The organism is Nonomuraea sp. NPDC050540 (assembly GCF_044457485.1).
In the GTDB taxonomy this organism is placed as follows: Bacteria; Actinomycetota; Actinomycetes; order Streptosporangiales; family Streptosporangiaceae; genus Nonomuraea.
The window spans coordinates 1-42,512 of sequence record NZ_JBITHA010000018.1; the positions used below are offsets into that span (position 1 = coordinate 1).

The following is a 42,512-nucleotide window of genomic DNA, read 5'->3' on the forward strand; positions in this document are numbered from 1 at the left end:
GGCCGAAGCCGACAGATCCCGTTGAAGACCCGAAGTCAGTCAGTCGGTGGGTCAGACCTCGGCGGGAGGTGCTCACCTACATCATCTCTGTCAGTAGGTGACGGTGATGGCGCGGGCGGGGCCGTCCACGCGGATCTGGCCGCCGTACGGGATGACCACCTGGGGGTCGGTGTGGCCGAAGTCGACGTCGAAGACCGCCATCGTGTCCGGGGCGTAGCGGGCCAGGACCTTCAGGACCGCCTCCCGCTGGTCGCCGGCGTAGGTGACCTGCTCTTCCGGAGTCAGGGGGCGGCTGAAGGACCAGGCCTTGGCGCGGCCGATCAAGATGGCCGGAAATTTCGCGAGAAGTCCGCGTTCGCCCATGTTGCGGAGGATGCGGAAGACCTCGTCGGAGGAGGGCAGTTCCTCGCTGGTCTCGACGATCAGAACCATGCCCTCGTACGCCGACGCGTCCCGGATGCCGCGATCCGCCATCAGGAGCCAGGACAGGATCTCCAGGTTCCCGCCCCAGGTGGCGCCCTCGACGACCCGGTCCGGGCGGTGCCAGCGCCAGCCGTCGCACGGGCGCGCCGGCGGTGGCGCGTCGAAGGAGGCCGGGTCGTCCCACGGCTTGTCCAGGTCGCTGAACTCGAAGGACTCCGGCAGCTTGTAGGGGCCGGAGGTGAACAGGGCGGCGCGCAGCGACTCGGCGCTGGCCGGGTGCATGCCGCCGCACCGTCCGAACTGGCACATGACCGACCCGCCGTGGTAGGCGACGATGCCGAGGTTCCACAGGTGGAGCAGCAGGTTGGTGTTGTCGCTGTAGCCGAAGAACGGCTTGGGGCTGGCCCGGATGACCGCGTCGTCGAGGTACGGCGTGACCGTGATCTGGTCGTCGCCGCCGATGCTGGCGATGATGGCCTTGATCGACGGGTCGGCGAAGGCGGCGTTGACGTCGGCGGCCCGATCGCGCGCGCTCGCCCCCATGACCCGCGTGGCCGGGAACTCCACCGGCACCAGCCCGAACTCCTCACGCAGCACCCGCACCCCCGCCTCGAACGGCAGTGGCAGGATCCCCGGCAACCCGGCCGAGGGCGAGAGCACGGCCACCTTGTCCCCCGCCTGCGGTTTGGGCGGATAAATCATCATCTTCGGCCTTCCTCTCGACACCCGATCACCACCGAGCCGTCCACCCGGCAACCGATCACGACGGTGCCCCAGCGCGACGTCCCGTCACGACGGAGCGTCCCGTCACGACGGAACGTCCTCCTTGCGCCTGAAGATCAGCACGAGCACCCGCAGCACCAGGATCGCCGCGATGACCAGCAGGTTGTAGCCCAGCAGATCGAACAGGCCGAGGTTCAGGGCCGCCACCGACACCGGCCCGCCCTCGGTCCCCAGCAGGAACACCGCCATGATCCCCGCGGTGGCCCCCAGCACGGTCAGCAGGATCTGGTGCAGCAGCCCGGTGAGATAGCGCCGGTCACGCTCGTCGGCGAACAACCGGACGTTGACCGAGAACCGCCCGTGCTCGGCCGCGCTGGCGATGCGCTCGATCCGGCGCGGCAGGCGGCGCACCATCGGCAGCAGCGCCGCCGCCTCCTGGACCACGGCCTCCTTCAGGGTGGTGCCGGACAACTGCTCGGCGAGGTAGCGGCCGGCGAAGGCGCGGGCCTCGGTGATGAGGTTGAAGCCGGGCGCCAGCCGTACCAGCGTGCCTTCGAGTGTGGCCAGCGCGCGGAAGACGGCGGCGACCTCCGGCGGGATCGACAGCCCGTACTCGGAGACGATCCTGAACAGGTCGGTGAACATGGCGGCGCTATCCATGCCGGGCCCGAGGTGGCGGGCCATGAACTGGCCGAGCGCGCGCTCCAGCCCGGCCTCGTCGATGTCCTCGGGGCGCGGGACGACCTCCAGCAGGGCGTCGGTCACGCCGAGCGGGTCCTGCCGGTTGAGCGCCATCAGGAAGCGTTGCAGGGCGGCGCGGACGGAGGCGTCCAGGCGGCCGACCGAGCCGAAGTCGAGCAGGCCGAGGCTGCCGTCGTCCAGGACCATGATGTTGCCGGGGTGCGGGTCGGCGTGGAAGACGCCCTCCAGCAGGATCTGGCGCAGCAGCGTGTCGAGCAGGTCACGGGCCAGCCGCGCGCTCTCCCCCGGTACGCCCGCCAGCGGCTTGCCGTTCAGCCGCTGCATGACGAGCACCCGGTCGGTGCACATGCGCGGGTACGGCACCGGGTAGGTGACCTGGTCGCTCGGGGTGGCGGCGACCGCGGCCATGTTGGCCGCCTCGATGCGGAAGTCGAGCTCCTCGCGGATCGCGACCGCGAACCCCTCGGCCAGGTCGCGCATGCCTAGAGAACGGCCCCACTTCGTGCGGGACTCCAGGGTGACGGCCAGCCTGCGCACGATGTCGAGGTCCTTGGCCACGACGGTGCCGATGCCGGGCCGCTGAACCTTGACCACGACCTCCTCGCCCGTGTGCAGGCGGGCGGTGTAGGCCTGGGCGATGGAGGCGGCGGCGAGCGGGACCCGGTCGAAGGCGGCGAACACCTGGTCGACCGGCCCGCCGAGCTCGGCGGCGAGCACCGGCTCGACGCGTTCCCACGGCAGCGGCGCCACCTGGTCCTGCAGCCGCCCGAGCTCGTCGACGAACTCGGGCGGAAGCAGGTCGCGCCTGGTGGAGAGCACCTGGCCGAGTTTGACGAAGGTGACGCCGCCGTCGTCGAGGGCCTCGCGCAGCGAACGGGCCAGCCGTACCTTGCCGGAGCGGTCGTGCAGGCTCTCGCCCCGTCCGCGCAGGTAGGGGCCGAGGCCGTGCCTGATCGCGATGCGGGTGATCTGGGAGTAGCGGCGGCCCCGGGAGATCCGGCCGCGCAGTCCCTTGACCACCTCGATGGGGCCGGGGATGGAGCCGGGCGGCACCAGCGCCTCGGCCATCACCAGGATCACCATCGGGATCAGCACGGCCAGCATGCCGAGCATGATCATGACCCAGACGGCGCCGAAGCCCGGGTCCTCCCCCGGCTGAAGGTTCTGGAACCCACCGATGATCGGCGCGAAGATCGGCCCCGACAACCCGAAGCCGATCGCCGCGGCCAGGAACACCCGGAACCCGCCGAGATGGACGCCCAGCAGTCGCTGCGCCAGCCTGGCCACGATCAAGACCATGACCAGGACGGCGAACGAGAAGAAAAAGGAGGTCTGGACGTCCATGGGGGAGATCATCCCATGTTGGCGGCCCTGGCCCTGCGCTCTTCCCTGCGGGCGACGAACCGTGCGGCCGTGACCTCGGTCTTCTCCAGGAACCCGGCCAGCTCCTCGCGGGCCTTCTCACCCTCGGCGTCCAGCCCGGTCTGGTCGAAGACGGCCCACTGGCGCAGCACCGGCATGAGCACGTCGTCCAGGTGCAGGCGCAGGTCGTAGATGCCCTCGTTCGCGATGATCATCGCCTTGCGGGCGAAGCCCTGGATGCCGGAGCCGGGCATCTGGAAGGTGGTGACCACGTCGGTGACGGCGCGCATGGTCTGGTTGGGGTCCAGCTCGAAGGCGGCCTTGAGCAGGTTGCGATAGAAGAGCATGTGCAGGTTCTCGTCGGCGGCGATCCTGGCCAGCAGCCGTTCGCAGCCCTCGTCGCCGGTGGCCCTGCCGGTGTTGCGGTGGGAGATGCGGGTGGCCAGCTCCTGGAAGGAGACGTAGGCCAGCTGCTGGAGCATGGTGCCGTACTCGGTCTGGAAGCCCTGCTCCATGTGGATCATCCGGGCCCGCTCCAGCGCCACCGGGTCGACGGCGCGGGTGACCGTGAGGTAGTCGCGGATCGCGGTGCCGTGCTTGTCCTCCTCGGCGGTCCAGCGGTGCACCCAGGTGCCCCACGCGCCGTCGCGGCCGAACGTGGTGGCGATCTCGTGGTGGTAGCTGGGGAGGTTGTCCTCGGTGAGGAGGTTCACGATCAGCGACACCCGAGCCGACTCGGGGATCTTGGAATCGCTGTCCTGCCAGGCCTCGCCCTGGTAGATGCCGTCGAAGTCGCGGCCCTGACTCCAAGGAACGTACTCGTGCGGGAACCACTCTTTGGCCACCTTGAGATGGCGGTCGAGCTCGCCCGCGACCACGGGCTCCAGCGCGTGCAGCAGTTCCGTCTGAGTCATCGCCATAAAGATCGTCTCCTTGAAGTTACGGCACCGTAGGTTAGGCTACCCGATGGGCAAAACCGCCTTTTGTGTGCGAAACCCACAAGGATCAGGCCGAGCGGTCCTCCATTTCCCACAGATGGTCGAGGACGTGCCACGTGACGCGGCGCACGACGTAACGCGGCGTCCACCTGTGCTCCCAGCTGCCCGGCCACGGCCGGGACAGCACGGCGGCGAGTTCGTCGCGCATCGCGTCGCGGTCGGCCGCCGACTTGTAGGGCGGGTGGCGCACACCGGACTGGCGGGCGTAGTTGCGCTCGGCCTCGGTGACGTGATCGACCATCTTCGTCCGGTCGCGGCCCCCGCCGCGCGGCCCCTTGCGCAGTTCCTCCGGCGAGATCGCCGCCGTCTCGTCGAACAACCGCCAGGCCGCGCGCATGAGCGCGACGTCACGGGTGGCCGCGTCTGCTCCGACCGCCGCGCGGTCGGCCTCCGGCTCCTTCTCCGGCGCCCCGAAGTCGGTGGTCGCGCCGCCCTTGAGCCGCTCGACGACCTCGGGCTCGCCCGGCTCGAAGGCGAGCGCGGCCTCTCCGGCCACGACGGCGTAGCGGGGCGCGTAGTGCATGAGGTTCTCGATCGCCTGCTCCTCCGACCTGCCGATACGGCACCAGCCGGGCCACTCCAGCGAGCAGGCGAAAACCCTCTTCAGGCCGCTTTCCAGGTAGATGCGGGTCATGTCGTCCAGCCTCGCGGTCATACCTGACAGGGAGCGTCAGATTAGGTCGATGAGATCGGCGACCGACTCCACGACCAGCGACGGCCGGTACGGATAGCGGTCCACCTGGTCGCGCTGGATCACGCCGGTCAGGACGAGGATCGTGAAGAGGCCCGCCTCCATGCCGGCGACGATGTCGGTGTCCATCCGGTCGCCGATCATCGCGGTGTTCTCGCTGTGACCCTCGATCGCGTTGAGCGCGCTGCGCATCATGCCCGGATTGGGCTTGCCCACGAAGTACGGCTCGACGCCGGTCGCCTTGGTGATCAGCGCGGCGACCGCGCCGGTGGCCGGCAGCGAACCCTCGTTCGTGGGACCGACCGGATCGGGGTTGGTGGCGATGAAGCGGGCGCCGGCCTCGATGAGGCGGATGGCGCGGGTGATCTGGGTGAAGCTGTAGGTGCGGGTCTCGCCGAGCACCACGTAGTCGGGGTCGAGGTCGGTCAGGACGTAACCGGCCTCGTGCAGCGCGGTGGTCAGCCCCGCCTCGCCGACGACGTACGCGGAGCCGCCGGGGCGCTGGTCCTGAAGGAATTGGGCCGTGGCCAGGGCCGAGGTCCAGATCGACTCGGGCGGCACGTCGAGGCCGGCGGCGCGCAGCCGTACGGAGAGGTCGCGCGGGGTGTAGATCGAGTTGTTCGTGAGCACCCGGAAGGGCTTGCCGGATTCCGCCAGCCGCTTGATGAACTCATCGGCCCCCGGCACCGGCAGCCCCTCGTGCACGAGAACGCCATCCATGTCGGACAACCAGGAGTCGATGCGCTTACGCTCAGTCACGAGGACAATCGTAGCGAGCCCCGCTTGTCAACATGGCAACAGGGATGTGAAGAATGACGGCATGTCGTCGTTCACGGAATCCGCCCAGGACATGCGGGACGAGCTCGTCCGGCTCCGCCACTCGCTGCACACCACGCCCGAGATCGGCCTCACCCTGCCACGTACGCAGGAGAAGGTCCTGGCCGCGCTCGACGGCCTGCCCCTGGAGATCACGACCGGTTCGTCGCTGAGCTCCGTCACCGCCGTGCTGCGCGGGGGGCGGCCCGGCCCCGCCGTACTGCTGCGCGGCGACATGGACGCGCTGCCCGTCGCCGAGCGCAACGACCTGCCCTACATCTCGCAGAACGACGGCCAGATGCACGCCTGCGGCCACGACCTGCACACCGCGATGCTCGCCGGGGCCGCCCATCTGCTGGCCGCGCGGCGCACGGAGCTGGCCGGGGACGTGGTGTTCATGTTCCAGCCCGGCGAGGAGGGCTACGAGGGCGCCAAGTACATGATCGACGAGGGTGTGCTCGACGCGCCCGGCCGGCGGGTCGCGGCCGCCTACGGCATGCACGTCGTGTCGGCGATGCTGCCGCCGGCGCTGTTCGCCAGCCGCCCGGGGCCGCTCATGGCGGCGGCCGACACGTTCCTGGTCACGGTGAAGGGCAAGGGCGGGCACGGCTCCTCGCCGCACCGCGCGCTCGACCCGATCCCGGCCGCGTGCGAGATGGTGACCGCGCTGCAGACGCTGGTGACGCGGCAGTTCGACGTCTTCGACCCGGTCGTCATCACGGTGGGCAGCTTCCACGCGGGCACGGTCGACAACGTCATCCCGGACGACGCGCACTTCCAGGCCACCATCCGGACCTTCAGCAAGGAGAACCGGGCGCTGGTCAAGCGGCGCGTGATCGAGGTGGTCGAGGGCATCGCCGCGGCGAACGGCATGGCCGTGGAGGCCGGGTTCGGGATGGGCTACCCGGTGACGGTCAACAACGCCTCGGAGGCGGAGTTCGCGGGGCAGACGGTCGAGGAGTTGTTCGGGCCGGGCCGGTTCTTCGTCACGCCGCAGCCGGTGATGGGCTCGGAGGACTTCTCGTACGTGCTGGAGCAGGTGCCCGGCGCCTTCATCTTCCTGGGGGCCTGCCCGGCCGACCGTGATCCGGCCAGCGCGCCGTACAACCACTCACCCGAGGCCGCCTTCGACGACGCCGTCCTGCCCGACGGCGCCGCCCTCTACGCCGCCCTCGCCCATTCTCGCCTCGCCTCTCTCTGACAACCCTTCCTGTACATTACGGCGAAGCCGCCCCCACGCCACCCGCCGCATTGGGCGGGCGTCGATCGTGGGGGTCGCTTCTCACGTCGGACGGAGCACCCGCCGTCACGGCCCCCCTTGACCGACCAAGACGCCATGTGACCGGCAAGGTCGCCCCTTGACCGACCACGACGCCATGTGACCGGCTACGGCCCCTTTGGCTGGCCAAGCCGCCGCTTGACCGGCTGGGGCTGTTCTTTACCGGTCGGGGCAGTACGTGGCCGGCCAGGGCCTTTGGGCCGGTCGGGTCGCCGCTTGGCCGGCTGGGGCGCGCCTTAGCCGGTTCAGGCTCTCCTGCCGGGCGGTTTGGTGGCTCCTGGGTGGGGTGGGTTCTTGACGCGGTCATAGGGTGGAGGGGTGATCGCTCAGGAGCGTGCGGTGGTCGACGGCAGGCCCGCGACCGGCGCCGACATGGGTCTCGGGATCGCCGCCCGAGGCGGGCACTTCACCGCCATGCAGGTCAGGAACCACGCGGTTCGTGGTCTCGACCTGCATCTCGACCGGCTCGACCAGGCCACCGAAGAGCTCTACGGGCTGCCCGTCGACCGTGACCTGGTCGTCGAGTCGATCGCCGCCGCGCTCGGCGGCGACCTGCACGACGCCTCGGTCCGGGTGAACGTGGTGCTGACCGGCCGCCTGCACGTCATCGTCACGACCGGGGCCCCGGTCGACGCGCCGTCCGCGCCCCAGCGGCTGATGACGGTGGCGTACCAGCGCTTCCTGCCGCACATCAAGCACGGCGGCGGGTTCCCCTCCATCCACCTGGGCCGACGGGCCGCCGCGGAGGGCTTCGACGACGCGCTGCTCGTCGCCGACGACGGGACGATCTCCGAGGGCACGATCACGAACCTGGGCTGCTTCGACGGCTCGCGTGTCGTGTGGCCGCAGGCGGCGATGCTGGAGGGCATCACGTTGCGGCTCTTGCGACGGCGGCTGCCCCTGGCCGGCATCCCGCAGACCGTCCGCACGCTGAAGCCCGCCGACCTGGCCGGTTTCGCCGCGGTCTTCCTCACGAACTCCTGGGGCGTCAGCCCCGTCGGCCAGGTGGACGATCTGGTCCTGTCCGCCGAGCCGCAGGACCTCTCCCCCATCCTCACCGTCTATGAGGACACGCCATGGGATCCGATACCCCGCCTGTAGGGATGATGCGCGCCTGGGTGGTGGACACCCCCGGGCGGCCGCTCGTCATGGAGGAACGCCGGGTCCCGGTGCCGGGGCCGGGTGAGGTGCTGGTCAAGGTGGAGGCGTGCGCGCTCTGCCGTACGGACCTGCATCTGGCCGAGGGCGACCTGCCGCCGCGCCGTCCGCGGGTCACGCCCGGCCATCAGGTGGTGGGCCGGGTGCGCGGCGGCGACCGGGTGGGCGTGGCCTGGCTGCGCAGCACGTGCGGCCGGTGCCGGTACTGCCTGCGCGGGGATGAGAACCTCTGCCCGGACTCGGCCTACACCGGCTGGGACGCGCACGGCGGGTACGCCGAGTACGTGGTGGCCAGGGCCGACTACGTCTACCCGCTGCCCGGCGACGTCCCGGCCGAACGGCTGGCGCCGCTGCTGTGCGCGGGCATCATCGGCTACCGCGCCCTGATGAAGGCGGGCCTGCCGGGGTCCGGCGGCAGGCTGGGCGTCTACGGTTTCGGCGCCTCCGCGCACCTCACCGCCCAGGCGGCGATCGCGCTGGGCCACACGGTCCACGTCGTCACGAGGTCGCCCGCGGCCAGGCGGCTCGCCCTGGAACTGGGCGCGGCCTCGGCCGGCGGGCACGAGCCGCCGGAGCCGCTGGACGCGGCGATCCTGTTCGCCCCGGTCGGCGACCTCGTGCCGCCCGCCCTGGAGGCGCTCGACCGCGGCGGCACACTGGCCGTGGCGGGCATCCACCTGACCGGCATCCCGGCGCTGAACTACGACCGCCACCTCTTCCAGGAGCGCGTGCTACGCAGCGTGACCGCCAACACGCGGCAGGACGGACGCTCCTACCTGCGCCTGGCCGGTCAGCACCCGCCGAGCGTGAAAACGACCGCCTACAGCTTCGACGACGCCCCCCTGGCGCTCATGGATCTGGCAAACGGCCAGGTCAACGGCGCAGCGGTCCTTATCATCGGGTGATGGCGCCAAGCGCCACACAAGGGGTCCATGAAGGAAAGTTACATTAACCTCACAACCTCTGGAGATTATTGACGCCTCCTCCACCTGCCCATAAGGTCCGGACAACCCCAGAACTATCTCCGGAGCGGTAAATGAAGCGACTAGCAGCGGCAGTGGCGTTGCTGGGCCTTGCGGCCGGCGTGACAGCGTGTAGCGGCGGCGGCAGCGGCACCACCAACAAGTCCGGCTCGGGCGGTGGTGGCGGGCTCTTCACCACGATCGACGTGAACAGGCCGGGCATCGACGCGAGCGCGCCGCCGAACCCGTACAACCCGAAGGGCAACGCCTTCCCGGGGTACACCACGATGAAGATCGGCTGGGTCGTCAACCACCTGACCGACCCCAACAAGGCGCTGCCGGGCATGGCGGCCAGTTGGGAGATCGCGCCGGACAACTCCTCGATCACTTTGAAGCTGCAGCCGAACGCCAAGTGGTCGGACGGCAAGCCGGTGACCGCGGAGGACGTCAAGCTCTCCATCGCCCTCGCCTACACGCAGGGCAGCACGGCCTTCGCCGTCACCCCGGGCGCCGCGGGCGCCGCGGCCGACGTCACCGTGGTGGACGACAAGACCGTCAAGATCACACAGGATCTCTCCAACCCCAGCCCCAAGTTCGCCCGCGGCGTGCTGGACACCACGGTCCTGCCCGCCCACATCTGGAGCGCCGCGGTCCCCGCCACCATCTGGGACACGATCAAGACCGCGCGCGGTGACGGCGCCGAGGCCGAGAAGGCCCGCGAGGACATCACCAAGCTGGGCCAGCAGGTGATCGCCTTCGCACCGCAGAAGGACGTCGCCGGCGGCCCGTTCGTGCTGGAGCGGGCCAACCCCGGCGAGGCGCTGCTGGTCAAGAACAAGAACTTCTTCAACGTCGCCAACGTCGCGCCGGACCAGGTGAAGATCCTCAACTTCACCGGCAACGAGCAGATCTGGAACTACCTGACCCAGGGCAAGCTCGACCACTCCGGGTTCGTCGCCGCTCCGACCGACGTGATGAACCGCATCAAGGCCGCTCCGGGCAGCGAGGTCATCAAGGGGTACTCCCCCGTCGCCGTGAGCATGGCCTTCAACCAGAGCAAGAAGCCCTACGACAACGTGCACGTGCGCAGGGGCCTGGCCTACCTGATCGACCGCGAGCAGGTCACCAAGGTCGCCTCGCCCGAGGGCGGCACCCCCGCCGCCACCACCAGCGGCATCCACCAGAAGGCGGCCGCCGCCTGGATCCCCGAGACGCTGCCCAAGCTGGAGCAGTACAAGACGGACCTGGCCAAGGCCGAGGAGGAGTTCAAGACCGCCGGCCTGACCAAGAAGGACGGCAAGTGGACGCTGGCCGACGGCTCGCCGTGGAAGGTCTCCATGCACGCGCCGGCCGGGTTCTCCGACTGGCTGTCGGCGCAGGAGAACATCAAGAGCCAGCTCACCAAGGCCGGCATCGAAGCCGAGGTCGTGACCACGGCTGACTACCCGGTCTACCTGGAAGAGCTCGCCGCGGGCAAGTACGACGTCGGCTTCTGGCTGATGGCGCTCGGCCCCGCGCCGTACGACATCTTCCAGCGCCTCTACGGCGCCTCGAACGGCTGGGCCAACGTCGGCGGCAAGATCAAGCACTCGGCCGCCGGCAAGAGCGGCAACTGGATGGGCGGCCCCGAGCAGATCGAGGTCGAGGGCGGCAAGATCAACCCCGGTGAGCTCACCGCCAAGCTGAACTCGGTCGGCCCCGACGAGGCCAAGCCGATCATGAGCCAGCTGGCGCAGGCGGCCAACCAGGACCTGCCGGTCATCCAGCTCTGGGACTACATCAACAACCAGTTCGTCAACAACAGCCGCTTCACCGGCTGGCCCCACGACGACGAGATCTTGCGCCTCGGAACCGGCGTCCTTCCCTCGGGTGTCTGGATCCAGCAGGGTCTGGTCAAGAAGAAGCAGTAAGGCACCCATGACGGTTATCGCGCGGCGTCTCGCGGGCCACCTGGCCCGCGGGATCGTCATGATCCTCGTGGTCGCGACGATCAGCTTTTTCATCGTCAACAACATCCCGGGCGACCCGGTGGCGGCCCGCTACGAGAAGCTGCTCGAAGGCGGCATGTCGCCCGAGGCGGCGATGCAGGCCACGAAGGTGATGTACGGCTTCCTGCCCTCGGGCTCGATGTGGGACCAGTACCTCGCCTACATGGGCGGGCTGTTCCGCTTCGACCTCGGCATCTCGATCACCCGGCCCGGGCAACCGGTCACCGACGTGCTCGCCGAGGCGGCGAAATGGACCGTTCTTCCGGTGCTGATCGGCACCCTGCTCAGCTTCCTCGTCGGCGTCGTCTTCGGCGTCTACGCGGCGATCAAGCGCACCGGCAAGCTCGGCGACGCGCTGGCCATCTCCGGCTCGCTGCTGCACGGCATCCCGCAGTACATCCTGGCGATGCTGCTGGTCGTCATCTTCGCGACGCTGATCCCGCTCCTGCCGCCCGACAGCCCGGTGGACATCCTGTTCGAGCCCGGCTGGAACAGCGGCTACCTCGGCTCGCTGGCCCAGCACGCCGTGCTTCCCGTCGCCACCTACGCCCTGTCGGCCTACGGCGGCTGGATCCTGGCGATGAAGTCGAGCGTGGTGACGGTGCTCGGCGACGACTTCATCCTGGCCGCCGAACTGCGCGGGATGAAGCGCTCGATCGTCTTCCGCTACATCGCCCGCAACGCGATCCTGCCGCTGTTCACGATCCTGGCGCTCTCGCTCGGCCTGCTGCTCGGCGGCGCCGTCTTCATCGAGAAGATCTTCAACTACCCGGGTCTGGGACTGCTGCTCATCGACAGCATCACCCTGCGCGACTACCCGCTCATGGGCGGCGCGTTCCTGCTGATCACCGCCTCGGTCATCGTGGCCAACATCGTGGCCGACCTGTTCTACACCGTGATCGACCCGCGGGTGCGCGGCGGAGAGGAGGCCTCATGAGCGTCATCCTGGAGAGCACGAGCACGAGCGCCACCATGCGCCGCAACTTCTGGCACGGCGTGTGGCGGGTCATGAAGCGCAAGCCCAGCCGCATGGTCGGCGTCGTCATCATCCTGGGCTTCGCGTTCATGGGCGTCTTCGGGCCGATGTTCTACCCGGACATCCTGCCCGACAACGCCAACGCCATCACCCAGCCGCCGAGCTGGGAGCACTGGTTCGGCACCGATCCGCAGGGCCGCGACGTGGTCGCGCTGGTCGTCAAGGGCTCGCGCTACGTCCTGCTCAGCGCGGCGGTGACCGCGGTCATCACGGTCGTCGTCGGCACCGGTCTCGGCCTGTTCTCCGGCTTCAAGCGGGGCCGCTGGGACACCGTGCTCATGCGGGTCACCGACATGAAGCTCACCATCCCCGGCCTGCCGCTGCTGCTGGTGCTGGCCACGGTGTGGAAGTTCGGCAACCCGTTCCAGATGGGACTGGTGCTCGGGCTGCTGGGCTGGGGCGGGGTGGCGCGGGCCGTACGGGCGCAGACGCTGTCGCTGCGCGAGCGCGGCTTCATCGAGGCGGCGCGCGGGCTCGGCCTTTCCACGACGCACATCGTCGGCAAGGAACTGCTGCCGAGCATGGCGCCCTACATCGCCATGAACATGCTCATCGCGGTCACCGGCGCCGTCTACGCGCAGGTCGGCCTGTTCTTCCTCGGCGTCCTGCCCTATGAGTCGGACAACTGGGGCGTCATGCTCAACCTGGCGGTCTTCCAGGCCGGCGCGATGATCCAGCCGTACGCGCTCGGGTATCTGCTGGCCCCGCTGCTGGCGATCCTGCTGCTCACGCTCGGCATCGTGCTCGTGGTCGACGCCATGGACGAGATCTTCAACCCCCGGCTGCGCGAGGAGTAGAGGTGGCAAAACAGGCGCCGGGAGTGCGCATCGACGGCCTGACGGTCGTCTACAAGACCCCGGCGGGCGAACTGCCCGCCGTGCGCGATGTCAGTCTGGAGCTGAAGCCGGGCACCATCACCGGCATCGTGGGCGAGTCCGGTTCGGGCAAGTCCACGATGGCGCTGTCGCTGCTCAACGCGGTCCAGCCGCCCGGCCGCATCCAGCACGGCAGCGTGGAGATCGACGGGCTCGGCGACGTCGCCGAGTTCCGGGGCGAGCAGCTGCGCAAGGCCCGCGGCCGGCACATCGGCTACGTCTTCCAGGCCGCGCAGAACTCGCTGAACCCGCTCAAGACCGTCGGCAAGCAACTGCTCGACCTCGGCCGTTCCCACGGCGTGGAGGACCTGCGCGCCCTGGTCAGGGAGGCCAGGGAGCTGCTGGGCCGGATGGGCCTGGACGGCGCGCGGGTGCTGGACTCCCACCAGCACGAGCTGTCGGGCGGCATGCGCCAGCGCGTCGGCATCATGCTGGCGCTGGTGCTCAACGCGCACCTCGTGGTGCTCGACGAGCCCACGACCGCGCTCGACATGATCACCCAGTCGAACATCCTGAAGATCGTGCGCGAGGTGCACGCGGAACGCGGCCTCACCACGCTGGTCATCACCCACGACATCGGCGTCGTGGCCGAGGTGGCCGACCGGCTGGCGGTCATGTACGGCGGCCGCCTGGTCGAGCAGGGCCCCACCCGCGAGGTCCTGGCCGACCCGCAACATCCGTACACCAGGGGCCTGATCAGGGCCATCCCCCGCCTGGTGGGCGACATCAACGAGGCCCAGGCGCTGCCCGGTCGCCCGCCCACCCTGGCCACCGTGCCGAAGGAAGGGTGCGTGTTCCGCGAGCGCTGCCCGCTGCGCATGGACGTCTGCGACACCGTCGACCCGGCGGCCCAGGCGTACGGCGAGCGGATCGTGGCCTGTCACGCCGTCGACAGCGCCGTCAAGGTGCCATCCAGGGAAGGCGAGCTCGCGTGATCACGGGGAAAGGCATCACCAAGACCTTCAAGCAGCGGGGCAGTGTGCTCGCCGGCCGGGAGGTCCAGGCGCTGCGCGGGGTGGACTTCGAGATCCCCAAGGGCGGCGCGGTCTCGTTCATCGGCGAGTCGGGCTGCGGCAAGACGACGCTGGGCCGGATCATCGCCGGGCTGGAGACCTACGACGGCGGTGAGATCGGCATCAACGGCACCGAGATGTCGTCGTTGAAGCCGAAGCAGCGCCAGCCGTACTTCCGGCGCATCCAGATGATCCACCAGGACCCGTACTCGGCGCTGAACCCGACGCGGACCATCCACCAGACGCTCTACGCGCCGCTCAAGCTGCGCGCCAAGCAGACGGGCCGCGACGAGAAGTGGATCGACGAGCGGGCGGCGGAGGTCCTGTCGCTGGTGGGCCTGGACCCGGGCAGCGTGCTGTCGCGCTACCCGCACCAGCTGTCCGGCGGCATGCGCCAGCGCGTGGTCATCGCCCGCGCGCTGACGGTGGACCCGGAGGTGCTGGTCGCCGACGAGGCCGTCTCCATGATCGACGTGTCGCTGCGGCTGGGCATCCTGGCGCTGCTGAAGGACCTGCGCGAACGGCTGGGCGTCAGCGTGCTGTTCATCACCCACGACGTGGCGACCTCGCGCTACATCGGCGACGACGGGGAGATGTACGTCATCTACCGCGGCCAGGTCGTCGAGCGCGGGCCGGTGGACACCGTGATCGCCGACCCGGTGCACCCGTACACGCAGTCGCTGCTGTCGGCCATCCCGGTGCTGCACGGCCTGGAGGAGCCGGGCGCCCAGCCGGTCGTGCCGGTGGAGGCGCTGGACGGCAGCCAGGAGGCGCAGGGGTGCCTGTTCGCCAGCCGGTGCCCGTTCCGCCAGGACCGCTGCGAGACCGAGCGGCCGGTGCTCCAGGTGACCGAGGGGGCGCCGCAGGAGCACGCCTGCTTCTATCCCGAGCGCCGCGACGTGATCGCCCGGCCGATGAGCGGGGTGTGAGGCCCGTGGGGGGAACGCGCGGGACCGAGCCCGACCTGGAGGAGGCGGGGCGGATCGCGCGGGCGGCGCTGACGTACGACTCCGCGGAGGGGGCGGCGCTGGTCAGGCGGCTGGCGCGGCCGCCGGCCGACCGGCGCTGGACGGCGATCGTCGAGGGTGGCGGGGTGGTCTTCGCCTCCATGTCGACGCGTGACGCCGCGCTCGGGCACATCGATCTGCTGGCCGTACATCCGGATGAGCAGGGCAAGGGGCGCGGCCGGGAGCTGGTGGGCGCGGCCGAGGAGTGGCTGCGCGCGCGGGGCGCGGCGCAGGCGCGCTTCGCCGGCAACCCGCCGTGCTACGCCTGGCCGGGCATCGACGTGCGCTACACGCCCGCGGCGGCGCTGGCCGAGCGGCTGGGCTACGAGCGCTACCACGTGGCGTGGAACATGACCGCCGACCTCGGCACGGACCTGTCCGTGGAGAAGGACCTGGCTCTGCTGGCCGCGCGGGGTGTGCGGGTCGGCGTGAGCACCGGCGGCGACGACCGCGAGCCGATCGTGGAGTTCGCCCGCCGCAACTGGAACGACAGCTGGGCCTGGGAGGCCGAGACGGCCGCCGGCGTCGTCTACGCCGAGCGCGACGGGGAGATCCTGGCGTTCGCGGCGTGGGGCGGGCGGCCGGGCTGGTTCGGCCCGATGGGCACCGCTCCGGCGGCGCAGGGGCTGGGCGTGGGCCGGGTGCTGCTGCGCCGCGCGCTGGCCTGCCAGCGTGACGAGGGGCAGGCCTGCGCGCAGATCGGGTGGGTGGGACCACTGCGGTTCTACTCGCGCGCCGTGGGCGCGCGAGCCGAACGCGTCTTCTGGCTCTACCGCCGCGAGCTGGGGTAGAGCAGGTGGCCATCGGGGAGGCTAGGGTCGGGACACAGCTCGCGGGGGTCGCCGCCGTCGTCCAGGCAGCGCGTGAGCGTGTCGGACCCCCACAGGTGCTCCATGAACAGGTTGGGGCCCCACCAGGCGAAGTCGCCGGGGTAGAGGGTGCGCGCCAGGTGGAGCATCGACAGGCCGGTGAGCACGGGGCGGAAGGCCCGCCGGTCGTGCACGTGCAGCTGGACGCCGCAGACGGTGCTGCCGGCGTGCTTCTGGAAGGTGGGGGTGAAGGACACCTCGCGGAAGCGCACGCCGGGCAGGCCGAGGGCGTTGAGCTCGCGGGCGTAGCGCTCGTCCGCGTACGGCGCGCCGACCAGCTCGAAGGGCCGGGTGGTCCCGCGGCCCTCGGAGAAGTTGGTGCCCTCGAACAGCCCGGTCCCGGGGTAGACCAGGGCGGTGTCGACGGTCGGCATGTTGACCGACGGCATCACCCAGGGCAGCCCGGTCTCGGCGTAGGACATCGCGCGCGTCCAGCCGTCCATCTCGACGACCAGCACGTCGGGGTCGAACATCAGGGCCAGTTCCCCCGCGGTCCTGCCGTGGCGGATCGGCAGCGGGAAGCGGCCGACGAAGCTGGCGAAGGCGGGGTCGAGCAGGGGGCCCTCGACGACGGTCCCGCCGAGGGGGTTGGGCCGGTCGAGGACGGCGAAGCGCACGCCCAGCCGGGCGGCGGAGGTCAGCAGGTCGTACATCGTCCAGATGTAGGTGTAGAAGCGGGTTCCGACGTCGGCGATGTCGAAGACCAGCGTGTCCACCCCCGAGGCGGCCACGACGGCGTCCAGCTCGTCACCGGAGATCTGGTGGGTGTCGTAGACGGGCAGTCCGGTCCTGGGGTCGAGCGCGTCCTTCTCGCTGAAGCCCGCCTGGGCGGTGCCGCGCATGCCGTGCTCGGGCCCGAACAGCGCGGTGACCGGCACTCCGGCCGCCAGCAGCGCCTCCAGGGCAGGGGTCAGGTCGGGCAGGACGCCCGTCGGGTTGGTGATGAGGCCGATCCGCTCGCCGGGGACGAGCGAGGGGTCGTTGGCCAGCCGTTCGGCTCCGGTTCTTACGTGTTGCATGAACCCATTGTCTGAAAGTTATTTACAAGAGAGAAGTAGATGGTGGAAATTAGCGTCATGAGTGATCCGGAGCTGTCCACGGAACAGAGCGATCCGCGCTACAGCCAGATTGACCGGCTGCCGACCGAGCAGATCGCCGAGTTGATGAACCAGGCCGACGCGTCCGTCCCCGCCGCGGTCGCCGCCGCCGTGCCGGACATCTCCGCCGCCATCGACGCGATCGCCGCGCGGATGGCCGCCGGGGGCAGACTGCTGTACGTCGGCGCCGGCACCTCCGGCCGCCTGGCGGTGCTGGACGCCTCGGAGTGCCCGCCCACGTTCGGCACGGACCCGTCGCTGGTCCAGGGCATCATCGCCGGTGGACCCGACGCGCTGACCCGGTCCATCGAGGGCGCCGAGGACGACGCCGGGGCGGGCGCCGCCGCGATCGCGGAGCTGGAGGTCGGCGCGGACGACTCCGTCGTCGGCGTCTCGGCCAGCGGGCGCGCCCCTTTCGTGATCGGCGCGCTCGGTGAGGCGGCCGGGCGCGGGGCGCTGACCGTGGGCCTGTCGTGCAACACCGGCGCGCCCCTGTCGGCGGCGGCCGAGCACGGGATCGAGGTCGTGGTCGGTCCCGAGGTGGTGACCGGCTCGACCCGGCTCAAGGCGGGCACCGCCCAGAAGCTGGTGCTGAACATGATCTCCACGATCTCGATGATCAGGCTGGGCCGTACCTACGGCAACCAGATGATCGAGATGTCGGCCATGAACTCCAAGCTGGCCGGGCGGGCCGTGCGCATGGTCGGCGACATCACCGGCGCCGACGCCGAGACCGCCCGCACGACGCTGGAGGCCGCCGACGGCCAGGCCAAGGTCGCCGTCCTGATGATCAGGCACGGCATCGACGTCGCAGCCGCCCGCACCCTGCTGGAGGAGCACGGCGAACGGCTGGCCGACGCTCTGGAAGGCGCGCAGAGCTGATGTCCGACCGGCTCGACGCGATCCTGGCAGAAGCGGTTCCCGGCACCGCCTCGGCGGCCGTGGCGCTCATCGCCGTCGACGGCGTCGTGGCCGCCTCCTCGGTCGCGGGCGAGCTGGTCCGCTACACCGACCTGGAGTTCACCCTCGCTCCCGAACGGCCGGCGGCCCAGCGTGACTCGATCTTCGACCTGGCCTCGATCAGCAAGCTGTTCACCACGGCGGCCGTGCTGTCGCTGACCGAGGACGGGCCGGCACGGCTGGACGAGCCGGTGGCGCGGTGGCTGCCCGGCAAGGATCCGCGCGTCACGCTGCGCCGGCTGCTCACCCACACCGCCGGGCTGCAGGCCACCCGCCGCATCGACCTCGAACTGCCGGACGCCGGCCCGGCCGCGCGCATGGCCGCCATGGTCGGCACGCCGGTGACCGGTGCGGTCGGCGGGCCGTACCTCTACACCGACGTCGGCATGGTCACCGTGGGGCGGATCGCCGAGCTCGCCGGTGGGGCGCCGCTCGACGAGCTCGTGCGGGCCCGCGTGACCGGGCCGCTCGGCCTGGCCGACACCGGCTACAACCCCGGCCCCGGCAGGCTGCCCAGGATCGCCGCCACCGAGTGGAAGCCCGAGCGTCCCGGCCCCGGCTGCGTGCGCGGCCGGGTGCACGACGAGACCGCCTACGGCCTCGGCGGCGTCGCCGGGCACGCCGGGATCTTCTCCACCGCCGACGACGTGCTGCGCTTCGGCGAGAACCTCCGGCTCGGCGGCGGGCCCGTCCTGCGGCCGGAGACGGTCGCCGAGATGCTGCGCGACCAGGGCGCGGAGGGCGCCGCGTTCCGGCACGGGCTCGGCGTGCGCCTCGGCGACCCATCCATCGTCGGGCCGCTGGAAGGCGCCTTCGGCCACTCCGGCTTCACCGGCACCTCGCTGGTCGTCGACCCGGTGCACCGCCTGACCGTCGTCCTGCTCACCAACGCCGTCCACCCGGTGCGCGGCAGGGACGGCATCCGCGCCCTGCGCCACGCCGTCGCCACGGAAGCACTCCGCCTCGCCCAGTAGCCGGACCGCCGCCGCGGAAGCGCGGCGGCCGCACCGCAGGCCGGACGCGCTCCCCACAAACGCCGTGGAGCGCTCCCTCCGCGCAAAGGCCGTGGAGCGCTCCCCGCGCGCAAAAGCCGTGGAGGCGCTCCCCTTGCGCATGAGTTACCCGGGGCGTCAGGAAGCGGGAGCGAGTGCCTCCAGGGCCTCCTCGGCTCGGCGCATGGCCTCGTGGGCGGGGGCGGTGACGATCTCGGGGTCGAAGTTGAGGTCGTGGAAGACCTCGGTGACGCCCTTGGCCGCCAGCTCGTCCACGTCGGCGCGGATCTCCGCGTAGGTGCCGGTCAGCGGCGCGCGCTGCCCGGTCCGGACCTGGGTGACGCCTCTGACGACGAAGCGCAGGGCGTCCGGGTCGCGCCCGGCCTCCGCGGCCGCCGCCTTCACCTGGGCGATCTTCCGGTCGATCGTGGTCAGGTCCTCGCGGCTGGAGCTCATCCAGCCGTCGGCGATCCGCCCGGCCCTGCGCAGCGCCGGCTCGGCGACCCCGCCCATGAGGACGGGCGGCGGGCCGGGCTCCGGCTTGGGGTCCATGTGGGCGGGCGGCACCCGGTAGAACTCGCCCTCGTGCGCCACGACCTCATCGTTCCAGCAGGCGCGCAGCACCCGCACGAACTCCTCTCCCCTGCGCCCGCGCCCGGCGAAGTCCACGCCCGAGGCGGCGAACTCCTCCTCCAGCCAGCCCAGCCCCACCCCGGCCACCAGCCGCCCGCCCGCGAGCGTCTGCAGCGTGGCCAGCTGCTTGGCCAGCATCACCGGCTGCATGAACGCGTTGACCACCCCCACGCCGAGCTCGACCCGCTCGGTGACGGCCGACAGGTGGGCCAGCGTGATGAGCGGGTCGTGCACGCTGCGGTAGACGGGCCCCATCGGGTGGCCCTCCGGATAGAGCAGGCGCTGGAAGGTCCACAGGCCCGCGTAGCCGAGTTCCTCCGCGCGCGTGGCCACCGTGCGCATGTTGTCCGGCCGGGCCCACGGCCCTGAGATCGGCGCCCCGAAGCTGATCTTCATGACATCTCCCGCTTTGGCATCGTGCTGGGACACCTAGTCTTATCAAGTGGGTCTCACGGAGGAACTGGCGAGGGTGGCGGCGGACTACGGGGGCACGGGCGCGCCCGACGTCCATCCCAGCCGCACGGACGTGGTCGTGGTGCGCAGGGGCGAGGTCGTGGTCAAGGCGCACTCCGTGCGCGACGACCCGGTGTTGCTGGCGCCGCGGCTCCGCGCCGCCGGGGCCGCCGCGCTCAGCGGGATCATGCTCGCGCCGCTCGACACCGAGGTGCTCGACGTGGCGGGGCGGGCCGTCACCGTCTGGCCCGCCGGGCAGACCGTCGACCCGGACACCGCGCCGTGGGAAGAGGGGGCCAGGCTGCTGGCGCGGCTGCATGCCGTACCCCTGCCGGTGGTGTCGCCGCTTCCGGAGGCGGGCGGTCCCGCGCGCGCCGCCCGCGCGGTGCGGCGCATGGCCGGTGACGGCCCGGTCGAGCAGCTCATCCGGATGACCTTCGCCGGTCTGCCCGAGCCCGAGCCCGCCCCCGGCCTGCTGACCCACGGCGACTGGCATCTGGGCCAGCTGGTACGGCGGGAGCGCTGGCTGCTCATCGACATCGACGACCTGGGCGTCGGCGACCCGGTCTGGGATCTGGCCCGCCCGGCGGCCTGGTACGCCGCCGGGCTGCTGGAGGCGCCCGTCTGGGACCGTTTCCTGGGCGCCTACCTGGCCTCCGGCGGCCCCGCGCTGGACCCGGCGGATCCGTGGGCCAGGCTGGATGTGCCGACTCGTGCGCTGACCGCCCAGCTGGCGGCGGTCGCGGTCGTGAACGCCGCCCGCGACGGCCGGGAACTCGATGAGGTGGAGCATTCGTTGATCGAGGCGTGCGACAGAATTGTCGGGCTCCCTCAGGGCCTGCCATAGTGGCGCACGCACAGAGTTTTCCCCTGACGGCAAGGAGATCAAGCGGATGCAGTGCCCCAAGTGCCGCGGCAACATGCGGACATATGAGCGCAACGGGGTCCACATCGAGCAGTGTGACAACTGCCGGGGGATCTTCCTGGACTATGGCGAGCTCGAGACGATCACCAGGATGGAGTCGCAGTATCGCAGCGCGCCGCCGCCCGCGCCCGGCGGCCCCGCCTGGGGCGCTCCGTCGCACGGCGGCCACCACGGTGGCTACCACCACGGTCACAAGCGCAAGGACAGCTTCCTGGGCATGCTGTTCTCGTCCTGAAGACGTGACGACAGGGGCCGCGCGGTCGTCCGCGCGGCCCTTCGGCCTACTTGGGGAAGCTCTCCGGGTCCACGGGGTCGGTCGGCGCGTTGCCGCCGGAGACCGCGTGCAGGGTGATCCGCCAGTCGTGCCAGAGGATCTGCGAGGCGGTGTAGGTGGTCTTGAACTTCACCGACTTCTGGAAGCGCTCGAAGCTGCAGTCACGGGTGAAGGCCCGGTTCTTGCCGTCCCAGTCGACGCCGTGGGTGAAGTAGATCTTGTAGTTGCCGTCGCGGACGCCGCGTACCTTGTACTTGCCCTTCTTGCGGACGTAGATACTGAAGGCCTTGGTGCCGCCGCGCATCACGGTCACGACGGCGTCGCGGGTGGAGCCGTTGTCGATCTGCAGCGAGCTGCGGCCGTTGAGGTTCTCGCGTTTGATGAACTTGCCGGTGCTCAGCCGCCGGCTCTGCTTGGCGGCGGCCTTGACCTCGATCACGTCGGCCGGGTAGTCGCCGGCCGCCTGCAGCGCGGCGCCGGTCTCGTCGAGCTGCTTGAGCGCGGCGCTGAGATCGGTGAGCACGCCGCCCGGGGTGCACACGTCACGGCTGCCGACCTTGCCGAGGGTCGAGCCGAGCTGGGCGGCGAACTCGCGCAGGCTGCCGACGTAGGCGTCGTGCTGGGCGCGTACCTCCTGCGGGGGCGTCACCGCCGACAGCTCGTCGGCGGCGCCGCGCAGTGCCTCCTCGGCACGTTCCACCCTCGTGTTCAGGGTCTTGACCGTGCGCGCGCCCATCATGGAGTCGATCGCGTCGGTCATGGCCCGCTTGCGGCCCGACAGCTCGCTCTTGTAGCTCTCCGGGGTGAGCGCCGTGGCGGGCGGTGCGGTGGTTCCCGTGCCGGTGCTGGGCTTGGCGGTGCCGGGGCCGCCGGCCACGCCCCTGGCGACGGGCTCACCACCGGTCGGTCCGCTGACACCTGAGGTACAGGCGGTGAGGGTCGCGAGAGCGAGCACGCAGGTCATCAACCGGGGGACAGCCACCTGCCACACTATTGCCCGGTTGATCCCCTTGCGTCAATTCACGATTCCGACAGGCCATGCTCCCTGTCCTGGCGCAACCAGCGGGTGATGCCCAGCTCCCGCAGGAACGGCAGGTCGTGGCTGGCCACGATCAGCGCGCCCCGGTAGGCCGACAGCGCCTGGGTGAGCTGCCGCACACTGGCCAGGTCGAGGTTGTTGGTGGGCTCGTCCAGCAGGAGCAGCTGCGGCGCCGGGTCGGCCGACAGCAGCGCCGCCAGCGTCGCGCGGAAGCGCTCGCCGCCCGACAGCGTGGACACCGGCTGGTGCACCCGCTCGCCCCGGAACAGGAACCTGGCCAGCCGCGAGCGCACCTCGGTGACCCCGGCGTCCGGGGCGAGGAGACGCACGTTGTCGAGCACGCTCCTGTCCTCGTCCAGCAGGTCGAGGCGCTGCGGCAGGTACCGGGAGGGCACCAGGGCGCCCTGCCCGGCGATCCGCCGCAGCAGCGTGGTCTTGCCCGAGCCGTTGGCGCCGGTCAGCGCGATCCGCTCGGGCCCCTGCACGAGCAGCCTTTCGAGTACGGCCCCGCCGTCCGGCCGGACGGCGTGCTCCAGCGGCAGGTCCAGGACCACCCGCCCGGAGGGCACGGCGGTCTCGGGCAGCGAGATGCGGACCTCGCGGTCCTCGCGGACGGCCTGCTCGGCCTCGGTCAGCCGGTCGAGGGCTCCCTCCAGTTTCTCCGTGTGCATGATCCGGTGTTTGCCCGCGGAGACCTGGGCCTCTCGCTTGCGGGCGTTCATGATGATCTTCGGCTCCCGTTTCCGGGCGCTCATCTTGTTGCCGTAGCGGACCCGGCGGTCGAGCTTGACGTGCGCCTCGGCGAGGTCGCGCTTCTGCCTGCGCACGTCCGCCTCGGCGGCGCGTACCGTCCGCTCGGCGCTCTCCTGCTCGGCCGCGAGCATGCGCTCGTAGTCGTCCAGGTTGCCGCCGAAGACGCGTACCCGGCCCTCACGGAGCTCGGCGATCTGGTCGGCGAGCGCCAGCAGGGCGCGGTCGTGGCTGACCATCACCAGCACCCCGGGCCAGGAGGCGACGGCGGCGTAGAGCCGTTCGCGGGCCTGGAGGTCGAGGTTGTTGGTGGGCTCGTCGAGCAGCAGCACCTCGGGGTTCTTGAGGAACTGCGCGGCCAGCCCGACCATGACGACCTCGCCGCCGGACAGCGTGCCGACGGTGCGGTCGAGGCCGACGTGGTCCAGGCCGAGCCGGTCGAGTTCGGCGCGTGCCCGTTCCTCGACGTCCCAGTCGTCGCCGACGGTCTCGAAGTGCGCGACGGCGACGTCGCCGGACTCGATGGCGTGCAGCGCCGCCCGGACCCCGGCGATGCCGAGCAGGCCGGCGACGGTGGACTCCCGGCGCAGGGTGAGGTTCTGCGCGAGGTAGCCGACCCGGCCGGACAGGCTCACGCCGCCGCCGGTGGGCCGAAGCTCCCCGGCGAGGATCTTGAGCAGGGTGGACTTGCCCGACCCGTTGGCGCCGATCAGCCCGGTGCGTCCCGCCGGGAAGGCGGTTTCGAGCCGGTCGAGCACCAGCGTTCCGTCGGCCCAGCCGTAGGAGACGCGGTCGATGACCACGGAAAAAGACATGAGGTGGCTCCCATCACAAAGATCGAAAATTCGTGACTTGGCGGGAAACACCGCGAAACGCCCGTGTGAGGTGGCGGAACGCCAGAGGTCCAGGTTGCGCGCGTGCCCACGACAGGGCGGAACGGCGCGGTGCCCGCGACCTCAAACCCTCACGTCAGCTGCCCCTGGGCTAGGTGATAAGACGTGAAAAAGTGTAGGCGGCCCAAGATTTCGCCGCAAGCTCCTTTCAGCCCTTGACCGCGCCGCCGAGATTGAACGTTCCGGCCAGGTACTTGTTGACCGCCACGTAGAGCACGACCGCCGGGGCCGTGTAGATGATCGAGAACGCGGCCAGCTCGCCGTAGGCCACCTGGCCGTACTGGGAGAAGAACGTGTAGATGGTGACCGCCGCCGGCGCCTCCTCCGGCTCGTCCAGCAGCACGAAGGGGGCGAAGAAGTTGCCCCACTGGCCGACGAAGACGAAGATGCCGACCACGGCGATGCCCGGCGCCATCAGCGGGCCGACCACGCGTACCAGCGACTGCACCCATCCGGCCCCGTCCACCCAGGCCGCCTCCTCCAGCCCGACCGGTACGCCGTCCATGAAGTTCTTCATCAGCCAGATCGCGAACGGCAGTGCGCTGGCCGCCAGGAACAGCACCATCGCCGGCACCGAGCCGTAGAGGTTGAAGCGGTAGAACATCGAGTAGACCGGCACGATGATCGCCGTCAGCGGCAGCCCGGTCGTGAACAGCAGCGTCAGCATGAACGAGCGCTTGTAGCGCAGTTCGTAGCGGGAGAGCGGGTAGGCGGCCAGCGCCGCGACCAGCACGGTGATCAGGGCGGTCCCCGCCGAGATCACGATGGAGTTGATCACCGGCAGGATCGTGGTCTCCCAGGTGAGCACCGCCTGGAAGTTGCCGAGCGAGAACTCCCCCGTGGGCTGGGCCGACAGGCCCGCGCCCGGCTGGACGGAGGCGATGACCACCCACAGGAACGGCGCCGCGAACGACACGGCCACCACCAGCAGCGCGATCCGGGCGGCGAGTCGGCCCATGCCTCAGTCCTCCACCTTGATCAGCCGCAGGTACACCAGCGAGAACAGCGCTCCGATCACCAGCATCACCAGCGCCATGGCCGAGCCGTAGGCGATCTCGCCGTAGCGCAGCGCCTTGTCGTACATGTAGAGCGGCGTGGTCTGGCTGGCGTTGCCCGGCCCGCCTCCGGTCAGGGTGTAGATCAGCCCGAAGCCGGCCAGCGTCTGCAGGGTGATCAGCATGAGGTTGGCCATGATCGAGCGCCGGATGAGCGGCAGCGTGATGTGCCACAGCCGCTGCCAGGTGCCCGCGCCGTCGACGGCCGCCGCCTCGACCAGTTCGGCGGGCACCTCCGACAGCGCGGCCGAGTACACCAGCATCGAGAACGCGGTCCCCCGCCAGACGTTGGCCAGGATCACCGCGACCATCGGCGCGGTGTAGAGCCATTCCTGTCCGATGCCGGTCAGCGTGTTGAGCGTGCCCTCCTCGGCCAGGAAGGAGAACCAGCACAGCGCCGCGACGACCTCGGGCATCACCCACGCCGCGATCACCACGCCGTTGACGACGCTGCGCGTGGCCCGCGAGCGCCCGCGCTGCAGCAGCGCGATCATCAGGCCGAGCGTGTTCTGCCCGACCACGGCCGAGCCGACCACGAAGGCGAAGGTGAGCGTGAAGGAGTTGACGAAGTCGGCGTCGCCGAACATGCGCACGAAGTTGGCGGGGCCGACGAAGCTCGGGCTGACCGAGTTCGTGCCCGACAGCGTCTCGTTGGTGAACGCGACGTACAGGCTCCACAGGATCGGGCCGGCCAGGAAGAGCACCAGCAGGACCAGCGCGGGCCCGAGCGGCGCCAGCCGGCGCAGGGCGCGCCGCCTGCCCGACGGGCCCCGTGCCACCGGCCGGGAAAGGGCGGTGGCCGTCATCCGCCCGCGACGACCTTGCTGGGGCCGCCCACGACACCGGGCAGGGTGTCGGAGTAGGCCTTGGCCGCCTCCTCGGGGCCGCGCGCGCCGGTGGTGACCGCCTCCATGGCCTCCTGAACCTCGGCCGAGACCTTCGGATACTCCTCGAAGGCCGGGCGGTAGTGGGTGACCTCGGCCAGGTCGGTGAAGAACTTCACCGACGGGTTGTCGGCGCTGTAGGCGGGGTCGGCGGCGACGTCCTTGCGCGTGGCCAGGTCGCCGGTGCCGACCGAGTAGAGCATCGAGTTCTCCTTGTTGGTGGCGGTGGTGATGAAGTCGAAGGCCTCCTTCTTGTGCGGGGTGTAGGAGCTCATCGCCATCACCCAGCCGCCCGACATGCTCACCGCGCCGGGTGCCTGGCCGTTCTGGGTCGGCATCCGGGTCCAGCCCATCTTCCGCGTCCAGTCGGGCCACGGCTTGGTGCCGGTCGGCTTCCAGGCCGAGGGGGTCCAGGCGCCGTCGAGCAGGATGCCGAGCCTGCCCTGCGGGAACCACTCCAGCGTGTGCTTGTCGTTCAGCTTGGCGTTGTGGGCGTCGGACAGCTTGGGGCCGAGGTTCTCGCGGTAGATCGTGTTGATGAAGGCCAGGGAGTCGGTGAAGCCCTTGCCCGCGGCCATCCACTTCTTCTGGGTCTGGTCGTAGAGGGTGCCGGCGGGCGTGCCGTACAGGAGCATCTCGAAGCCCTGCATGGTGGCGGCCTCGCCGTGGATCTTGGTGGAGTACATGCTGAAGGGGATGGCGCCGGGGGCCTTCTGCTTGATCGCGCGGGCCGCGGTGAGCACGTCCGCCCACGTCTTGGGCTCCCACGGTACGGCGATGCCGGCCTTGGCCAGCACGTCCTTGTGGTACCAGAGCCCGCGGGTGTCGGTGCTGATCGGGACCCCGTAGATCTTGCCGTCGCCGCCCTTGGCCGCCTGCTTGACCGAGTCGGGGAACTGCGTGCCCCAGTCGGGCCAGGAGCCGAGGTAGGCGTCGAGCGGGGCCAGCTTGCCCGCGGCGACGTCGGCGTTGACCTGGAAGGTGTCGTGGTAGTAGAGGTCGGGCGCGGAGTCGGCGGAGCGGTTGAGCAGCGCGAGCTTGGTGTAGTAGGCCTCGTTGTTGCCCTGCACCGGGGTCAGCTTGATCGTCACGCCCTTGTGCGTGGCCTCGTACTGCTTCTTGGCGTTCTGGAGCATCTTCTCCAGGTACGGCCAGGTGGTTTCGACCTTGTAGAGGACTTCGAGCTCTTTGGCGCCGCCGGCGGCGGGCTCCTTCGTTCCGGAGCCGCAGGCCGCCACGCCGATGACGAGGATGGAGGCGATCAGGACACGTTTCATCGGGGGACTCCCCTATGTCGCCGGTTAACCGCGAAGGTAAATCAAATTGATTTACAGAGTCAACGCCTTCGTGTGAGATTGAGCTCATGCAGATGGGCACCAACCTGCCCAAGGTCGGCACCTACAACCGGGCGGTCGTGCTGGAGGCCGTCCAGGCCTCCGACGGCATCAGCCGGGTCCAGATCGCCGGCATCACCGGGCTGACGCCGCAGACCGTCTCCGTCATCGTCCGCAGACTGCTGGAGGACGGGCTGGTCGTCGAGGACGGCTCCGCGCCCGGCACCGGCGGCAAGCCCCGCACGATCCTGCGCGTCGACCCGGCCGCCGGGTACGCGGTCGGCATCCACTTCGACCCCGGCGAGGTCTCCTACGTGCTCGCGGACCTGGCCGGCCGCCCGCTGGTCAAGCTCCACCGCCCGGTACGCGGGGCCGAGCCGGAGCCCGTGGTCAGGACGCTGGCCCGTACCGCCCGCCGCCTGCTGAAGGAGGCCGGCGTACCGGATCACAAGGTGCTCGGCGTGGGCCTGGCCTCCCCCGGCCCGCTCGACCCCGACGGCGTCATCGTCACCCCGCCGCGCCTGCCCGGCTGGGACGGGGTCCCGATCAGGAGCCTGCTGGAACGCCACGTCGGCTACCCGGTCACCGTCGACAACGATGCCACGGCGGCGGCGATCGGCGAGCGCTGGGCGGGCCTGGCCCGCGCCGTGCCCAGCTTCGCCTACCTGTACCTGGGCACCGGCATCGGCGGCGGGCTGTTCCTGGACGGGCAGGTCTACCGGGGCCGCACTCTCAACGCCGCCGAGTTCGGCCACGTCACCGTGATGCCGGACGGGCCCGAGTGCTACTGCGGCAACCGCGGCTGCGTGGAGGCGCTGTGCTGCCCGAGCGCGATGGTGGCCACGGCCAGGGAACGCCTGGCGCTGGGCGCCGAGTCGGTGCTGACGCGCGGGCGGCTCAGCCACGCGGCCGTGTGCGCCGCCGCGGCCGCCGGGGACCCGCTCGCGCTGTCGGTGGCCGCCGAGGCGGCCGACCGGCTGGCCGACGCCGCCGTCTCGATCGTCAACATGCTCGACGTGGACCTGCTCGTGCTGGGCGGGCCGGCGGTGCGGGAGCTGGGCGGGCTCTACCGGGACGTGATCGGGCGGGCGGTCTCCACCCGGGTGCTGGCCAGGGGGCTGCAGGCCGTACGTGTGGAGGTCTCCCCCATCGCCGCGGACGCGGCGGCGATCGGCGCGGCGTCGCTGGTCTTCCACGTCACCTACGCGCCGCGGCTGGACCGCCTGGTCAGGGAGTGACCCGGCGGGCCCGGTGGTTGGCCACGTTGACCCGGTTGGCGCAGGCCAGCGAGCAGAAGCGGCGGCGGCCGTTGCGCGAGGTGTCGACGTAGACGGTCGGGCAGCCCTCGCGGTCGCAGCGGCCCAGGCGGCGGCCGTCGGAGAAGGAGATGGCCATGGCCAGCCCGCCGGCGGTGGTGTCCTTGGCCCGGCTGACGATGTCGGCGTCGATGGCGAAGAAGTGCAGGTGCGGCTTCCTGCCGTCGTGCGCGCTGACGTACGGCGTCGCGGCCGTCATCTTCAGCAGGTCGTTGACCAGCGCGATCTGGGTCTCCTGGTCGCGCTCGCCGAAGACGGGGCCGAGCCGGCCCGCCCAGAGCTCCAGCTCCCGGGCCTGGGCCGGGGTGAGCTCGGCGCGCAGCATCGCGTTCGCGGACAGGATCGCCGTCAGCGCGCCGGGTGAGTAGTCGGCGGTGTTGACCAGGTCGGCGGACAGGGCCGCCCCGTTGCCTCCGTAAGCGTTGAAATGCACAAGCTCATTACATCAGGCTGGAGCCATGCGCTCCACACACCTGCACGAACTGACCGCCGTCTCCTCCCATCGCACGTCCGAGGGCCTGGTCGCCTACTTCCGCTGTGAATGCGGGGCCTGGGAGGTGCGTGCGAGCGGCGGGGCGGATGTCGCGATCGCCGCGACACGCGTGGGATGTGACTGACCGGCACCATCGACTCTCCGAGGGTGTTCGTCCTATTGTCGGCACCAACACCCCCCTCAGGAGGTCAGGTATGTCCAGCATTCCCGCCTTGCTGCGCGACCGGGTCAACGCCACCCCGGACGCCGAGGCCTACCGCACGCCGTCCGAGAGCGGCTGGACGTCCCTGTCGTGGCGAGAAACCGGCGACCGGGTGCGCGAGCTGGCCCTCGGCCTGGCCGGGCTGGGCTCGGGGCCGGGCACGCGCGTGGCGCTGCTGTGCTCCACCCGCCTGGAATGGATCCTGGCCGACCTGGCCGTGCTGTCCACGGGCGCGGCCACCACGACGATCTACCCGTCCAACACCGCCGACGAGTCCGCGTTCGTGATCACCGACTCCGGCAGCACGCTCGTCATCGCCGAGGACGACGCCCAGGTCGCCAAGCTGCGCTCGGTGCGCGAGAAGCTGCCCGACGTCCGGCACGTCGTGGTCATCGACGGCACGGCCGCCGACGACGGCTGGGTGGTTCCCCTGGCCGACGTGGCCGGCGAGGGCGACTACGACGCCATGGTCGAGGCCATCTCCGCCGACGACCTGGCCACGCTCATCTACACCTCGGGCACCACCGGGCGGCCCAAGGGCGTGGAGCTGACCCACGACAACTGGCTGTTCGCCGCCGCCTCGGTCCGCGAACTCGGCCTGCTGGGCCCCGACGACCTGCACTTCCTGTGGCTGCCGCTGTCGCACTCCTTCGGCAAGCTGCTGGAGGTGGTGATGATCGACTGCGGCGTGCCCACCGCCCTCGACGGCCGGCTCGACAAGATCGCCGAGAACATGGGCGTACTCAGGCCCACCTTCATGGCCGCCGCGCCGCGCATCTTCGAGAAGATCCACAACACGGTGGCCGCGAACATGCGCAACGAGGGCGGCCTCAAACTGCGCATCTTCACCTGGGCGAAGGCCACCGGCGTACGCGTCGTGCGGGCCCGCCAGCGTGGCGCGTCCATCCCGGTCACCACCGGCTTCGAGTACCGCCTGGCCGACCGGCTCGTCTTCGCCAAGCTGCGCGAGCGCTTCGGCGGGCGCATCCGCTTCTTCATCTCCGGCGCGGCCCCGCTGTCACAGGACATCGCCGAGTTCTTCGACGCCGCCGGTCTGACCATCCTGGAGGGCTACGGCCTGACCGAGTCGTCGGCCGGCAGCTTCCTCAACCGGCCCGCCACCGTCAGGTTCGGCACCGTGGGCCCGCCCCTGCCCGGCACCACGGTGAAGATCGCCGAGGACGGCGAGGTGCTCATCGGCGGGCGCGGCATCATGCGCGGCTACCACGGCCTGCCCGAGGACACCGCCGCGGCGCTGGAGGACGGCTGGCTGCACACCGGCGACATCGGCGAACTCGACGACCAGGGCCGGCTGCGCATCACCGATCGCAAGAAGGAGCTCATCAAGACCTCCGGCGGCAAGTACGTCGCGCCCACCTACCTGGAGGGCCGGATCAAGGCCGCCTGCCCGTACCTGTCGCACGTGTTCGTCCACGGCGACCGGCGCAACTACTGCACCGCCCTGGTCACGCTCGACATGGACGTGGTGCGGCCCTGGGCCGAGGCCGAGAACCTGCCCGCCGACGCCGAGGCGCTGCGCGAGCACCCGAGGATGCGCGCGGAGGTCCAGAAGGCGATCGACGAGATCAACGCGAGCCTGGCCAGCTACGAGACGGTGAAGAAGTTCGCCGTGCTGGCCGGCGACTTCACGGTGGAGACCGGGGAGCTGACGCCCAGCCTCAAGATCAAGCGCAAGGTCGTCGAGGAGCATCACGGCAAGGTGCTGGACGGCTTCTACTCCGACTGACCGTCCGCACGCTCCGGGCGCGCCTTCCTCAGCACGGGTACGGCCTCGCCCACGTCGGGCCACAGCCGCCGGGTGAACAGCCCGGCGGCCACCCCGATGGCCGCCCCGGCCAGCACGTCGCCCGGGTAGTGCACGCCGGTGTACACGCGGGAGAAGCAGACCGCCCCCGCCACCACCCCGACGGGCACGCTGATCCGCCGGGGCGCCTCCAGCGCGACCGCGGTGGCGAAGGCGGCGGCCGTGGCCGAGTGGCCCGAGGGGAACGAGGTCGACGACGGGGTTCTCAGCACCCGCGCCAGCGGCAGGAAGTCGGCCAGCGGGCGCTTGCGGTTGAAGGCCCGCTTGGCGGCGATGTTGGCCAGCGGGCTGGCCACGCTGATGGCCAGCAGGCCGCGGGTGGCCGCCCTGCGCAGCCTGCGCCTGCCGGTGAAGGCGAGCCCGCCCGAGATCAGGCCCCACAGCACGGCGTTGTTGGCCGCATTGGACAGCGGGGGCAGGACGCTTTCGAGGCCGGGCAGGTGCGCGTTGGCAACGGCCTTGAACAGGCGTTTGTCCCAGCGGTGCAGGCGGGAGCGGAGTCGCATACACCCCATACTGCCCAATCGCCGCCCGGGGTCACGCGTGGGAGCGGGCGGCGGGTGTCACTTTCCGGTGTAGGCGGTGACGGTGACGGGGTGGTCGGCGGCGCCGTACCGGATGGAGAGCTCGACCTTGGTCGGGCCGGTGGTCAGGACGTTGCCCACCCACAGCGCGCGCTGGTCCGCGCAGCCGGTGAAGCGGTAGGAGGGGGTGCCGTCGGACAGGGTGTAGGTGTTGTCGCGGCGGTACTTCGCGCGGTCGAACAGCAGGGCGGTGCCGGCCGTGCGGGTCGTGACGGTGAAGTCGGCGCCCGGCTCGGCGCGGACGGCGAGCTTGAAGCCGCGCACCGGCCGCCCGCCCCCGGACGGCTGGGCGCTCGGGGGCGGGGCGAGGCCGAAGGCGAGCAGCGCGGACGGGCCGGAGACGACGACGCGGCCGGCGAGGCCGGCGTCGAAGTCCGGCTGGTTGGCGCCCGCGCAGACGCGCCGGCCGGGAGGCTCGGGCACGGTGGAGGGCAGGGTGCCGCCGGTGGCGGCAGCGCAGCCGCTCAGCAGCAGGGCGGTCGCGGCGAGGAGCGTGCGTCTCATGTCCCGGATACACCGCCCGGCCGCCCGGGGTTCCCGCCCGCTCAGAGAATCCGGTTGGCGCCGGGGATCGAGCGCACCAGGTAGCCCAGACCCCAGCAGATCGGCAGCGCCAGTGCCGCCACGAGCGCGAACTTGGCGATGGCCGGCGCCGCCAGCCCGGACAGCAGGGTGCTGACGCCGACGAGCACGAGCGGGTGGATGATGTAGACGGTGAACGCCTGGTCGGCCAGGAACTTGCCGAACGGGCCCTGCCGGTTGAAGCGTTCGCGGAACCAGACGCTGAGCGCGATGACCATCGAGACCGCGAACACCGACTCCCACGCCGCCGTGCCGAGCTGGGCGGCCCAGCCCGTGGTCCACATCCCGGCGGGCAGCAGCACCGCCGAGGCGACACCGGCGGCGATGAACCCGTACTTTGCCGCCGGCCTGGGCAGCGTCTCGAACCAGCCACGCCGGTAGGCGATCAGGCCCAGGACGAACATGGAGGCGTACTGCGGCAGGTAGGAGGGCGTGGGCAGGCCGGCGACCGGCCAGTACTGCCCCACGGGCACCAGGAACCGCCAGGCGAAGACGGCCAGCGTCAGCCCGGTCACGAACAGCGCGATCGCGCGGAAGGTCGGCGTGCCGCGCCGTTCCTCGATCTGCCGCCCGGAGCGGCGCCACAGCACGTAGAGGCCGGTCAGGACCAGCAGGACCTCCACGAACCACATCGGTCCCGGGTCCCAGGAGCCGATGTAGAAGTGCCAGTACGGCATGGAGCCGTCGTAGATCCCGGCCAGCGCGACGGGCCGCAGGAACAGCAGGTAGGCCAGCAGCGGGATGCCGAGCCGCTTCAGCCGGTCGCGCATGAACGGTCCCGGGCCCTTGCGGTCGTAGGAGCGCGGGGCGAAGAAGCCGGAGATGAGGAAGAAGAACCCCATGAAGAACGCCTGGTTGAACATGACCAGAAGGTCCAGGGCGATGCCGGAGCCGTCCCGCGCCTTCTCGAAGACGTACCAGGCGGGGATGTTGCCGTAGGTGACGGCGACGTGGTGGACGACGACGAGCGCGGTCAGCACGACGCGCAGGTTGTCGACGGCCGGCAGCCTGGTGCGGGTCTCGGTCTTCACTTGACGGCCCTTTCGAGGAGGTCGGCCAGCTCGCGCGCGTGGGTGTCGAGGTCGTGGCCGGGGATGACCACCCAGTAGGTGAACATGGCGTCGACGGCGGCGGAGTGGGTGACCGCCATGACGCGCCGGTCGAAGGCGCGGAACTCGCCCGTGTCCTGGCCGAGCTTGTAGACCAGCTCCAGGGCCTGGTAGATCTCCTCGTTGGTCTGCGGGCCGTAGCGGGCTCCGCCGTCCGGGCCGCGCAGGTTGTGGAAGATCTCGCCGATGGCCTTCAGCCGGGAACGGTTGCCGCGCATGTGCTCGGCGACCGCCAGGACGTGGGTGCGCAGGAGCTCGGTGGCGGACTTCTCGCCCTGCATCTTCGCCAGCACGTACTCGGCGATCTGCGCGTAGACCTGCTCGACGACCTCCTCCATCAGCTCGTCCTTGCCGGCGAAGTGGTAGGAGATGACGCCTTTGCTGATGCCGGCGTGCTTGGCGATGTTCGCCAGCGACGCGCCCGCCCATCCCGCCTCGGCCAGGACCTCGATGGCCGAGGCGATGATCTGCGTCCGCCTGGCCTCTTCGATGAACGATCGTTGGCCGGTCGGCTTATTTTCTGACCGCATGGCCAGAATTTAGCACACGCGGCCAGAGCGCGCGCAGGACGAGAACGCCCATGGTCAGCATGACGACGGCTCCGGCCAGCGCCGCCGTGCGCATGCCGTCCACGTAGGCGGCGCGGGCCGCGGCGGCGAGTGCCGTACCGGCGTCGAGGGCGAGAGCGCCGCCCAGCGTCTCCCTGGCCACCGCCGCCTGCCCGGCGGGCACCTCCGGCGGCATGGACGCGGCGAGCGCCGCGCGGTAGACGGCCATGCCGATGCTGCCGAGTACGGCCGCGCCGAGCGCCTGCCCGAACTCCGTGGCCGACTCGAACAGGCCTGAGGCCGATCCGGCCTTCTCCGGCGGCGCCGTGGAGACAACCAGGCCGGAGGCGAGCGCCTGGACCGATCCGATGCCCCAGCCCAGCAGGACCTGCCCGCCGAACAGCAGCGGCAGGTCCGCCTCGGCGCCCAGCCCCGCAATCAGCAGGAACCCGGCCGCCCCGCAGACCATCCCCGACCCCATGACGCTGCCGGGCCGCAGCCACCGGGTGAGGCCCGCCCCAAGCACCGATCCGGCGGCCGCGCTGACGGCGGCCGGCACGATCATGAGCCCGGCGGCGATCGGCCGCATGCCGAGCACCGACATCAGGTACTGGGTGAGGAAGTAGAACGTCCCGACCAGGGCGAAGACCGCGAGCGTGGCGGCGGCCAGCGACAGGCCGAAGCCGGGCCGCCGGAAGAGCGTCAGATCGATCATCGGGTCCGCCTGGGCGCGCTGCCCGCGCAGGAACAGCACGGCGAACACCGCTCCCACCGCGGCGGCGGCCCACACGGTCACGGAGAAGTCCTGCTCGGCGGCCTTCTTCACCGCGTACACCAGGGGCAGCGCGGCCAGCAGGACGAGGACCCCGCCGGCGAGGTCGAACCGGCCGGGAGCGGGATCGCGGTACTCCGGCAGCAGCGGGCCGAGCACCAGCAGCACGAGCATGATCGGCACGTTGACCAGGAAGACCGATCCCCACCAGAAATGCTCCAGCAGCCACCCTCCGGCGACCGGCCCGGCCACGCTGCCGAGCGTGAAGACCGCGGCCCAGACGGCGATCGCCATCCGCAACTGCCGCGGGTCGGCGAACAGGACCCGGATGAGCGCGAGCGTCGGCGGCATCAGCGTGGCCGCGGCGGCGCCCTGCAGGCCGCGGGCGAGGATGAGCACGTCGGCATGGGGCGCGAACGCCGCCGCCGCGGAGGCCAGGCCGAAGGCCACCGCGCCCAGCAGGAGCAGCCGCCTGCGGCCGATCCTGTCGCCCAGATGGCCCATCGGGATGAGCAGCCCGGCCAGCAGGAACGCGTAGACGTCCACGATCCACAACTGCTGCGTGCCGCTCGGCTCCAGCTCCGCGGTCAGCGCCGGCAGCGCGAAGAACAGCACGGTCACCGTGACCGAGATGAGCAGGACGGGCAGCATGAGGATCGCCAGCCCCGCCCATTCCCGCGGGCCCGCCTTTTCCATCATTCCTCCTTACGATGTACGTAACGCCCTTTCTACCGGCTTTTTGCAGGTGAGTGATATCATTTCGTCACGGAAAAAGGGTGTGATGAAATGGCGACCTGCGCACGGTGCGGGAAGGAACTCGTGCTTCCCGGGCGAGGCCGCAGACCTCTGTACTGCTCCCGCTCCTGCCAGGCCCGCGCCTACCGGGCACGCCGGTCCGTGGTCGCGGCGCCGGCGCGGGAGCAGCGCGGCGAGGCGGCCCTGTCCAGGGAGCTGATCGTGCGCACGGCCGTGCGGATCGCCGGCGCCGACGGCCTGGAGAGCCTGTCCATGCGGCACGTGGCGAGCGCGCTCGGCGTCAAGGTGATGTCGCTGTACAACTACTTCGAGGGCAAGGACGAGCTGATCGACCTCATGGTCGAGGCCGTCTTCGCCGACGGCCTGGACTCCGGGCCCCCGGTCCCGGGAGGCTGGCGGGCCGAGCTGGAGGCCGCGGCCCGGTGGGAGTGGGAGCTCTACTCGGCGCACCCGTGGCTGCTGGAGGTGATCGCGACCGTCCGGCCGCCGCTCGTCCCGAGCCTGCTGGCCCGCTTCGAACGCGGACTCGGCGCGTTCGACGGCCTGGGCCTGGACCCGGTGACCACCCACCGCCTCTACCTGGGCATCAGCGGGCTCGTGCAAGGGCTGGCGCTGCTACGGGTGAGCGAGGTCACCGCGGACCGGCGGGGTGGGATCTCGCTGGGCCAGTGGCGCGCGGTGACCGTGCCCGCCGTCTACGAGGAGCTGGGCGCCGACCGCTACCCGCGCCAGAGCGCGCTGCGCGACAGCCCGGACGTCCTGGCCGACCTGGAGGAGATCTTCGCGGTCAACCTCAGGATCATGCTGGACGGCCTGGCCGCCTTCGTGGAGACCGTCTAGAGGGGCAGCCAGCCGGCGCGGCCGTACCAGGTGCCGCCGGCGGCGAGGTGGTCGGCGATCGCGCGCTCCAGGCTGGTACGGCGCGGCAGCGGATCGGCCTTGGCGTCCGCGCCGAAGACGAAGTCCATCATCCCGCTGGTCTCGAAGCGGTGCAGCAGCCGGAAGCGGCGCTGGAAGGACATGATGTTCGAGCTCGCCGGGAGGTACTGGGCGAACTGGTCGTCCAGCAGCCACGAACTGCAGGTCACCACCGGGTAGTCCTCTTCGGGAAAGTGCTTGGGGAAGAAGGCGCGCGCCCGCTCCAGGGAGTCGGCGCAGGCCGAGGGCGGGAACGGCCCGCAGAAGTCGGGGATGTGCAGCCCCAGCGTCCGGCCGTCCTCGCCCACCGGCACCCCGGCCGCGCGCACCGCCTCCAGGGTCCGGCCGGCCATCCGGTCGCGGGCGAACTGCAGCCGACCCAGCTGGTAGAGGATCCCGCGCACGTGCGCCATGTACCAGAACGGCGCGTGGAGCCCCGGCCCGCCGTGCCGCTTGCGGTGCACGGCCATGTTGCGGCCGATGTCGGCGAGCGTCTCGTGCGACACCTCCTCGGGGATGCCGCGCGCGCGGTGGAACTCCCGCGTGTACGGCAGCGCCGCCATGAACACGTGCACATAGAAGTACGGCCCCAGCTCGGGCAGGTCGGGGAAGAAGGGCGGGTCGTCGCGCACGTCGATGGCGGAGACCAGGGAGTGCACGCAGCGTTCGAGCAGCCACCACTGCGGCGTGCCCGGCTCCGGCGCGCTGGTGATCACCCCGGCGACGTCCTCGTGCGGGACTGTCAGCCGCATCAGCTCGCCGAGCAGGTCGCCGGGCGCGGGCGGGCGGGCCTCGAAGCCGCCCAGCGACTCGAGGTGGGCGAGCCACGCGGGGTGCTCGCGCAGAAGGTTCTTGATGTCCATCGGCGATCAGCCTAGCCGGGTTCTGTACACCTCCCTGGCCCGTTCGATCAGCTCCAGATGGTCCTCCAGCTGGCCCGGCGCGTCCAGCCTGGCGTGGGTTCTGACCAGGTCCTCCAGCAGGTCCAGCCAGTCCAGGCACCAGCGCACGTCGGAGCCGCGCGCCACCTGCCTGCCGCCGACGTCCACGTGGACGGGGCTGGTCAGGGCGTACCCGGTGGCGGTCAGCGTGCGCGGGTGCGGCTCGCACAGGGCCTCGGCCAGCACGTACGTGGGCTCGCCGACGTCGAGTTCGACGGTGACGGTCAGGGCGTCGTCGCCGCCGCCGAGCCGTCCGGCGCCCGCGCGCACCCCGTCGGCGGTGCGAATGCGCACCGCCGACACCTCGGGGCCGATCGCGGTCGCGGTGACCGACAGCCGCCCGCCCGGCTCCGCGGCGACGGTCGCGCCCGGCCCGTGGCCGTCCACCGACAACTCCAGCCACGGACCGGTCGTGGCGAACGTACGGCGGGCCCGCACGGCCGCGGCGAACGACTCCGCGGTGAGCGCCCCGTCCACGCGGGCGTAGACGCGGCCCCAGCCGGGCGGGTTCGACTGGTTGTCGGAGCGGGTGAAGGAGATCATCGTGTCGGTTCCGGCGGTGACGGCCAGCCGGTTCCCCGCGCCCAGCAGGCGGCGGTAGACGGCCGCCGTGGCCGGGATCGAGGCGTGGGTGAGCACGTCCAGGCTGTCGACCAGGCCGAGCGCGGCGTCGGCGACGAGCGCGCTGGCCGAGCAGTCCCGCGCCACCGGCCCGAACAACGCCTTCGCCGGATCGTCGTCGCGCACCTGCTGGCCGAACGGGTGGCTGTAACCGAGCAGCGCCCCGAGCCGCCGCAACCCGGCCAGGGCGGCGGCGTTCGGCGGCCAGTCGGGCGCGCCGTCGAAGCCGGTGTGCAGACGGCCGGGCTCGGCGGTCAGGCCGAAGGCGTAGGCGTGGCCGAGCAGGTCGTTGCGGTACTCGGCGCCCATCCTGGCGATGTGCGTGGCGTCGGACCAGGGCAGGTCGCGGCCGATCCAGTGCGCCAGCGCCTCGCGGTCGTACACGCGGGCGCCGGAGACGTTGCCCGCCAGCAGGTTCAGGACGTGCAGGTCCTCGCCGTGCTGGGCGGCCGCGGCGTCGGCGGGGGCGGCGACGAGGTCACCGGCCCAGTTGAGGTGGGTGTGCAGGTCGCCGCCGTACCATCCTCGGGCGGCCGCGTGGTAGATGCGGTGCGGCGTGAGCCGTACCTGGTGGTCGTGGCCAGGGCGGGGGATGAGCTCCGTGCGGGCCTGGTCGTACTCCATGCCGCGGGTGGCGGTGATCGTCAGGGGTTCGGCGGGGACGTCGAGGGTGAGGTCGTCGCCGTGGAAGTAGGGGCGGCCGTGGAAGTCATGGCGCTGCGGGACGCCTGTCGGGAACCAGCCCTGGCCGCCGTCGCCGGTGACACTCCAGCGGCAGGGGTACGGCGAGCGGAGCCTCACCCTGGCCGCCTCGGCGACTCTGAACAGGGGTGTGGTGTCCACCGGGGTGCCGTCGAGGGTGACCTCGGTGGTGGGGGTGATCTCGGTCAGCCAAGCACCTTGAGGTGATATTTCGCGACATAAGCTCCCGATGCGGACGGTGACCGGGTCGGCGCCCTGGTCGAGGTGCTGCGAGTCCACCAGGAGCGGAACTCTGACGTCGGCGTCTCCCCCGCGGCCGTCTCCTTCCCCGCGGCCGCCCTCTCCCCCGCGATCGTTCTCTCCCCCTCGGTCTTCTTTCCCCCGGCCGCGCTCTGCCTCGCGGCCATCCTCTTCGTCGCGCCCGTTCTCTCCCCTGCGGGCGTCTTCTTCCCTGTGGCTCTTTTCTTTCCCGCGGAGGATTACCCGGGGGGTGCCGTCGAGTACCGGGCCTCCGGGGGTGAGGCGGAGGGCGGCGGCGTGGGCGGGGAGTTCTCCCTCCAGGGTGTCGCGCAGGATCTCGTCGTAGTCGGGCTCGGCCAGGCGGGCGCCGAGGCCCTCCAGCGGTTCGCCGGGGTAACGGGCGGCCAGGCGGCCGAAGGCCACCCGCCAGAAACGGCCCTGGAGTTCGGGCGGGAGCACGCGCCTTCTGGCGAAGAGCTTGACGTAGTGGATCTCCGGTTCGCCCCAGGTGATGCCGTGCTCGCCGAGCAGCCCGCCGTACTCTCGCAGGGCCCCCGCGACCGGTTCGGGCAGCATCGGGTCATCACACATGTGCGGTCTCCCCGTCGTCGACTGCGCGCCATCGTGACACACGCCACACCTCTGGGTAGCCGCCCGTGCGGAAACGAGTAGCGATATTTCACCCGGCGATGGATAGTTCACCCACCGGGGACACCGATGCTCTCCCACGTCCTGGTCGTCAGTGTGCCCTTGCCCCGGTAGGCGCGGACAATGTCGGCGTGCGCGCGCAGCCGTACGAACCGGTCGAGATCGGCGCCCTCCCGCCACACCGACACCGATCCGATACGGCGCCGCAGCGGGTCCGCCCAGAGCCGCAACGCCACGGCGCCCTCCAGTTCCGGCCACAACCGGCTCAACCGCCAGCCGGCCCAGCAGGCACGCGGCAGATCGATGGCGCGGTTGAGCTGGAAGGCGGTCTCGCTGACCACCACCGCGGTGTCGCCGGGCACGTGGGGACCGGGCAGCCAGCGGGTGCTCAGCATGCGGCGGGCTCGCGCATCAGGACGGCCGCCGCCTCGCGGATCTCCGGGGAGAACGGCGTGGGCCGCAGGGTGGTGGAGTCGAGGTTGACGTTCACGCGGTGGCCTTCGGCGTGGACCACCGTCTTGTCGGCCGACAGGACGCGGAAGCCGTACACGCCGGACGTCCGTCCCATGCGCTCCATCCAGAACTCCACGAGCACGTCGCCCGCGCCCATCACCGGCGAGTTGTACACGATCTTGAACTCGCGCACGACCATGTAGACGTCCTTGAACTTCGACAGCGCCGGGTCGAACCGCCAGCCCGCCTCGGTCCAGAAGGCGGACACGGCGCGCTCGACGAGCAGGGCGTAGCGGGAGTTGTGCAGCAGGCCCATGGCATCGAGGTCGTCGAAGTGCACCTGAACGGGCTTGAACTGGGTCACGGTCAATCCTCCGGGAGAAGCGAGGGGTCGGTGGCGAGTCCGCGCAGGCGCTGCAGGACGGCGGCGCGGGAGTAGGAGTAGGCCTCGGCCGGATCGATCAGCCGGGCATGGACGACGGTCGCCTCACCCAGGGCGTTGATCTCGAACGCGAGGCGGCCGGGGTCGGTGCCGGCCTCGAGCTCGCCCAGGGTGACGGCTTCGCCGGCCATCGCGCGTACGGCGTTGAGCCAGTCGGCCATCGCCTTGGCCACCCGGTCGCGCACCTTGCCCGGACGGTCGTCGAACTCGGCCTGGGCGACGAAGAAGAAGCAGCCGCCCGGAAGGACACCGTCCTCGTAGAAGCGCAGGCGGGCCTCGTGCATCGCGAACAGGCGGCGCACGCCGGCGGGAGCGCGCATGGCGGGGCGGACGATGTGGTCCACCCACTGGCGAGCGGCCCAGTCGACGGCGTCCAGCTGGAGTTGTTCCTTGTCACGCCAGTGAGCGAAGAAGCCCGACTTGCTCATGCCGGACTCTTCGGCCAGCCGTCCCAGGGTGAGGCCGCTGAGCCCGTCCACGGAGGCGAGGGCGACGGTGCGTTCGAGAATCGCCTCCCTGCTGCGCTGCCCACGCAGCCTGCGTCCATCGGTCATGGGCTCGACTATATACGAACGACCGGTCGTTTTGTTTTCCGGTTCCGAGCGCCCCGGAGCACGGCCTGTGACAGCGTTTCGTGCGCGCGGCGGCACATCCGGAGCGGCGCCCTCGGAAACAAGCGGGCCCGCGCGAGCCTTGTCGCTGGAGCGGGCAGCACACCCACGGCGGGCAGGCGGCCCCGCGTGAGGGCAGGTGGCGCGTGAGGGCAGGTGGCGCGCGTGAGGGCAGGCGGCGCGTGAGGGCAGATGGCGTGTGAGGGCAGGTGGCGTGTGGGTTTGCGGGCGCTTTGGGGTGGAGAGTGGTGGGGCGGCTACGGCGGGGCGGTCAGCGGCGTTTGAAGGCGGCCAGGAGGCGGTCGGCGGCCAGGGCGGGGGTGAGTTCGCCGGCCAGTACCTCGCGCTCGACCCCCTTGGTGAGCGCCGCCACCTCGGGGTCGCCGCGCAACTCGGCCAGCAGGCGGTCCTGGACCAAGGTCCACGTCCACCGGACCTGCTGGGCGCGGCGCTTGGCCGCCACGTCCACCCGTTCCCGGTGGGCGCCGATCTGCTGCCACAGTTCCTCCAGCCCGGCGCCGGTCAGCCCGCTGCAGGTGAGGACCGGAGGCGGCGGCCCCTCCGAACGCAGCATGCGCAACGCCCCGGCCAGTTCCCTGGCCGCTTTGCGCGCCGCCATCTCGTGCTCCCCGTCGGCCTTGTTCACGGCGATCACGTCGGCCAGCTCCAGCACCCCTTTCTTGATGCCCTGGAGCTGGTCCCCGGTACGCGCGAGGCTCAGCAGCAGAAAACTGTCCACCATGTCCGCGACGGCGGTCTCCGACTGGCCGACGCCGACCGTCTCGACGAGCACCACGTCGTACCCGGCGGCCTCCACCACGACCATGGCCTCCCTGGTCGCCTTGGTCACTCCCCCGAGAGTCCCCGAAGTGGGGGAAGGCCGGATATAGGCCTGCGGATCAGCCGCCAGCCGCCCCATCCGCGTCTTGTCCCCCAGGATGCTGCCACCCGTCCGGGTGGAGGAGGGATCAACGGCCAGCACCGCCACCCGATGCCCCAGCTCGGTGAGCAAAGTCCCGAACCCATCAATGAAAGTGGATTTCCCCACCCCCGGCACCCCGGACACCCCGACCCGCCACGTCCGCCCGGCGAGGAGGGTGAGCGCGACCAGCACGTCCTGCGCCATGCGCGCATGGTCACTCTTCGTGGACTCCACCAGCGTGATCGCCCGCCCGATCCAGGTCCGGGACCCGGCCTTCACACCCTCGACATAGTCCTCGACCGACCGCATGCCCCCGATCGTACGTTTCCCCACCCCCACCCACCCAACCCCACACACCCCACACACCCCACCACCCCCAACCCCCAACCCCCAACCCAGCCTGGACACCGACCTCGCAGCCACACCGCGCTCCAGCGACGCCCCTCCACAAGGGCACACGGCAAACCACCCACCGGTCTCGCAGGCACGCCACCCTCCGGAGGACAGCGCCCTCCGAGGGGGCGGTGCCCTCCAAGGCGCGCCGCCCTGCGGGGGCGGCCCTGCGGGGGCAGCCCTGCGGGGGCAGCCCTGCGGGGGCAGCCCTGCGGGGGCAGCCCTGCGGACGGCGGTTCTGTG

The 42,512-nt window shown here is 71.1% G+C and carries 41 protein-coding genes; 17 read left to right on the top strand and 24 right to left on the bottom strand.

Translation table 11 applies throughout. The features are described 5' to 3' along the window. Positions 1–90 precede the first annotated feature (90 nt). The 5 genes from ACIBI5_RS42700 to ACIBI5_RS42720 all read right to left on the bottom strand — a co-directional run bounded on the left by ACIBI5_RS42700 (position 91) and on the right by ACIBI5_RS42720 (position 5,658). Positions 91–1,128, bottom strand: a complete 1,038-nt coding sequence (locus ACIBI5_RS42700) for a S66 peptidase family protein (protein ID WP_397255753.1) — start codon at positions 1,126–1,128, stop codon at positions 91–93. Between the two features lie 102 nt (positions 1,129–1,230). Next, a complete protein-coding gene (locus ACIBI5_RS42705; protein WP_397255755.1) occupies positions 1,231–3,192 on the bottom strand; it encodes an ABC1 kinase family protein in 1,962 nt (653 codons plus the stop codon). An 8-nt stretch (positions 3,193–3,200) separates the two neighbouring features. Continuing rightward, positions 3,201–4,130, bottom strand: coding sequence for an acyl-ACP desaturase (locus ACIBI5_RS42710; protein WP_379619738.1), 930 nt, complete (start codon positions 4,128–4,130; stop codon positions 3,201–3,203). Between the two features lie 85 nt (positions 4,131–4,215). Then, entirely contained in the window at positions 4,216–4,863 is a 648-nt protein-coding gene (locus tag ACIBI5_RS42715) for a hypothetical protein (RefSeq protein ID WP_397255757.1), read from the bottom strand. A gap of 15 nt (positions 4,864–4,878) precedes the next feature. After that, entirely contained in the window at positions 4,879–5,658 is a 780-nt protein-coding gene (locus tag ACIBI5_RS42720; RefSeq protein ID WP_397096688.1) for an HAD-IIA family hydrolase, read from the bottom strand. Between the two features lie 61 nt (positions 5,659–5,719). Here ACIBI5_RS42720 and ACIBI5_RS42725 point away from each other — a divergent pair, with 61 nt between their 5' ends. The 9 genes from ACIBI5_RS42725 to ACIBI5_RS42765 all read left to right on the top strand — a co-directional run bounded on the left by ACIBI5_RS42725 (position 5,720) and on the right by ACIBI5_RS42765 (position 15,824). After that, on the top strand, positions 5,720–6,916 hold the full coding sequence (locus tag ACIBI5_RS42725; RefSeq protein ID WP_397255759.1) for a M20 family metallopeptidase: 1,197 nt from the start codon (positions 5,720–5,722) through the stop codon (positions 6,914–6,916). 396 nt (positions 6,917–7,312) lie between these two features. Beyond that, on the top strand, positions 7,313–8,095 hold the full coding sequence (locus ACIBI5_RS42730) for an aminotransferase class IV (protein WP_397255760.1): 783 nt from the start codon (positions 7,313–7,315) through the stop codon (positions 8,093–8,095). Continuing rightward, positions 8,071–9,057: a zinc-dependent alcohol dehydrogenase family protein gene (locus tag ACIBI5_RS42735; protein ID WP_397255762.1), complete on the top strand. Its 987-nt coding sequence runs from the start codon at positions 8,071–8,073 to the stop codon at positions 9,055–9,057. The genes ACIBI5_RS42730 and ACIBI5_RS42735 overlap by 25 nt, the downstream gene beginning before the upstream one ends. A 179-nt stretch (positions 9,058–9,236) precedes the next feature. Further along, on the top strand, positions 9,237–11,024 hold the full coding sequence (locus tag ACIBI5_RS42740; protein WP_397255764.1) for an ABC transporter substrate-binding protein: 1,788 nt from the start codon (positions 9,237–9,239) through the stop codon (positions 11,022–11,024). Between the two features lie 7 nt (positions 11,025–11,031). Then, positions 11,032–12,039: an ABC transporter permease gene (locus ACIBI5_RS42745; RefSeq protein WP_397255766.1), complete on the top strand. Its 1,008-nt coding sequence runs from the start codon at positions 11,032–11,034 to the stop codon at positions 12,037–12,039. Further along, positions 12,036–12,935 carry an ABC transporter permease gene (locus ACIBI5_RS42750; RefSeq protein WP_397255768.1) on the top strand — a complete coding sequence of 300 codons (900 nt, stop codon included), beginning with the start codon at positions 12,036–12,038 and terminating at the stop codon, positions 12,933–12,935. Before ACIBI5_RS42745 ends, ACIBI5_RS42750 begins: the two co-directional genes overlap by 4 nt. A 2-nt stretch (positions 12,936–12,937) precedes the next feature. Then, on the top strand, positions 12,938–13,948 hold the full coding sequence (locus ACIBI5_RS42755) for an ABC transporter ATP-binding protein (RefSeq protein ID WP_397255770.1): 1,011 nt from the start codon (positions 12,938–12,940) through the stop codon (positions 13,946–13,948). Next, positions 13,945–14,955 (top strand): ABC transporter ATP-binding protein, encoded by a 1,011-nt coding sequence (locus tag ACIBI5_RS42760; protein ID WP_397255772.1) that lies wholly within the window; start codon positions 13,945–13,947, stop codon positions 14,953–14,955. The genes ACIBI5_RS42755 and ACIBI5_RS42760 overlap by 4 nt, the downstream gene beginning before the upstream one ends. Before the next feature lie 5 nt (positions 14,956–14,960). Beyond that, positions 14,961–15,824: a GNAT family N-acetyltransferase gene (locus ACIBI5_RS42765; protein ID WP_397255773.1), complete on the top strand. Its 864-nt coding sequence runs from the start codon at positions 14,961–14,963 to the stop codon at positions 15,822–15,824. Here ACIBI5_RS42765 and ACIBI5_RS42770 read toward each other — a convergent pair. Further along, positions 15,803–16,921 carry an exo-beta-N-acetylmuramidase NamZ domain-containing protein gene (locus ACIBI5_RS42770; RefSeq protein WP_397255775.1) on the bottom strand — a complete coding sequence of 373 codons (1,119 nt, stop codon included), beginning with the start codon at positions 16,919–16,921 and terminating at the stop codon, positions 15,803–15,805. The genes ACIBI5_RS42765 and ACIBI5_RS42770 overlap by 22 nt on opposite strands. A gap of 57 nt (positions 16,922–16,978) precedes the next feature. Here ACIBI5_RS42770 and murQ point away from each other — a divergent pair, with 57 nt between their 5' ends. Next, positions 16,979–17,881 carry an N-acetylmuramic acid 6-phosphate etherase gene (murQ, locus tag ACIBI5_RS42775; RefSeq protein ID WP_397255777.1) on the top strand — a complete coding sequence of 301 codons (903 nt, stop codon included), beginning with the start codon at positions 16,979–16,981 and terminating at the stop codon, positions 17,879–17,881. Further along, positions 17,881–18,933 carry a serine hydrolase domain-containing protein gene (locus tag ACIBI5_RS42780; RefSeq protein WP_397255779.1) on the top strand — a complete coding sequence of 351 codons (1,053 nt, stop codon included), beginning with the start codon at positions 17,881–17,883 and terminating at the stop codon, positions 18,931–18,933. Before murQ ends, ACIBI5_RS42780 begins: the two co-directional genes overlap by 1 nt. 156 nt (positions 18,934–19,089) lie before the next feature. Here the strand turns inward: ACIBI5_RS42780 and ACIBI5_RS42785 are convergent, their stop codons facing one another. After that, positions 19,090–19,980, bottom strand: a complete 891-nt coding sequence (locus tag ACIBI5_RS42785; protein WP_397255781.1) for a TIGR03619 family F420-dependent LLM class oxidoreductase — start codon at positions 19,978–19,980, stop codon at positions 19,090–19,092. A gap of 46 nt (positions 19,981–20,026) precedes the next feature. On the opposite strand from ACIBI5_RS42785, the gene ACIBI5_RS42790 reads away from it, so the two are divergent. Further along, positions 20,027–20,884, top strand: a complete 858-nt coding sequence (locus ACIBI5_RS42790; RefSeq protein WP_397255783.1) for a phosphotransferase — start codon at positions 20,027–20,029, stop codon at positions 20,882–20,884. Between the two features lie 46 nt (positions 20,885–20,930). Continuing rightward, positions 20,931–21,197 (top strand): zf-TFIIB domain-containing protein, encoded by a 267-nt coding sequence (locus ACIBI5_RS42795; RefSeq protein WP_397255785.1) that lies wholly within the window; start codon positions 20,931–20,933, stop codon positions 21,195–21,197. A gap of 46 nt (positions 21,198–21,243) precedes the next feature. On the opposite strand, the gene ACIBI5_RS42800 is transcribed toward ACIBI5_RS42795, so the two are convergent. The 5 genes from ACIBI5_RS42800 to ACIBI5_RS42820 form a co-directional block, all read right to left on the bottom strand. Further along, positions 21,244–22,218, bottom strand: a complete 975-nt coding sequence (locus ACIBI5_RS42800; protein ID WP_397255786.1) for a hypothetical protein — start codon at positions 22,216–22,218, stop codon at positions 21,244–21,246. A gap of 38 nt (positions 22,219–22,256) precedes the next feature. Beyond that, a complete protein-coding gene (locus tag ACIBI5_RS42805) occupies positions 22,257–23,840 on the bottom strand; it encodes an ABC-F family ATP-binding cassette domain-containing protein (protein WP_397255788.1) in 1,584 nt (527 codons plus the stop codon). Between the two features lie 226 nt (positions 23,841–24,066). After that, positions 24,067–24,876, bottom strand: coding sequence for a carbohydrate ABC transporter permease (locus tag ACIBI5_RS42810; protein WP_379619778.1), 810 nt, complete (start codon positions 24,874–24,876; stop codon positions 24,067–24,069). A 3-nt stretch (positions 24,877–24,879) separates the two neighbouring features. Beyond that, positions 24,880–25,779 (bottom strand): carbohydrate ABC transporter permease, encoded by a 900-nt coding sequence (locus tag ACIBI5_RS42815; protein WP_397255790.1) that lies wholly within the window; start codon positions 25,777–25,779, stop codon positions 24,880–24,882. After that, a complete protein-coding gene (locus ACIBI5_RS42820; RefSeq protein ID WP_397255792.1) occupies positions 25,776–27,134 on the bottom strand; it encodes an extracellular solute-binding protein in 1,359 nt (452 codons plus the stop codon). Before ACIBI5_RS42820 ends, ACIBI5_RS42815 begins: the two co-directional genes overlap by 4 nt. An 86-nt stretch (positions 27,135–27,220) precedes the next feature. Here ACIBI5_RS42820 and ACIBI5_RS42825 point away from each other — a divergent pair, with 86 nt between their 5' ends. Further along, entirely contained in the window at positions 27,221–28,429 is a 1,209-nt protein-coding gene (locus ACIBI5_RS42825; protein WP_397255794.1) for an ROK family transcriptional regulator, read from the top strand. Here the strand turns inward: ACIBI5_RS42825 and ACIBI5_RS42830 are convergent. After that, positions 28,419–28,940 carry a CGNR zinc finger domain-containing protein gene (locus ACIBI5_RS42830; RefSeq protein WP_397255796.1) on the bottom strand — a complete coding sequence of 174 codons (522 nt, stop codon included), beginning with the start codon at positions 28,938–28,940 and terminating at the stop codon, positions 28,419–28,421. The two genes, ACIBI5_RS42825 and ACIBI5_RS42830, sit on opposite strands and share 11 nt — an antisense overlap. Positions 28,941–28,965: 25 nt before the next feature. Here ACIBI5_RS42830 and ACIBI5_RS42835 point away from each other — a divergent pair, with 25 nt between their 5' ends. Beyond that, positions 28,966–29,124: a hypothetical protein gene (locus ACIBI5_RS42835; RefSeq protein ID WP_397255798.1), complete on the top strand. Its 159-nt coding sequence runs from the start codon at positions 28,966–28,968 to the stop codon at positions 29,122–29,124. A gap of 70 nt (positions 29,125–29,194) precedes the next feature. Next, complete coding sequence (locus ACIBI5_RS42840) at positions 29,195–30,949, top strand: AMP-dependent synthetase/ligase (protein WP_397255800.1); 1,755 nt, start codon at positions 29,195–29,197, stop codon at positions 30,947–30,949. Here ACIBI5_RS42840 and ACIBI5_RS42845 read toward each other — a convergent pair. From ACIBI5_RS42845 to ACIBI5_RS42865, 5 genes are read right to left on the bottom strand one after another with little or no spacing between them, the layout of a single operon-like run. After that, on the bottom strand, positions 30,937–31,533 hold the full coding sequence (locus tag ACIBI5_RS42845) for a phosphatase PAP2 family protein (protein WP_397255802.1): 597 nt from the start codon (positions 31,531–31,533) through the stop codon (positions 30,937–30,939). The two genes, ACIBI5_RS42840 and ACIBI5_RS42845, sit on opposite strands and share 13 nt — an antisense overlap. 57 nt (positions 31,534–31,590) lie before the next feature. After that, positions 31,591–32,115 (bottom strand): hypothetical protein, encoded by a 525-nt coding sequence (locus ACIBI5_RS42850; protein WP_397255804.1) that lies wholly within the window; start codon positions 32,113–32,115, stop codon positions 31,591–31,593. Positions 32,116–32,156: 41 nt separating this feature from the next. After that, positions 32,157–33,224: an acyltransferase family protein gene (locus ACIBI5_RS42855; RefSeq protein ID WP_397255806.1), complete on the bottom strand. Its 1,068-nt coding sequence runs from the start codon at positions 33,222–33,224 to the stop codon at positions 32,157–32,159. After that, positions 33,221–33,832 (bottom strand): TetR/AcrR family transcriptional regulator, encoded by a 612-nt coding sequence (locus ACIBI5_RS42860; protein WP_397255808.1) that lies wholly within the window; start codon positions 33,830–33,832, stop codon positions 33,221–33,223. Before ACIBI5_RS42860 ends, ACIBI5_RS42855 begins: the two co-directional genes overlap by 4 nt. Further along, the gene (locus tag ACIBI5_RS42865; RefSeq protein ID WP_397255810.1) at positions 33,816–35,321 is read right to left on the bottom strand and encodes an MFS transporter; all 1,506 of its coding nucleotides are present in this window, start codon (positions 35,319–35,321) and stop codon (positions 33,816–33,818) included. Before ACIBI5_RS42865 ends, ACIBI5_RS42860 begins: the two co-directional genes overlap by 17 nt. Before the next feature lie 120 nt (positions 35,322–35,441). Here ACIBI5_RS42865 and ACIBI5_RS42870 point away from each other — a divergent pair, with 120 nt between their 5' ends. After that, positions 35,442–36,218 (top strand): TetR/AcrR family transcriptional regulator, encoded by a 777-nt coding sequence (locus tag ACIBI5_RS42870; protein WP_397255812.1) that lies wholly within the window; start codon positions 35,442–35,444, stop codon positions 36,216–36,218. Here ACIBI5_RS42870 and ACIBI5_RS42875 read toward each other — a convergent pair. The 6 genes from ACIBI5_RS42875 to meaB all read right to left on the bottom strand — a co-directional run bounded on the left by ACIBI5_RS42875 (position 36,215) and on the right by meaB (position 42,185). After that, on the bottom strand, positions 36,215–37,159 hold the full coding sequence (locus ACIBI5_RS42875; protein ID WP_397255814.1) for an acyltransferase domain-containing protein: 945 nt from the start codon (positions 37,157–37,159) through the stop codon (positions 36,215–36,217). The genes ACIBI5_RS42870 and ACIBI5_RS42875 overlap by 4 nt on opposite strands. A gap of 6 nt (positions 37,160–37,165) precedes the next feature. Further along, a complete protein-coding gene (locus ACIBI5_RS42880) occupies positions 37,166–39,391 on the bottom strand; it encodes a CehA/McbA family metallohydrolase (protein WP_397255816.1) in 2,226 nt (741 codons plus the stop codon). Between the two features lie 107 nt (positions 39,392–39,498). Further along, positions 39,499–39,843 (bottom strand): hypothetical protein, encoded by a 345-nt coding sequence (locus tag ACIBI5_RS42885; protein WP_397255818.1) that lies wholly within the window; start codon positions 39,841–39,843, stop codon positions 39,499–39,501. Further along, a complete protein-coding gene (locus ACIBI5_RS42890; RefSeq protein WP_397255820.1) occupies positions 39,837–40,265 on the bottom strand; it encodes an acyl-CoA thioesterase in 429 nt (142 codons plus the stop codon). The genes ACIBI5_RS42885 and ACIBI5_RS42890 overlap by 7 nt, the downstream gene beginning before the upstream one ends. 2 nt (positions 40,266–40,267) lie before the next feature. Beyond that, a complete protein-coding gene (locus ACIBI5_RS42895) occupies positions 40,268–40,897 on the bottom strand; it encodes a TetR/AcrR family transcriptional regulator (RefSeq protein WP_397255821.1) in 630 nt (209 codons plus the stop codon). Between the two features lie 328 nt (positions 40,898–41,225). Beyond that, positions 41,226–42,185: a methylmalonyl Co-A mutase-associated GTPase MeaB gene (gene meaB, locus ACIBI5_RS42900; RefSeq protein ID WP_397255823.1), complete on the bottom strand. Its 960-nt coding sequence runs from the start codon at positions 42,183–42,185 to the stop codon at positions 41,226–41,228. Between the last annotated feature and the right edge of the window lie 327 nt (positions 42,186–42,512).

Bases quoted from the DNA above. Each gene is read 5' to 3' on its own strand.
- ACIBI5_RS42810 (WP_379619778.1), bottom strand. From the start codon at position 24,876: ATGGGCCGACTCGCCGCCCGGATCGCGCTGCTGGTGGTGGCCGTGTCG.
- ACIBI5_RS42795 (WP_397255785.1), top strand. From the start codon at position 20,931: ATGCAGTGCCCCAAGTGCCGCGGCAACATGCGGACATATGAGCGCAAC.
- ACIBI5_RS42895 (WP_397255821.1), bottom strand. From the start codon at position 40,897: ATGACCGATGGACGCAGGCTGCGTGGGCAGCGCAGCAGGGAGGCGATT.
- ACIBI5_RS42805 (WP_397255788.1), bottom strand. From the start codon at position 23,840: ATGTCTTTTTCCGTGGTCATCGACCGCGTCTCCTACGGCTGGGCCGAC.
- ACIBI5_RS42705 (WP_397255755.1), bottom strand. From the start codon at position 3,192: ATGGACGTCCAGACCTCCTTTTTCTTCTCGTTCGCCGTCCTGGTCATG.
- ACIBI5_RS42860 (WP_397255808.1), bottom strand. From the start codon at position 33,832: ATGCGGTCAGAAAATAAGCCGACCGGCCAACGATCGTTCATCGAAGAG.
- meaB (WP_397255823.1), bottom strand. From the start codon at position 42,185: ATGCGGTCGGTCGAGGACTATGTCGAGGGTGTGAAGGCCGGGTCCCGG.
- murQ (WP_397255777.1), top strand. From the start codon at position 16,979: ATGAGTGATCCGGAGCTGTCCACGGAACAGAGCGATCCGCGCTACAGC.
- ACIBI5_RS42850 (WP_397255804.1), bottom strand. From the start codon at position 32,115: ATGAGACGCACGCTCCTCGCCGCGACCGCCCTGCTGCTGAGCGGCTGC.
- ACIBI5_RS42745 (WP_397255766.1), top strand. From the start codon at position 11,032: ATGACGGTTATCGCGCGGCGTCTCGCGGGCCACCTGGCCCGCGGGATC.
- ACIBI5_RS42880 (WP_397255816.1), bottom strand. From the start codon at position 39,391: ATGTGTGATGACCCGATGCTGCCCGAACCGGTCGCGGGGGCCCTGCGA.
- ACIBI5_RS42785 (WP_397255781.1), bottom strand. From the start codon at position 19,980: ATGAAGATCAGCTTCGGGGCGCCGATCTCAGGGCCGTGGGCCCGGCCG.
- ACIBI5_RS42770 (WP_397255775.1), bottom strand. From the start codon at position 16,921: ATGCAACACGTAAGAACCGGAGCCGAACGGCTGGCCAACGACCCCTCG.
- ACIBI5_RS42885 (WP_397255818.1), bottom strand. From the start codon at position 39,843: ATGCTGAGCACCCGCTGGCTGCCCGGTCCCCACGTGCCCGGCGACACC.
- ACIBI5_RS42820 (WP_397255792.1), bottom strand. From the start codon at position 27,134: ATGAAACGTGTCCTGATCGCCTCCATCCTCGTCATCGGCGTGGCGGCC.
- ACIBI5_RS42875 (WP_397255814.1), bottom strand. From the start codon at position 37,159: ATGGACATCAAGAACCTTCTGCGCGAGCACCCCGCGTGGCTCGCCCAC.
- ACIBI5_RS42840 (WP_397255800.1), top strand. From the start codon at position 29,195: ATGTCCAGCATTCCCGCCTTGCTGCGCGACCGGGTCAACGCCACCCCG.
- ACIBI5_RS42825 (WP_397255794.1), top strand. From the start codon at position 27,221: ATGCAGATGGGCACCAACCTGCCCAAGGTCGGCACCTACAACCGGGCG.
- ACIBI5_RS42715 (WP_397255757.1), bottom strand. From the start codon at position 4,863: ATGACCGCGAGGCTGGACGACATGACCCGCATCTACCTGGAAAGCGGC.
- ACIBI5_RS42815 (WP_397255790.1), bottom strand. From the start codon at position 25,779: ATGACGGCCACCGCCCTTTCCCGGCCGGTGGCACGGGGCCCGTCGGGC.
- ACIBI5_RS42710 (WP_379619738.1), bottom strand. From the start codon at position 4,130: ATGGCGATGACTCAGACGGAACTGCTGCACGCGCTGGAGCCCGTGGTC.
- ACIBI5_RS42725 (WP_397255759.1), top strand. From the start codon at position 5,720: ATGTCGTCGTTCACGGAATCCGCCCAGGACATGCGGGACGAGCTCGTC.
- ACIBI5_RS42735 (WP_397255762.1), top strand. From the start codon at position 8,071: ATGGGATCCGATACCCCGCCTGTAGGGATGATGCGCGCCTGGGTGGTG.
- ACIBI5_RS42835 (WP_397255798.1), top strand. From the start codon at position 28,966: ATGCGCTCCACACACCTGCACGAACTGACCGCCGTCTCCTCCCATCGC.
- ACIBI5_RS42700 (WP_397255753.1), bottom strand. From the start codon at position 1,128: ATGATGATTTATCCGCCCAAACCGCAGGCGGGGGACAAGGTGGCCGTG.
- ACIBI5_RS42780 (WP_397255779.1), top strand. From the start codon at position 17,881: ATGTCCGACCGGCTCGACGCGATCCTGGCAGAAGCGGTTCCCGGCACC.
- ACIBI5_RS42865 (WP_397255810.1), bottom strand. From the start codon at position 35,321: ATGATGGAAAAGGCGGGCCCGCGGGAATGGGCGGGGCTGGCGATCCTC.
- ACIBI5_RS42845 (WP_397255802.1), bottom strand. From the start codon at position 31,533: ATGCGACTCCGCTCCCGCCTGCACCGCTGGGACAAACGCCTGTTCAAG.
- ACIBI5_RS42750 (WP_397255768.1), top strand. From the start codon at position 12,036: ATGAGCGTCATCCTGGAGAGCACGAGCACGAGCGCCACCATGCGCCGC.